A 57,671-nucleotide genomic window follows, 5' to 3' on the forward strand; every position below is an offset into this window, starting at 1 on the left:
GCGAACTTCCTGCGGGTGGCTGCACATCCTTGGATTGCGGCCAGGCTGGCCGCATTGCAGGGGGAGAAGTGGTTTTTCGACGCCCTGTACCCGCGGTCGGCCGAAGGCCGTGCGAGCCGGATCCGGCAGGTAGGCATCCGGATCACCGATCTCTGCAACCTGCGGTGCCGCACCTGCGGCCAGTGGGGGGAAGGCGGATTCCTGCTCCAGCATGATCCCAAGGCTCTGAAACAGGACGAGGTGACTCCCGCGCGTTACCAGCAGGTGTTTGCCGATCTGGTTGCCCACGGGCATCGGCCGATCCTGTATTTCTGGGGTGGAGAGCCCATGCTGTATCCAGGCATTCTGGAGCTTGTGGCGACGGGCGCGCGCCTGCAGCTGCCCGTGGCCATCGCCACCAACGGCACACGCGTCGCCGCGGCGGCTGAACAGCTGGTCCGTGCTCCGCTGTTCCTTCTGCAAATCTCCATCGATGGCCATACTGCGGATCTGCACAACCGTCTTCGTCCCGCCACCGGCAGAGGAGACAACTTCCAGGCGATCGAATCGGGTCTTGAGGCGGTCCACAAGGCGCGAACGCGGCGGACGGGGCTGCCGATGATCGCTTCGCTGACGACGATCTCGAGAGAGAATGGCGCCCATCTGATCGACATCTATGACACGTTCCGGGAGCGGGTGGACATGTTCGTTTTCTACCTTTCCTGGTGGATCGACGAGGCGGATGCCGCGGCCCACGAACAGGATTTCTCGCGGCGGTTCGGGTCGAAGCCGACGCTTCACCGCGGATGGATCGGACAATGGAAGGCCGACGATCACACCGGCCTCGCCGGACAGATCGAGGCCCTGCTGTCACGATCGCGCGAGCCGGGCGCAGTACCCGTTACCTTCATTCCATTCTTGCGCGGGGAAGAGGCGCTGGCGGCGTACTACACCAACCACCGGGAACGGTTCGGCTACGACCAGTGTATTTCCATCTTTCAGGTGATAGAGGTGAACAGCAACGGTGATGTGTCCCCCTGCCGCGATTACCACGATTATGTCGTGGGCAACGTCAAGACCACCACGTTGTCAGAATTGTGGAACTCTGAACGCTACCTTGCGTTCCGGCGCAGTCTCGCAACCGAAGGGCTGATGCCGGTCTGTTCGCGTTGTTGCGGCCTGATGGGATATTGATCTGAGGGATCATGATCGAGTGGATGCTGTGGGGATTGATAGCAGCGTTGGCCGGATCGCTTGCGGGGCTGGTATGGGCCGCTCGACGTGCTATCCTGGCCATTCCCGCACCGGTCACCTCTGCCCCCAGTCGCCGCGTGGCGGTGATCGTGCCGGTTGCCGGGCTGGGCGAACCGATTGAAGCATCGATTCACTCGCTGCTGAACCAGACCCATTCGTCCTTTGAGGTGGTGGTGGTCTTGCGGGATGCAGAAGACCCGGCGGCCGCGGCGGTCCAGGCGGCCATCCGGGGAAAAGCGGCCGCGACCTGTGTTTTTGCCGGTCCGGCGACTGCGTGCGGCCAGAAGAATCACAACCTGTTGGCCGGGGTGGCTGAGGTCGGAGATCGCGCCGAGGTGCTGGTGTTTGCGGACGCGGGCCACGTGTTCCCCGCCGGATGGCTGGATCGCCTGGTGGCGCCGATCGGCCGCGGCGAGGCGGAGGTGACAAGCGGTTATCATGCGGTCAGACCGGCGAATGGGAAATTCGTGCCGTGGATTTACGCCGCCTGTGTCGAGATGATGCATGTCACCCAGAATGCGCCCGGGTTACGGCAGCCGTGGGGCGGAGCCATGGCGATCTCGCGCCCGACATTTGAACGGCTGAAGGTTGCGGACACCTGGCGCACTTCGGTGGTGGATGACGTGTCGCTGGCACGCGTTCTCAGAGCCCACCGCGTCAAGGTTCTCCTCGTGCCTCTGTTGCGCCTGGAAACGTCGGTGGCCACATTGAATCTGCACGACTTGTTTGAATGGCTGGTGCGCCAGCTTCAGTATATACGCTTCATTTTTCCGGGCAGCTGGATCTTGATGGGCCTGTGGGGCCTCCTGCAAATCGCCGCCTTGGGTGCGGCGGCGGTACTGGTAGTGATGGGCACGGTGAGCCTGGCATCAGTCCTGCTGCTGGCCGCGCTCGATCTCGCGGTGCTGGCCGTACTCCTGCTCCAGATCCGGCTTCTGCACCCCGTGCCATGCCCGCCGGTCCGGTGGCTGGCCGCAAGCGCGGTGTCGCTGTTGATCCTCTGTGCGGCTCATGCGGCGGCCGGGCTGCGCCGCGAGATCAGGTGGCGGGGCATCTGCTACCAGGTGAAGAGCGGGGGCCGGGTGGTCGAGATCCGTCACCCTGGTTCCCTGATCAGGGCCGAGCGCGCAGGCGCCTAGTTCGATGGCATGAATCGGGAATCCCCAAGCTCAGGCCGCACTTCAGGTCTCCGGCATTTCACTTCACCGGGCTACTCGCGAACTTCCGCGTGGTGACGGACGTCGATGCCTTTTACATAAAAGAGCACGTCCTCTGCGATGTTGGTGGAGTGGTCGGCAATCCGTTCCAGATTGCGAACCACCGAGAGCAGGCTCAGCGCCTGAGGTATGTTTCTCGGTGCTTGCTCCATGAAGCTGATCAGCTCGTGGATGCTTGCGGTTCGCAGATCATCGACGGCATCATCGGAAGCCAGCACGCTGCGGGCGAGCTGTTCATCGCGGGTAACAAACGAATCCAGGGCCTTCCGCACCATGGACTGCACCAGCGCTCCTATGTGAGGTATATCAATCAGCGGTTTGATGACCGGTTCCTGAATCAGCTCGAGGGCCCGTTGGGCGATATTCACGGCGAGGTCGCCCATGCGCTCCAGGTCGTTGTTGATTTTGAGAGCCGCCGTAATCAGCCGCAGGTCCACGGCCATCGGCTGCTGCAGCGCCAGAAGCTTGATGGCAAGATCGTCGATTTCGATTTCCATCTGATTGATCCTTGCCTCGTTTTTCAAGACATCCTCGGCAAGCGACGGGTCTTTCTGGACCACCGCCGTGATGCTATGGTGGATCGCCGTCTCCACAAGCGAACTCATTTCAAGAAGTTTGCACTTGAGCTGCTCGAGCTCTCGGTCAAAGTGGCGCAAGGTGCCTCCCTGCTCCGGCCGGGGTTATCCGAACCTGCCGGTGATATAGTCTTCGGTGGCCTGGATCCTGGGCCGCTCGAAGATGATTTTGGTCGTGTCAAATTCAATCAATTTGCCGAGCAGGAAAAACCCGGTGTAATCGGCAACCCGCGCGGCCTGCTGCATGTTGTGAGTTACGATCACAATGCTGCAGCTGTCCTTGATCCGGAAAAGCAGCTCCTCGATCTTGGCGGCAGCAATGGGGTCAAGTGCCGAACAAGGCTCGTCGAGGAGAAGCACCTCCGGGTTCACGGCCAGCGCCCGGGCAATGCATAACCGTTGCTGCTGGCCGCCTGAAAGCTCATGCGCCGACTTGTGGAGCTTGTCCTTCACCTCGTCCCAGAGCGCCGCCCGCTGCAGACTGCGCACTACCGCTGCTTCGAGATCCGGTTTGCGCCTGGTCCCGTTCACTTTCAGACCGTAGGCGACATTGTCAAAAATCGACTTCGGGAACGGATTCGATTTCTGGAACACCATGCCTACACGCAACCGCAGTTGCGACACTTCGATGCCGAGGATGTTTTCGCCGTCGAGAAGCACATCACCCTCGACGCGCGTGTTGCGGACCGTCTCGTACATGCGGTTGAGAACGCGCAGGAACGTCGATTTTCCGCATCCGGAAGGACCAATGAATGCAGTGATCCTGTTGGCATGGATGTCCAGGCTGACGTCATGAATTGCCTGATAAGCACCATAATAGAAGTTCAAGTGCGACGACTTCAGCTTGGGAAGTCCCTGGATGTCGGCCTCGGGTTCATTGGCAGGATTCGTCGTCATGATGATCCGCGTATCATGGGAGTTCCTGGGAGTCTGCGTTGCGCCAAGTTGAGTCACGGCTTTATCTCGGTTTGTGGGAGAAGCCGGTCGAGAGGATCGACCGGGCGGTCACATTGACAAGGAGCACCAGCATCAACAGCAGGAAACCCGCGGCCCAGGCCTGTCGATGCCAGTCCGGATACGGCGCGATGGCATAGGTGAAAATCATGACAGGCAGAGTGGCGGTAGGCTGATTCCAGCCCGAACTCCAGAATTGGTTATTCAGGCTTGTGAACAGCAGCGGCGCAGTCTCACCTGCGACGCGCGCCAGATTCAACATCATTCCGGAGACGATTCCGCGAAACGCCGCGGGAATCACGACAGTTGCGATCGTCCTCCATTTCGGGGCGCCGAGAGCCATCGCGCCTTCGCGCAACGACGCCGGGACTGCGCGCAGAAACTCCTCCGTACTCCGCAGCGCAATGGGAATCATCATGATCCCGAGAGCAACCCCTCCGGCAAATGCAGAGAAGTGCTTCATCCTTAAGATGAGCAGAGTGTAGACAAAAATGCCCATGACGATGGAAGGCACTCCGTTCAACAGGTCCGTGACAAAGCGAACCACGGAAGAGAAAGCCGCCCCACCGTACTCCGAGAGGTAGACACCCGCCAGAAAACCGATGGGGACTCCAATCAGGGCGGCAAGCAGCAGTACCTTGGCGCTGCCGAGGATTGCGTTGGCCATCCCGCCGCCGGTTTCTCCCACCGGGACCGGCAGCCTGGTGAAGAAACTCCAGTTCAGGGCACCCCCGCCTTTAACCAGCAGGTAGCCGATGAGATAGAATAGGACACTTATGGCAAGAAGAGTGCACAACCCGGTTGCGGTCAGCATCACGGTGTTAACGGCTTTTCGGCGCAACGACAATCTCCTCATCATCGGGCCCCCTTTGCCGTGGTCGTGAGTATGAGCAGCCGCGCGGCTCCGTTGATAATGATGGTGAGCGCAAACAGCACCAATCCCAGCTCGATCAGCGAGCTCAAATACAGGTCGCCCGCGGCCTCGGCAAACTCATTGGCGATGACCGCGGCAATTGAGTAACCGGGAGCAAGCAGTGAGGCCGAAATTTTCGGGCTGTTTCCGATCACCATGGTCACGGCCATGGTTTCACCCAGCGTCCGCGCCAAAGCCAGGAAAATCGAGCCCACAATTCCACTGCGCGCGCATGGGATGACCACTTGCCAGGTCGACTCCCATCTCGTCGCCCCCAAAGCCAGCGCCGCCTCGCGTAGGTCTCTTGGCACAGCGAGCAGGACCTCGCGGGATATGGAGATGATAAAGGGTACGATCATTACCGACAGGAGCACGCCGGCGGTGAAGATGCTCACGCCATAAAAGGCGCCGGAGAAAATCGGAAGAAATCCGAGGACGGATTTCAAGACGGGAACCGCCTCTTGCAGGACGGGAACCAGCACAAAGATGCCGACGAGCCCAATGATGACGCTCGGAACCGCGGCCAGCAGTTCAATCAGGAACGTCAGGGCATCGGAAACCCTCGGCGGAGCGAGCTCGGCCAGGAAGATGGCGGCGCCCACGCCCAGCGGAATCGCAAACACAAGCGCCAGGGCGGACGTAACTACGGTTCCATATATGAAAGGCAGCGCGCCGAAATGGCCGGCGATGGGGTCCCAGGTTTGCGTGAAAAGAAAGCCCCAGCCGAACTTGTGGCGAGCAAGCGCCGAATGCAGCCACAACTCGTAAACAAGCAAGACCGTGAGCGCCACAATGGCCGAGGCGCTGGAAAAAACAATGCCGTAGGCGATGCGGTCTCCGCTCAGGGCGCGCCGCAGGAACCCCCGGGCCGGGACACCCGAAGCCCGCCCCGAGGGCCGCCTGTCCTGACTGATACTGGCCGATGTCGCCATCCTATTTCACTTTGGCAATCGCTTTCATTTCCTTTGCCACCACTTCCTTTGGAAGCATGGCATAGCTCAGGCTCTCGGTCATTGACTGCCCTGAGGTAAGCATCCAGTGCAGGAAATCGGTGATGACCTTGAGCTTTGTCTTGTCCTCGATCTTCTCCGGGACCAGGAGCCAGGTGAATGTCGAGATCGGGTAGGCATCTTTGCCGGGGGAATTCGTGATCGAGATCCGAAAATCATCCGGCATGCTCTTGGCGGCGCCGGCAGCAGCCGCGGTGACGCTGGCAAGGTCCGGCTTGATGAAGCGACCCTCGGCGTTCTTGATGCTGGCGTAAGGAAGCTGATTCTGAACCGCATAGATCAGTTCCACGTAGCCGATCGCTCCCGCCGTCTGCTTGACCTGCCCGGTGACTCCCTCATTGCCCTTGCCCCCCAGGCCAACAGGCCAATTCACTGCAGCGCCCTTGCCGACTCTGGAGTTCCACTCTGCGCTGACTTTGGATAGATAGTCTGTCCAGCAATAGGTCGTGCCACTGGCTTCGGCCCGATGGACCACGACGATATCAGCACCGGGCAGTTTCACCTTCGGATTGGCCGATGCGATGGCAGGGTCATTCCACCTGGTGATCTTGCCCAGGAATATGCCGGCAATCGTGTCGGGCGTCAGGTTCAACGACTCCGAGATTCCGGGCACGTGGTACGTGACGACCACGGCGCCGAGCACCGTGGGGAAGTGAAGGACGGCACAACCCCGCTTGTTCTGAAAATCCTGCAATTGTTCCGGGGTCATGATGGCGTCGGAGGCGCCGAAATCTACGGTACCCTCCGTGATCTGCCGTATGCCTGCGCCTGAGCCGAGCGATTGGTAGTTGATCTGAATCTCCGGGTGAAGCTTGTGATACTCGTTGAACCACTTCGAATAAATCGGATTGGGAAATGTGGCTCCCGCGCCGTTGATCAGCGTCTGGCTCAAACACAGCATCGCGCACACCCCGAGGGCAACTGCCATCAACGCCGGCACAACCAGAGTTCTCCAGTAGAATGTCTTCATTGCCGTTCTTTCATCTCCTTGGCGATAATTTCGAATATTGTTTTGCAGACTCCTTTGAAAGCCTGTCCGTTACCAAGCCGACAGCTACTTCAACGCCGGCGCCGATCCCGGCAGGGCGTAGCGAAGATTGATGAAAACGATGTTGGTCTTGGCATTCCTGGGGCTGCCCGGCGCTGTGACCCAGGGATTGCGGACCAGGTAAGAATACTGGCCCATCAGGGAAAGCGATCCGTACTTGGCATCCTTCCAGAAGGTCTGGGTGAAGCCCAAGGTTCCTTCCTGAATCGAGCGGTTCTGGCTGTTGGGTGATCCGGGATATCCATATCCGACAAATTTGCCGGTGGATGTGTCCAAGGTGGCGTTGCGCCCGATGTAAACACCGCCATAATATGCATAGAGAAGCGTGTTCTTGCTCGTGAACTCCAGGCCCGAAACCGTGGAACTCGAGTGCACGGGTGAAAGGCTGCCGTCGCTGCGCACGATGAGATCGGGGGCCTGGCCGAAGATCCAGCGGCCGCCGCCGTCGCTCCAGTAGTTGTTGGTCAGGAGGCGGAAACCTTTGAACACCTCGAGGTTCAGGTTCGCCTGCCCGCCCACGCCGGAATCGGTAAAGTGCTGGTTGTTCAAGGGATTGAACACGCGAAACGTCCGTGCCGTGCCGCCAATTTCGAAGTGCAGTGCGCGTCCGCCCTTGAGCTTGGGATCGAAGGCGATTTTTGCGACGATATCAGGGTGAACGCCGGGGACGCTGAGGGTCGTCCCGCCGTTGTTCAACTGCGACGCATAGGGCGCAACCAGAGCGCTCGGCAAGGTAATCTGGCCTCCGCCGGCGGATCCCCCAATGTACTGTTCCGAGCTTTCGAGCGAGATGCCCATCGCAACAGCCTCACTCGGGTGATACACGAGGCGGAACTGCGGATCGCGGCTGAAGGTCAGACCGAGCTGATAGTTCACATCGATGACTTGGGAGTAGAACACGTCGGCCGGCACCGGCGAGATCCCTTTCCGGCCCGGGGTGATCATGCTCCACGACTGGCCGCCCAACATCTCCCATCTTCCCTTTTTTACGTCAACCCAGTAGAGCCGCAGCCGGAAGGTATCGCTGTTGGTGCTGACGGCTGCATTCGTGGGAACAAAGCCGAGAAAGTCCGACTCCCAATAGGCCGTGACATTCGCGCCCTTTACCGTCGCATCCACACGGGCGCCTATGCGCGAGTTCTGCGCGCTCATTCGATTCTCCGTCAACTGTCCCGCGGTGTTATTCCCAAACGGTATACTGCCGAAATTTGTGCCGATGCCGCTTCCGGGCGCTGTGCTGCGAAAAACGTCGGTCATGTCGAGGAACCCGAGTGGCGTGATGTAGGCGGTGCCAATGCGAAATTGGAGGGGTGAGGATTCGGGTGCAGTCGACGCTTGAGGTTTCGGTGCTTCCGGCTGTGGCGCCGCGGCCGAAGCTGCAGAGGCCATGGGAGGCATGCCGGTTACCGCATCGGTTGCAGGTGGGCTGGATTTAGCGGAATCCACCGGATCCCTTTTGCCCGCCGACGTGGTCTTATCCTGCGCGTCCGACGCCGCCGCCGTCGAAACGACGAGCAGAAGAGAAACCGTGCAAAGAGTGTATTTCAAATTTGAAATGAACGAATCGCCCATCCATCGCTCCTGTCAGTGGCCGGCTTGTCGATGGAGCGCCAAAGCCACGACAAGCTGGGAAAATAAAGAAGTCGGGACATAGCCTTCACGAATGACCGCCTGTTCCAGGACCGCTCAATCATTCGATCGGAGCTCCGGCTGAACTGATGCGACCGGATTCATCCCTGAGCGCTCACCAGGACATTGAGCATAGGGTCTGATTGTTAGGTGGCGATGAACGGGAAGTTATGTTTTGATGAAATCTGTATTAGAGCGGAGGTGCGTGTCCTGCCGTTCCGCTCACGATGCTAATTGGTTTTGCCGGACATCCGCACTTCAGGCGCAGGCTCGCCGGAACATCCGGATTTGATACTATTGATGGGCCTGAGCCTTCTGCCGCCCGCCGCGCCGGCAGGGTGTGTGAGTCTTTTGGCTCACGTGCCGTGATGTGATGGTATCTGGAGTGGCCCCGGCGATCTCAGAGGCGGCCGGCGCTACATCTAAACCCTGGGCCAAGCCCGTGAAAAAGCGACTGTTTTGGAAATTCGGACTCGTTCACATTGTGCTGTTGCTGCTTGTCCTCCTGGCCGTGGATATGTATGTCGTCTACACGCTGCGGCAGGAGTATCTCAGCGCCGCTTTTTCTGAGCTGGCGGCACTGACCCGTCTCGCACATAACCATCCGCCACCGCTGGAGAGCGACCCCGCGCTCAGGGAATGGGCAGCCTGGATCGCTCAGAGCGGGACTCGCGTCACTCTGGTGGCCCAAAACGGGAAGGTGCTGGCGGACTCCGAGCAAGATCCGCTCACGATGGAAAATCACGCGGGGCGGCCGGAGGTAAGGGAAGCGCTGGATACCGGCACGGGCCGCGCCGTTCGCTTCAGTTCTACCCTCGGCCACGACTTGGTCTATCTCGCCTCACGCTGGCAGACCGCGGAGGGAACGCCGTTCGTAATCCGGTTGGCGGTGCCGCTCCACCGCCTGGACGAAGCTCTGGTCAGTTTTCGCCGCCGCCTCTGGGGCGCCTCTTTCGCAATCCTGATTCTGGCAGGCAGCGCTTCCCTCCTCTTTTTCCGAACCATTTCCACTCGCATCGAACGTCTGAAGGAGTTTTCTCACAGAGTGGCTGCAGGCGATTTCAATCCCCTGCCTGTGGATCTCAAGGGGGACGAACTGGCCGACCTCGCCGGTACCCTGAATCGGACTGCAGCGCGGCTGAACGATACGATTCAAACCTTGACCGAAGAGCGCAACCAGTCTGCCGCCATTCTTGCCAGCATGGTGGAGGGCGTCGCCGTGATCGGCCCCAACCAACGCGTGATCTATTGTAACGCGGCCTTCCGCCGCACGTTGGAGATCCAGAATCACCCGCACGCGGATCGCCCCGTGATCGAAATAACCAGGCATTCGGACCTGCTGGCTCTCATCCGGCAGGCGCTCGCCGGTAATGAAGCGGTACGAAGCGAATTGGTGTTAGGCTCGATTCGGACGCGGAACTTCGCGGTGACGGTCACGCCCGTGCACTCGGATGGGTCGACCGCAGGCGCCGTGGTGGTCCTGCATGACATCAGCGAAATTCGCAGGCTCGAGCGGGCGCGTCGCGACTTCGTGGCCAACGTCTCCCATGAGTTCAAGACGCCGCTCACCGCCATTCAAGGATTCGCCGAAACCTTGTTGGCTGGGGCGCTGGAAGACGGCCGAAGCAAGAGCCGGTTCCTGGAGATCATTCTCGAAAATGCCAGGCGCCTTGACCGCCTGACTGATGATCTGCTCAAGCTGGCCCGGATCGAGGCCGGAAGGCTCGATCTGGAATTCAGGCCCGTCGCCGTGCGTGAGGTCGTTCAGTCTTGTCTCGACACCACCCGCATCAAGGCGGACCCGAAGGATGTGGCTCTCGAAGCAGACTGCAGCCCCGACTTGCCGACGGTAATCGGGGATCTCCGATCTTTGCAGGAGGTACTCCAGAACTTACTCGATAATGCCGTGCAGTATTCAAAGCCCGGAGGAAAGGTCAAGGTGAAAGCCTGTGTCGAGGGTGAAGAAGTCGTCCTGTCGGTTGCGGACACGGGAATCGGCATCCCCAAGGCGGAGCAGGAGAGGATATTCGAAAGATTCTATCGAGTCGATGAGGCCCGGTCGCGTGAGCTAGGGGGAACCGGGCTCGGGCTTTCCATAGCCAAACACCTCGTGGAGGCCCATGGAGGCCGTATCGAGGTCGAGAGTGCGGTGGGCCATGGGTCTACCTTTTATGTGTTCCTCCCGCGCGCGTAATCCGATCATGACCTCGGCGGTATCACAGCGGTAATGGCGTGTCGGTGCGGAAGGTGCATGCCGAATGAAAACCTCGTCATTTTGCCCCTGTCATCCGGCATCGCTTCGAGCCCGGATTATTCATGAATATGCGAACAAAATGAAGTTTTGGACGCGGAAAAACGCTGACCGACGCCGACCGTTCCGTCTGGGTCGGTGTGCAGGAGCTTTTGCCTCATGAGTAATTCAGGCTAGATGGATTCTTCGTCCGGTCGAAATCTGTAACCGAACCCGCGGACCGTCTCGATCAGGTCGCCGAGATCCCCCATCTTCTTCCTCAATGCCATGACGTGAACATCGACGGTGCGATCGAGGACTTCAACATCCCGCCCCAGCACATTGTCGATCAGCTCGCCGCGCGAGAACACGCGCCCGGGGTGGGCGGCCAGAAAATGCAATAACCGGAACTCGGTGGCAGTCAGCACAAGTGCTTCATCCCCGCAGGTCACTTCACGCCGATCCAGGTCGATGAGAAGACCCTCGCGTCGAAGCTGCGCCGGAGGTTCGGTGCGGCCGGCCGCGCGACGCAGCAGCGCCCTGACCCGGGCGGTCAGCTCGCGGGGGCTGAAGGGCTTGGTCACATAATCATCCGCTCCCAGCTCCAGGCCTACGATGCGATCGGATTCGCCCGACTTCGCGGTCAGCATGATCAACGGGATGCCCGCCGTCCGGCTGTCGGACCTGAGCCGGCGGCACACTTCCAGGCCATCGATCCCGGGCAGCATCAGGTCCACGAGCACCACATCCGGCAACTCCTGCAGCGCCATGGCCAGGCCGGTCTCACCGTCAAGCGCTCCTTTAACCTGAAAACCTTCCTTTTCGAGGTTGTAGCGCACCAATTCGATAAGATCTTTCTCGTCATCTATAGCGAGGATTGTTCTCTTTGGCATGGTCGTCCTCGAATCCCGGGAAACATTCAGAAATTGTACTCTAACCTTCAATATAACGGATTTGTACTGTGAACCGGTCCCCGATTCTCAACCACATCCGGATGCAAAAGAGGGCAAAACCCAGCAGGAGAATCCGCTCACGCACACATTTTCCTCACCTTGCCTCCCGGGGCCAAGAGACATTCTTGCGGGGCTCTGTTAGACTCTGACGATTTTCCCGTTAAGATTTGATAAAGGTTTGGACCATGCACAGAGAGTTGCTGCTGAAAGAATTGGCTGCCCATCAGCCATTTGATGAGACCGAGCGCCGGATGCTGGCGCGGTTGCAGCGCTTCGTGGAGGAGAACCCGGAGTGCTTTTCTCCCGCGCTGCCGGAGGGACACATCACAGGCGCAGCGTGGATCCTGGATTTCGCGCGCGAGCATGTGTTGCTTACGCATCACCTCAAGCTCGACAAGTGGCTTCAACTCGGCGGCCACGCGGAGGGAGAGACGCATCCGCTGGCCGTCGCGCTGCGCGAGGCCCGCGAGGAATCCGGGCTGACCGGGATCCGCCCTCTGTCGGACAGGATCTTCGATGTGGACGTTCACCTGATCCCGGCCCGGGAATGCCGGCCGGAACATTTCCATTACGATATCCGCTACCTGATGGAAGCCGATCGCGACCTCCCGCTGCGAGTGAGCAGCGAGTCCAAGGCATTGTCCTGGGTGAAGCTCATCGAAATCCGCCATTGGTCCAGCGAAGAATCTATCACACGCATGGCGGCAAAATCGCTCCGGTTCTTTCCGGGTTGAGAGGAAACCACCGCCACTCTCAGGCTCCAAGGCTTATAGGGGATCGAGCCTTTAGGGCTTTGCGTTCTGAAGCCCCGCCGAATTTGAAGAGGAAATATGGTATGTTGTTTTCTTATTTATTTGAGGTGAATAACAAATGATGCCCGGCAAGGAATTGACCGAACTGCTGCAAAACCGGCTGCGCAACAACCTCGCTCCGGCAGAGATCGAGAAACTGGCCGCCGAGATCCTGGCTCTGGAAAAGGGCTGGGAGGAAGTCGGCATACCCCATTCGGACATGGGCTACAGCGTGTCGGTCGGCTGCGCCGACATCTGCTGGCTTGCCGACCAGGTGGATCACGGCGCCATTTTCAAAATCTATCGGAAAAAGACCCCGACCTCTCTCTGATCAGCAATGACACTTGTGTGACTATTCATCGAGGATTCAGTGACTGAATCTTCGTCCCCTGACTTCACGGGCAAAAACATCCGGTTCGCTAACTCAAGTGGATGGCGGGACATGTGCCCAGCTGACCGAGGGGTTACGCCCACAGGCTGTGGGATTTAACCCACCTGGGCAAACTGCTGATATCCTACCCTTGTCTGTTTAGATCCGCAACATATTCAACTGCTGAAATTTACATCAGTCATGTGAATTTGAGCACAAACGGAGTGAAAATTGCTTATCACTACCCGATACCTCTGCGCTTTTTCCGAGGTTGTGCTGTCAATGGTGATTTTTTGGAGGCATTATGAAAACCAGTAACAAGACCCCGAAGATAGTAATGATGTCGGTACTGTTCTTCCTGGTCGCTACTTACGCGATTGTTGCTCAGGTTCGAGCAAGGAATGACGGGACTGAGCCTGTCTTGCAGCGGGGTGCGCAGGCACGAACTGTTTTGCAGGATACGGATTCAGCCCTGTCTGTGGCGCGGAGCGGTGGCCTCGCCCACGCTGCGGTGCAGGCGTCCCACACGTCTTTGTCGAGTGGGGAACAGACCAATCCGGCCCTGCAGAACGATGCCCAGGCCTATTCTGCTTCAGAGAAGGCCTACTACCTTTCTGCGAATGAAGTTGCATACATCCGCCCCGGGCTCAACTTCACGATACTGGGCGTGACCATTCCTGCAGACCGCCGCCCGGTGGCTACGATCAAGATCACCGACAATGGCGGACAGCCGCTCGATCGTTCCGGGATATTGACACCAGGCAGCGTCAGCGCCAGTTTCATCCTGGCATATTTGCCTCCGAGCACAGCGAAGGTCACGGACTATGTCGACTACAGCACCCGGAACAGCACCGCGAACGGCATAACAATGGCCCAGGCGGGCACGGATTCGGGGGGAGCCTATACGCCCTCGGGCCTGAATGATGGTGTTTATACTTACAGGTTCGGCACCACGCTGCCCGCCAACTATAATACCGCGGCGACGCACACGCTCGGCATCTACGCCACGCGCGACCTTACGGAGTTCGGCCTCAGCCTGTATGTATCGAACGTGACCAAGGATTTCGTCCCAAACGGCTCGGCGGTCACCCAGATCCATCAGATTGTGCTGACAAAGAACTCCTGTAATGACACCTGCCACGATCCGCTGTCCGCCCACGGTTCGACGGGACGGCAGGCCGTGGAGATCTGTATTCTGTGCCACACTCAACAAACCACAAATGTCCAGACGGGCAATACTGCGGACATGAAGGTGATGATTCACAAGATCCACAGGGGCTCCAGCCTGCCCAGCGTTGTGGCGGGCGGTACCTATCAGTTCATCACCAGCCACGGCACCTCCGACTTCTCCGGGGTAGCCTTCCCGCAGGACATCCGCAACTGCGACACATGCCATACAGCCGGGGCGCAGGTTAACGCCTGGATGTTGCAGCCCAGCATCGAAGCGTGCGGATCATGCCATGATGACATCAACTTCGCCACCGGCTTGAACCACGTAGCCGGAGCCTACACCGACAATTCGCAGTGCGCTTCCTGCCATCAGCCGCAGGGGCAGTTCGAATTTGACGCATCGGTAGCGGGGGCTCATACGGTTCCCTACAAATCGACGCAGCTCCTGAACCCCACGGTCAAGGTACTCAGCATCACCAACACCGCTCCGGGCCAGAACCCGGTCATGCAGTTCACGATCACCGACAAGAATAAAAACTTGTTGGCACCGTCACTGTTTACCGGCTCCGGCAGGACCCTGAGGGTCAACATTGCCGGCCCGACCACCGATTATCTGAGCACGACGCGGGCATCCGAGACCATTACCAACTTCCCTGTCTATGTCAACGGTGTCGCAACCTACACATTCAAATATACGATTCCAGCCACCGCCACAGGCACTTGGGTGATGGAAACGGAAGCGCGCCTGGCTTCGCCCTTGGTAAAGAACGGCGATCCCAAGATCCTGACCGCCAATCAAACCGATGCCGCGCCGAATACGGTGACCTACGTCGCCGTCACGGATAAGACCCCGGTGGAGAGGCGCACGATCGTGTCGATTGACAAATGCAACCAATGTCATGAAGCGCTGGGGACGGGAAGCTTCGACAACTCCACATTCCATGGCGGCGGCCGCAACCAGATCGTGTGCGGCATCTGCCATAATCCGGGATTTCTGGCGGGATCGGGCGCGGCGGCCACGCCCATTTCCTTCCAGGTTATGGTCCACAGGATCCATACCGGAGAGAATCTGATCAATCCCTATGTCGTTGGCGGCACGAACTTCCAGGAAGTCCTCTATCCTGGGGATCGGCGCAACTGTGCTAAATGCCATGTGGGCACTTCTTATCAGGTGCCACTGCCGGCCACCAATATCGCCGTAGCTACGCCCAATTGGTATTGGACTCCGACACAGCCGATCGCGGCAGCCTGTCTGGCATGCCATGACTCCGTTTCGACGGCAGCCCATGCATTCCTCAACACCACCACCTTCGGTGGTAGCGCCGTAACAGCCGAGTCCTGCCCGGTATGTCATAAGGAAGGCGCAGACTTCGCAGTCACACAAGTCCACGCTCGCTAGAGGCTAATATGACACTTTCGCGCGGTTCGAAATTGCTGCTCCTGTTCGCAGCTTTCGTGATCGGGGCTCTGGCCGGCAATCCGGGTGGGTTGCTGGCCGGGGCCTCACCCCAGCAATCCGGAACCACCATGCAGGACTGCGCCGCTTGTCACGAGGACGTTGTCAACGCATTCGCCAAAAATACGCACGACGTCCTCGAGAAGAGCCCGCTCTATAAGGTCGCCAACCCCTGCGAATCCTGCCACGGCCCCGGCAAGGCTCACATTGATGGCGGCGGCGATAAATCCAAGACCATCGGTTTCAAAGGCAAGGCCTTCAAGTCGTACAACCAGCAGTGCCTGGCCTGCCATAAAAAGGATCACGAGGTCACCGGCTTCGGCGCCAGCACCCATGCCAAGCAGGGGCTGAACTGCGCCGACTGCCACAGCGCCCACAAGGCCGCTCCCCTGACTTCCATGTTGAAGGAGCGGACCAGCAATCTGTGCATGAGTTGCCACACCCAGCAGAAGACCGATTTTTCGAAGCCGTTCCATCACAGGGTGAAGGAAAACGCGATCGAGTGCACCGACTGCCATCAGCCCCACAGCGGCATCGACCGCCGGCAGCTTCGTTCCAGCTTCTCCGGCCAGGAGATCTGCTTCAAATGCCACAACGAAAAACAGGGGCCCTTTGTCTTTGAGCATCCTGGCATCAGGATGCGCGGCTGCCAGGGTTGCCACGAGCCTCACGGCTCCAACAATCCCAAAATGCTGGTGCGCTCCACCATGACCGCCCTGTGCCTGGAGTGCCACGCCACGAACCCGGTGAGCACCCGAGTCTTTACGTCGCAGCCGCCGTCGTTCCACAACCTGAACAGCCCAACGTTCCAGAATTGCACCACCTGTCACGTGATGATCCACGGCTCCAATTTTGATCGCTTGTTTTTCAAATAGAACCGGAGGCAGGAGCTAAAGCCATGAATATCATTGTCCGTCTTCGCAAGCCCATCTGCTGCAGGTTTCCTCTCGTCGGGCTTCCAGTGCTTGCGCTGGCTCTGCTTGCCGGCACCGTCGGTCCTCTCCCCGCTCAGTCCCTCCCATCCACATCCGCGAGCGGGGCTGAAGCCGCCACGGCTCCCGATGCGGGCGCCAAAGAAGAAAAACAAGCCGCCCAGGCAGCCTCACCGGCCAAACCGGTCGCGGCCGAAACTCTCAAAATCGGCGCCTACGATGTCCACTCCGAAGTGGAGTTCGGCTACCGCTGGTCCTCCGGCATCGGCGGCAACGATCAGATGTTCCGCAGCCAGGTCAACCTCTTCGAGGGCGCTCGGCTGCTGGGTTCCTATGTGACACTCCGCTCGACCCCAGGCACCGGTCTCTTCGACCGCATGGACCTGTCACTCAATAACTGGGGAGATCCCTACAACACCGTGCGCTTCAACCTCGGCCGCATGGATCTATACGATTTCCGAGCCAGTTACCGCAACCTCAACTATTACAACTTCATCTCCAGCATCGACAATCCCTTGCTCGCCCAAGGCAATCCTTTCGCCCAGCACAACCTCAACGCCAACTACCGCATGTCGAACTTCGACCTCCGGCTCTTCCCCAACCACAAAATCGTCCCCTTCGTCGGCTATTCCCACAACAGCGCCGCCGGCCCCGGGTTCACAACCGTCGATTCGACAGGGAACGAATTCCTCCTCCAGACCCAATGGAAGTACGCAGCAGATGAAGTCCGCGGCGGCGTTCAGTTCAACCTCCCCCTGCTCAACCTCACCGTCGAGCAGGGTTTCCGCTATCTGAGAAACGACACAGGCATGACCGATGCCGGCCAACCCCAGGGCAACGAGGGCAGCCCCACCTTCCTCGGCAACGTCATCACCCTCAATTCCCTCGATCGCGGCTACCACGGCCGGACCAAGCTTCCCACCACCAAGGTCCTCGCCAAGTTCACCCCTTTCCAGAATCTGCGCATGATCGGCCGCTACATGTACACCATGGGCGATCTGGACTCCAGCCTGGGCGAAATCAGAACCGGCGGTTTCGTCGACCTCGGCAGTTTCCTGGCCTATAGCGCCGCGGCCGATGGTTTCAGCGGCCGTGCCAAGAGCCCCAATCACAACGGCTCTTTCCTGATCGAGTACTCACCCATCTCGCGCATCACGCTGACAGACAACGTCGATACTCTTGACTATCACATCTCCGGCGCGGCAGCTCTTTCCACCCTCTTCCTCAACGCCTCCTCGCTTTTCGGGCCCAGCCCGAAAACTAATGTCACGGTCAGCGACCTTCTCAACACCAACTTCGCCTACAACGAGGTGCGCAATCAAGCGGAGGCGGAAATCGATCTCGGATACGGCTTCGCCGCCCGCGTTGGCCATCGCTACACCTTCGTAGATGTAACCAACAATGATTCCGAGGATACCGCGACCTCCAGCTCTTCGCGCAATACTGGGATCCTGGGGCTGGTTTATCGACCCGGCGGATGGTTGCGTTTCGGGGCCGATTATGAAAACACCCAGACCAATCGCGCCCTGACCCGCACGGACCTGTTCAACTACGATCAGATCAATCTCGACTGGCGCGTAGGCACCTGGAAAGGCTTCAGCTTCAACGGCAGGATCGGCCTCCGGCACAACAAAAATAATGCACCCGACATCGGACTCAAGTCACACGACCAGAACTACATCGTGGGCCTGAACTATGAGCCCAATGAGCGGTACAGCATCAATGTCGATTACTCACGCACCGATCTGTTCTCCGATCTCCTGATCGTGTTGCCGCAAAACCTGCAGACCACGAACTCGATTTTTGACGAGCGCGTTTCCGGAATTGGCGGCCGAATGGGAATCAGCATCTACAAGGGTTCAAAGGTGGAGTTGGGTTATCGCGGCGTCATCAACCGGGGCAGCTTTCCGCTCGACTTCCATCAGCCATTTGTTTCCCTCTGGGTGCCACTGGGTCACAACCTGGCGTTCAAGCCCAGCTGGCAGTATTTCGGATACAACCAGCAACTGTTCGGTTTGGAGAACTACCAGACCCACCTGGTCACATTCTCTCTGGTTTACTCCCGCTAGGCCTGGCTGCCGCTTGCAGTAGATCGGCTCAGCCGGCGCAACGAAACTCCTCCCCTTCTCCTTGCGGAGAAGGGGAGTTCTACACCTGCCACATAGTCAACCCAATTAATCGTTAACCTGTTCAACAACACATCGACGGATTTTACGAAAGCCGCGGAGGAATAACATTCGGTAAGACCCGTGAAATTCTTGCCGATTGTTTTTTTGTGAGGACGGGGGTTGATCTGTTCTCAAGCGGAGTATAATTTATGAGTTTTCTATGCCCCAAAAATATCAGCGCCCTTTCCCCGGGAAGAGAAAGGGCGCCGCTCGGGTGTAGGTGGGTATTAAGGGTGGAAAGGAGGTTTGTATGTCGGAACGATTCTCCTTCTTAGGGTTGTAATTTGCTCTATCCAAAGGTATTAATACGCAACCAGTGTGCCAGCGCCCAGAGCTCGCTGTTGGCAACATTTATCCCACTTGTTTACAATGGCTTAATATGAAACGATTACAGTTATGGTATTGAATATTTCATCACTTCCATGGGTGACAAAACCCATCTAAAATGGGATTTCACCCATTTTCCATAGGCCCACTGTCTGGGAGTGAAAGGATCGAAGCTAAATCCATGAAAAAGGTTGCTGCTGGCAAGCCCGGGTGGTGTCTGTGGTCGATCAGCGGGAGGGAATGCGAACTCGAACAGGCTTCCCTTGACGCCATTTTCACCACGGACCCGAAAGGGCAGGTTATGTCATGCAGTGCGGCAGCGAGCGATTTGCTGGGCCTGCTTCCGGGCGAAGCGGTCGGCCGGCACGTCAGCTCAATTTACGCGGACGGAATTGCGGAGGCACGCCGCGTAATGCAGCGGCTCAGGAAGGAAGGACGCTTCCGCGGCTACCTGACCAGCCTGCTGTCGTCGGCGGGGCGCAGAATTCCGATCGTGCTGTCGGCCTCCGCCATCACAAACCACGCCGGCGAGATCGTCGGCACACTGGGCGTGGCCCACAACCTGAGTGAACTCCGGCGGCTCGAGGACGAGCTCACCACCAAGAACCGTTTCATGGCCAACATCCTCCAGGACTCGGCGGATGCCATTATGACGATGGACCCGGAAGACAACATCACTTCCTGGAACCGGGGTGCGGAGGCGATCTTCGGTTACAGCGCCGCCGAGATGGTGGGCAGATCCGTGAGCATCATCGTTCCTCCCGACCTGCGCGAAGCGCGGGAATTGGATCACCTCAGGGAAAAGTTCCGGGCGCTGGGCGTGGTCCGCAATCATCAGACAGAGCGCATCACCAAAGACGGACGGCGCATCCAGGTAATCTTCACGCGCACCGCAATCCGTGATGAAATTGGGAACATTGTGGGCAGCTCTTCCGTGCTCAAGGATGTCACCACGGACCGTAACATGGAGCGCCAGCTCGCTGATGCCGAACACCTGGCGACGCTCGGCGAGCTGTCCGCCGGGCTCGCTCATGAGATCAAGAATCCCCTCGCAGGGATCAAGGGAGCCATAGAGGTCATCCGGGAATCAATCCCGACAAGCGACGTTCACCGGGAAATTCTCGGCGACGTGCTGCATGAGGTTAATCGCATCGACAAGATCGTGCGCGATCTGTTGAACTATGCCAAGCCGAAACCCCCGGCGCACTCCGACATTGATCTCGCCGAAATGGCGCAGCGCATCGTGGCGATGGTTGAGAAATCCTCCAAAAACGACGCGCTCTTCATTCGGCTGCACAAGCTGACCCGCATTCCCGGGTTCACCGGCGACGAGACCCAGCTCGAACAGGTGTTGCTGAACCTGTTGCTGAACGCGCAGAAAGCGATGCCTGGTGGAGGGCCCATCGATGTCAGGCTCTCGCACGATCCAGTCGAGGGGGTGGTGTGCTTCGAGGTTGAAGACCACGGGTCGGGAATTTCGGAAGAGGTGCGCAAGAAGTTGTTCCAGCCCTTTTTCACGACTCGAACCGACGGGACCGGATTGGGGCTGGCAACCTGCATGAAAAACGTGCAATATCATGGTGGTTCCATCGAGGTACATAGTGAAGCAGGGCGCGGAGCGAGATTCGTGGTGACGCTGCCTCTGGTTTCTCACCTCTAGCAAATATGCCCAAGGAAACCATTCTTGTCGTTGATGATGAGCGCCTGGTACGCTGGTCGCTCCAGCAGAAGCTGGAACAGTGGGGCTATCATGTAAGCCTGGCCGAGGACGGCGCCACAGCGCTCGGGCGCGTGCAACTGGACAACCCGGACCTGATCACGCTCGACGTGAAGCTTCCGGATATGACCGGCATCGAAGTCCTTTCGGAGCTGAGGAAACGCAATGTCCAGGTCCCGGTCATCCTGATCACTGCATTCGGCGTGGTCGACGATGCCGTTCGCAGCCTCAAGCTCGGCGCCTACGACTTTATCGAAAAACCCATCAACTTCGAGAAACTCGAGAACTCGCTCCGCAACGCGTTCGAGACGCGCCGGCTGCGCACCGAGGTCGCGCACACCCATGAAATTCAGCGCAGCGAGTTCAGTGTAGAGCACATCATCGGCGCGTCCCCTCACATGCGGGAAGTTGTGGAACTGATCAAGAAGCTCGCCGCCAGCGAAGCCTCCACGATCCTCATCCAGGGGGAGAGCGGCACAGGCAAGGACCTCGTGGCCCACGCCATCCATTATGAATCCGCGCGCCGGGACCGACCGTTCTACGCCATCAATTGCGCTGCCATTCCCGAGAACCTGATGGAGTCCGAGCTGTTCGGCCATGAGAAGGGAGCCTTTACCGACGCCCGCACACAGAAGAGGGGCATGTTTGAGATGGCCGACGGCGGCTCCCTCTTCCTGGACGAAATCAGTGAAATGACCCTTGGCATGCAGGCCAAACTGCTGCGCGTTCTGGAAGGCCAGTCATTCCGAAGGGTTGGAGGAGTAAAGAACATCACCGTCGATGTCCGGGTGGTCGTCGCTTCAAACCGGAACCTGGAGGAAGGCGTGCGCAATTCCCGGTTCCGCCAGGACCTTTACTTCCGCCTGGCGATCATCCCCGTTACCCTGCTGCCGCTGAGAGTTCACAAAGAGGACATCCCGCCCCTTCTGGACCACTTCATCCGCGAATACAACCAGAAATTCCACAAAAACATCCAGGGCCTCACGAAAGAGGCCGAGGATCTGCTGATGAATTACGACTGGCCGGGAAATGTCCGGGAACTCCGCAACGCCATCGAGAGGGTGATGATTCTGGCCGAGGGCAACCGCGTAGCGGCCAAATATCTCCCCATCCGCATCTCCGAAGGCGGCATCCTCCCCGTGCCCATGAGCGAGGGATCGGAGGACGGAAGCATCCGCCTGCCCCCCGGGGGAACCTCGCTGTATGATGTGGAACGAGAGTTGATACGGCAGGCCCTGGAGCAGTCTCGCGGCAACAAGACGACGGCGGCAAAGCTGCTGCGCATCACCCGCGACACCCTGCGCTACAAGGTCAAGAAGTACCGCCTCGAATAGATCGCGGCAGAGCCGCAAAAGACACGGCTTGACATAGCCGAGCCCGAAAAAAATCACAACACAGTCTCTCAGGCGCCGGGGCGCATCCTATGACGCATGAAAAGCTCATGTTGTCCGGTTGGTGAACGTCGGGATCGCAATCGCTATCGCGGTCGCTATCGGCTTTTGCCAGCTAAGAGTTGCGATGGCGACAGCGGTTACGATACCGATTCCGATTTGTCTATTTTCGGAACAGAGACTGCCGAGAGCGCAGAGAGAGATGGGAGACTCCCGTCGTTTTGAAGGAACGCGCGTACATCTATGGCGACTTCATTTCTGCGGTCGAGGAGTTCTGGTGAAGTTCGTGGTGCTACTTTTGCAGCGGCGGGGCGTGCTTCCTCATGCGGCGCAGGAAGTAGGGGCGCATCACCTGTTTCATCGTGAAAATCCAGCGCTGGTAGGCCCTGCCATCGAGCGAATCGGATGCGAGGTAGAGCGTATCCTCGGGATGAGGCAGAACACTGAGATTGACGTTGGGAGCCAGGCCGATCGGCAGGTTGGTTGAGCGACAGGCTTCGTAAACATGGCGGAAAACACCGATCATTTCTGCTGGATTGGGTGGCGCCTCACTTTCCATCTCAGTTCCCTGCAGAGGCCTGAAAATGGAAACCAGGGGCAGAGCGCCCACGCCCGTCAGATAGTCGATGGCACGCAGAGTATCCTCGATAGGCTCAATGCCGGCGATGATTTCCCCCGACACTCTTCCCTTCCCCATAATGCGCACGCTGTATTCGATCGCCTGAAGGAAGTGCTCGCGGCCAAGCGCCGCGGATTTGCCGGGTGCCAGGCGCTCGAGGTAGTCCTTGTTAAAAAACTCCATGCAAAAGCTGAAGTGATCGACACCGAGGGACCGGGCCTGATCGTAGAGCCTCAGGTCCGCTTCGGGGGGAAACTGCACCACTACCAGGATTCCAGCTTCCTGTTTCAGAGCCTTCAAGTAGGGAAAGATCCTGGCCAGACCGCCGGCGCCCTGGTATCCCCCGCGCAGAAGTGCAAAGGTGATGCCGGACCTCTGGTGCGCCATGGCGGCAGTTTCGACGACGTCCTCAACCGTCTTGTCTTCGATACCCCCAGAATCCTGCTCCGCTATGCGACAGAACCTGCAGTTGAGCGCTTTCCCCCGGTCCCAGAAGCGGCATGATTCCCCAAGGTCGATCAACAAAAAAGTGCCCTGCAACATCCCGACTTGCGCCATGGGAATGCCGCGCGTGGTGCGGAGGTCGTACCAATCAGGCTTGGGAGCGAGTTTAACGCTGTAAGTCAGATCGTGCCTCTCATCACGCAGGTGATAACCGTCGCTTGCACGCAGAAGACGATAGGGGCTTTCCTTAACAAACTTCTCATTTATGGGAGCGTTGACCCACAACTCCCTCATTTCTCCGGGAAGAATCAGTTCCACCCCGCTCGCAAGATCTGCGGGCCGGCTGCAGACCGGCCGTCCTTCCTCAACTATGCGGCAAGTCGCGTCAATGTGGACGCCACGACAGAGCAGATCGATCTTAAGCTCAGCCGGATTGAGACGCTTGCCGTTCATCGGAAGAATGGCGGCGTTTTCCGTCACGGATAAGGACATGAAACACCTTCAATTAGACAACACCCTACAGTAACTCCCCTAGACGGCATGGTCAACATTCACTCCCGCATTGGGAGGTCAGTATACGATTTGCATCGCAGGCTGCCCGGTGGCAGGACTCAACCCCAGACTGCTTGTACTTCGCTTTTACGAATTGGTTCCACCATTTGTTTCTACTTTTAATAAAGATCTCTAATATAACCGCATCATTAAGGAGGAGTTGATATTCCTTCCTGAACGGCGAGGATGGGACGGTCAGCAGCGCGGCGGGATTTGTGACAATTTCTGATACGATTTTATTTTGCGGATCGCAGATATACGCCCGATTTAACGTTGCGCCGGACATGCCAGACTTCGCTCAGCACTTCAAGGTAGGAACCCAAGCGTACTTTGCTTCCCGGTGCGTTGACCCACACGATCGGGACCTCGCGTGTCCGGTAGCCGAGCTGCCGCGCAATCGCGAGGAGTTCGAAATCATACCCCCAACGGTCGATGGTCTGTCGGGAGAAGACCGCTTCGGCGGAGCGGCGCGTGAACATCTTGAATCCCGCCTGCGTGTCCTCGATCCCGGGAGCCACGAGCAGGCGAATGACCAGGTTGCCCAAACGGCCGGCGAGTTCTTTATACCGGGCCTGATGCACTTCGACGCGGGCGCCCCGTTTCTTGCGCGAACCGATGACCAGATCGTACCCCTGATCGAACCAGGGCCAGAGGCCGGCTATCTGGTCGATAGTCGTGGAGTTATCTGCATCCATGAAAATGCGGAATTTCCCGCGGGCTTCCAGCATGCCGCGCCGCACGGCCGCGCCTTTGCCGTGATTGGCGCCATCGGGGTGCCGGATCAGGCGCAGCGCCTTCACGGCAGTGCATGCGCACGCCGATTGTGCGGTCCCGTCCGTCGAGCCGTCATCGACCACGATGACTTCCGACTCATAGGGCTGCGCGGCGAGGAAAGCGCCCACGTCACGCAGCGTCCCGGGTAGCCGCAACTCTTCGTTGTAGGCTGGAATGATCACCGAAAGGCGGAAGCTCTCTGGCATGGAGATCAATCCCGGGACTCCAGGTACGGAATGGTCATGGGTCCCTCGGGAATCACGGCCACCGGCGCGCCTGTGCCGATGCGCCGCTGCTCCGCCTGCAGGTACGCCTCGATATCCGCTACCGGCTCCAGGTGGGCGCGCTGCACGTCGTCCGGCGCAATAGTGCTGTAGAGACCGACACGGGCTCTCATGAGGATCTGCGCCAGCATCTGGGCTTCCCACTGATCATAAAGCGAGAAACCCGGCGCCAGAATCGTGCGCAAAATCGCGGCCGGCGAATCGTGTTCGCACATCAGCTTGCGAAAATTGCCGTGCGCGGGAAACCCATCCCGGCATTCGGCTGCCGTCAGAATGAGGCCGCCCTGGCTCACAATCTGTGCCGCCGCCGACATCCCTTTCACCGATTGATAGAGATTCTGATCCAGCGGGTAGCCGCTGTTGCTGGTCACCACGATGGGGTAAGATCGCTCGCACGCCACCATGGCGGTCGCCCTGGCAAATTCGCACCCGCGGCGATGCGCGGCCGGCACGGCACCGCAGAAAAAGCCCGTGATGCAGCGATTGCGGTTTTGAGTCACATTGATGCAAAAATCCACCGGCAGAAGCGAGCCGTTGGCCCTGACCTGCTCCTGGGTAGGGTTCCCCTCGAGCTGCCCCCAGGTGCTGCACGGGTCGCCGATCACGGAAGCCCGGTGATAGTGCATGATGGAGTCGATGTCGGCCAGCGCCGGAAAGATCCCCTTGTAACCGCCGGAAAACCCGGCCATGAAATGAGGCTCGATGAATCCCAGCACGATCCGGCGGTCGGCCTCCACATACTCCCGGTTCAACAGGACGGTGCGCCCGTCGGGCGTCTTTCCGGCCGGCACCACCGTTGCCGGATCGTGCGCCGTGTGGTTGACGACGCGGACCCTTGCCAGGAGGCCGTTACCGACCATGGAGGCGAGCTCCGCGTTCGTGTTGGCGCGATGAGACCCGGTGCCGTTGATGATGGTAATTCTCCGGTCGGGGATGTGGGACAATTCCTTGAGAGTCCAGCGCAGCAACCGGTCGGTCGCGAGCGGCCGCGTGATGTCGGGGATGACCAGCGCCAACCGCTCTGCCGGGCTGACCAGATCCCGCATCGGGCGCGACTCAATCGGATCGCGGACTGCGGCGATGAAGCCCTGCTCCTCGTCCTGCAGCCCTTCCACAAACTTCGGTTCCAGCACCGTGACGTCCCCCGCGGGGACGTCCACCTCGATCCAGCCCGCACCATATTGGAGTTTCACTGTCATGTCACACTCAAAAAAGTGGTGAGTCAGGAGTGACGAGTGACCAGCGATGAGGGCCTCAACGGCAACTACGCGGTGTCCTCACCCCTCATCATTCGCGACTCATCACCAAGAAAGCGACCACGCCTGGAAGCCGTAGCTTTGGCTTGCCCCGCAAAGCGGGGCGGGCCACATATCAGAAGGCCCCGTTGGGGACGTTCAGATTGTAATTCATCGCATCCCCAGCCAATCGTCTTCTCACCAGTTGCACGTACCTTCACCCAGCCCCGCAGAGGCGACCGCAGCATCTTCACCCAGCCTCGCAGAGGCGACCCCAGCATCTTCACCCAGCCTCGCAGAGGCGACCCCAGCATCTTCACCCAGCCCCGCAGAGGCGACCGCAGCATCTTCACCCAGCCTCGCAGACGCGACCCCAGCATCTTCACCCAGCCCCGCAGAGGCGACCCCAGCACCTTCACCGAGCCTCGCAGAGGCGACCCCAGCATCTTCACCCAGCCTCGCAGAGGCGACCGCAGCATCTTCACCCAGCCCCGCAGAGGCGACCCCAGCATCTTCACCCAGCCTCGCAGAGGCGACCCCAGCACCTTCACCCAGCCCCGCAGAGGCGACCGCAGCATCTTCACCCAGCCTCGCAGAGGCGACCGCAGCCAACAGCCCAGGGCGCAAGCCCTGGGTCCAGGCGATCGCAAAAAGGAGCCCTGTAGGGGCGATGCAGCCCTGTAGGGGCGATGCAGCTCACCCGCTTATTCTATGTCGCCCTGTCAGGGCTCATCCTTTGGACTCTGGTCCAATCCCAGGCCTTGCGGCCTGGGCTGTAAACTGCAGCCGCCCCTGCGGGGCCAGCAGTAACCCACGGCTCGCCGGAACTGCTGAGCCTGCCAGCGTCGCACGGCCAGTGGCCGTGGGTTCAGCACGCACTAAGCGAGGGTTATTTCTTTGCAGAGATACACGTCCTGGATGGCGTTCAGAATCGCAACGCCGTCTTTCATGGGACGCTGGAAGGCCTTCCGACCGGAAATCAAGCCCATGCCGCCCGCGCGCTTGTTGGTAACTGCGGTCGTGACCGCCTCGGCAAGGTCGCTGGCACCCGAGCTGGCGCCGCCGGAATTGATCAGTCCTGCCCGGCCCATGTAGCAATTGATCACCTGGTAACGTGTCATGTCGATCGGGTGATCCGTGGCCAGCTCCGTGTAGACCTTTTTGCTCGTCTTGCCGAACTTCAGGGCTTCAAAGCCGCCGTTGTTCTCCGGCGATTTCTGCTTGATGATGTCCGCTTCGATGGTGACACCGAGGTGGTTGGCCTGGCCCGTCAGGTCCGCCGCCACATGGTAGTCCGGGCCGCCTTCCTTCTTTTTGTCGAACGCCGGGTTGCGCATGTAGCACCAAAGGACGGTCGCCATGCCCAACTGGTGCGCCTCATGGAACGCCTGGCTTACTTCCTGAATCTGGCGCTTCGACTCCGCGGAGCCGAAATAAATGGTGGCGCCCACCGCGACGGCGCCCATCCCGAAGGCCTGCCGCACACTCGCGAACATGATCTGGTCGTAGGAATTTGGATATGAGAGGAACTCGTTGTGGTTGATCTTGACGATGAAGGGAATCTTGTGCGCGTACTTGCGGCATATCGATCCGAGTACTCCCAGCGTGGAGGCCACGGCATTGCACCCCCCTTCGATCGCCAGCTTCACGATGTTCTCACCGTCAAAGTAGATCGGATTGGGAGCAAACGACGCGCCTCCGGAATGCTCAATGCCTTGATCCACAGGCAGAATGGAGAGATATCCCGTATCCCGAAGCCTGCCATGGTCCAGCATTGTCTGCAGACTGCGCAGCACGGGGGCAGGCCGGTCGCTGCAGAGCCAGATGCGGTCGATGAAATCCGGCCCGGGGAGATGCAGCTGCTCCTTCGGTACGGTCCTGCATTTGTGATCCAGGTAATAACGAGCCTTGTCACCGAGCAACTCTTCGATTTTGGAAATTGACGCACCTTCACTTGCCCGCATAGTCCCTCCTCAAATCAGTACTGAGTACTGAATGCCGAGTACCGAGTACCAAGTGAGGAGCGCCTGAACCCGCACGCTGGATATCTGCCGGTGCCGAGCACTCAGTACTCAGTAATATCTGAGTTACCGTAGCACTATTTCGGAACGGATTATAACTCGTTTTCCTCCCTGACCCGCTCGACTCGAAGGAAATCTCCGCATCGTTTTTGCGGGATGACTCTCAGGGCGATCGGCGATGACGCGCAGGTGATTGAATTTCGTTGAATTGAATTCAGGCCTCAGTTCCCGGGGGAATGTGACCGCATCCGCCTCACCGTCGCTTGTGAACCCTTCCGTCGGGTGTTTCTGGAAATAGGCGATCCAACGTTGAAGCTCTGTGCCCGTGACCTGGATGCGGGGCAGGCGGGTGAGATCGCGCTTGACACTGAATGGAGAAGGCGCCGGACCGCCCGAGACCAGAAGTACCGCGTCGAGGCGGTAGGAGGTGCCCCGGTAGGAGCCCGCGATCGCCAGATTGGGATCCCTGGGATAGTTACCGAGAGGGAGGGCCAGCGCGCGCATGTTGTAGCCGGGCACCATCTTTTGAATGGCTTGCGCGGCACGGGCGATCTGCTCCTGAACTACCGTGGCATCGTATTTGGCAAGGTCGGCGTGCCAGAGAGTGTGGTTGCCGATCTCGAATCCCAGCGCCGCCAGCTCCCTGAGTTTCTGGGCTTCAAATTCGGGCTGGCCAAAGAGCTTGTGCGGCTCCTGCGCACCCGGCAGGACAAAGAAGATCGCCTTCAGGGCAAAGTCGGGATGCAGCTTGCGGAAGTCCATCAGCATTCCGACCGCACAGTCCGGGTCAATCTCAGGCTTGCCGTTCCTGATCAGGTAGCGGAACTGCCCCTCCGACGAGTCATCGAAAGTCAGGATGACGGGCCTCCTTCCCCGTGCAGTGGCGATCTTACCATCGATATACTCCGCCATCCCGATCGGGCGATACCCGGACTCGTAAAGCCGTTCCAGATCCTGTTTGAAGTTGGAGATCGACCGTCCCCAGCGCGTCTCCTCGGGCTGAATCAGGTGATACTCCAGGATCATGATCTTCCCCAACTCGTTGGGCCCGACCGCCTGCAGATCGGGAGAAGCCGCGCGTTTGGCAGGATCCTGGGAATTCGAATGGCCGCAAAGCAAAGCGGCACAGCAAAGCAACATCATCGGGCGATATCGATTGAACATCTCCGCTCCTGAAATCTCCAGCTAAACATATCGCACTCTCTGCCTGCAAGCCATCGATTAGCGCCGGTGGCTCTTGGCAGCTCAGTGTCTTTGAGTCCGGGTGGCCGGCCGGCGACGGATGACCCAGACTCAAAAAATCTGTTGACATATCATTCGTTTGTATTAATCATACGTTTGTATGATTGATACCAAGACACGCATTCTCGATGCGGCCGAGCGCCTCCTGTCGGAGCGGGGCTTTGCGGCCACTTCGCTGCGGGGCATTACCGCTGCGGCGGGTGTCAACCTCGGGGCCGTCAATTATCATTTTCGCTCCAAGGAAGCCCTGATCCACTCCGTTTTTGCGCGCCGGCTGGAGCCGCTTAACCGGAAGCGTCTAGCCGCGCTGGATGCCTGCGAGGCCGAGGCCTCGGGCCAACCCGTGCCGCTCGAGAAGCTGCTGCGAGCTTTCCTGGACCCGATGCTGCGGCCGGATCGGGACGGGAAAATGTTCATGCAGCTTCTGGGCAGGATGTACTCCGAACCCGCGCTCGACATCCAGCGGATCTTCACCGCGGAGCTCCGCCCAGTGGTGCAGCGATTCACCCGTGCTTTTCGGCGCACGCTTCCGGAACTGGATGCGGAAGACCTCTTCTGGCGTTTGTTCTTCACGATCGGAGCGATGGCGCATACGCTCGCGGCCGGCTCGCTCCTGAAGTTTCTTTCGGGGGGAATCTGCGATCCCTCCGACATGGAGGATGCAGAGAGAAGACTGGTCCGTTTCACCGGCGCGGGCCTGGGCGTTCCGCCCGAGAGGCACGGGAAGGGGAGAACAAAGGGGATGCGCCTGAAAAAGGGGACGTGCCGCATTCCCCCGCCTCAGGCGGCCCAATGACAGCCGGATTTCACGCTGGGGGAAACAGCATGTCCCCCTTTTTACGCCTTTGACTGACGGTGCCGACTATGCCCGATCGAACTGTTTGGTACTTGTTTCTGGCCCTGCTGCTCCTGCCCGCCGGGGCACGCGCGCAGAACACCACAGCCGCCCCCCGCGCGGCGTTGCAGGCGGATGCAAGTGCGTCCGTCATGCGGCTGGCGCTCCGGGATGCGGTTGCCATCGCCCTGGCACCCGAGGGGAACGCGCGCGTCCAACTTGCGGAAGAGCTGTTCAGCCAGGCGCGCGCACACGCCAATGAATCGAGGGCGGCGCTGCTGCCCAACCTGTCGGCTGCGGTCGGGCAACAGAGCCTGACCCGCAATCTGGAGGCGTTGGGTATCCGATTCAACCTCCCCATCCCGGGATTCGCCTTTCCGACATTGGTCGGGCCGTTTGGCGTCTTCGATGCCCGAGCCACCGCCACCCTGTCGGTCCTGAACCTGGGTTTGATACGGCGCTATCAGGCGTCAAAGTCCGGGGTCCGCCAGGCAGAGGCCGAAACGGACAGCGCCCACGACGACGTGCGCGCGCGGGTCGCGCGCGCCTATCTGGCGGCCCTGCGCGCCCGGGCTGTGCTGGAAGCGACGCAGGCCGACGTCACCCTGGGCGAGGCCGTGCTCAAGCTCGCCAACGACCAGAAGGCGGCCGGCACAGGTACGGGGATCGAGATCACGCGGGCCGGGGTGCGGCTGGCCGACATAAAACAACGCCTGCTGGCGGCTAAGAACGAACTGGCCGCTTCGCACCTGCAGCTGCTTCGTGCGCTGAACCTCCACCTGGACGTCCAGCTCGAATTGACCGATACGCTCGCTTTCATCCCGCAACAGCCTCTCACGGTACCGCAGGCGGTGCACGTAGCGCTCGAATCACGGGCCGATTGGCAAGCGGAGCAGAGAAAGCTGGAGACCGCGCGGCTGCTGCAGAGTGCAGCCCGGGTCGATCGCCTGCCCTCCGTGAGCCTGTTCGCCGACTATGGCTCGATTGGATCCAGCATCCATAACGCCATTCCCACACGCACGTACGGATTCTCGGTCCAGGTGCCGGTTTTCGACGGGGGCCGTGTCGACGCCCGACGGGCCCAGAGCTCCTCCCAGTACCGCCAGGAGCTCATCCAAAGCCAGGATCTGCGCGCGCAGATCGAGCTCGAAGTCCGTCTCGCGCTCGACAGTCTGGAATCCTCTGCAGAACAGCTCAAAGTTGCGGAAGAGGGACTGGCACTGGCAGAAAATGAAGTCGCCCAGGCGGAGAGACGGTATCGCGCCGGTGCCAGCCCCGGCATCGAGGTTACCGATGCGCAGACCCGTCTGGAGCGCGCGCGTGAAAACAGGATCTCGGCGCTGTTCGGCTACAACATTGCCCGCATCAATCTGGCGGCCGCCATGGGCACCATCCGGCAGGTAATCCAATGAGGGACTCATTGCCTCAATCCCCGATTTAGCGTGGACGGGCTTGAGCCCGCCTGCTCCGGGCGGGCACCGGTCCGAGATCAGGGGGAAATATCAGGAGACCGACGAATATGAACTGGACGCGCACAGGAATTCTTTCCACGGCACTCCTCGTCGCCGCTGTCGTCCCCGCCTGCACCTGGTGGCAGCGCAGCGCTCCCGGGAGTCTTTTGCTCTACGGCAACGTCGAGCTGACACAGGTGGACATGGCCTTCAAGATCTCCGGCAAGCTCAGCAAGGTGGAGGTCGACGAGGGCGACACGGTACGCCAGGGGATGGTCCTGGCACGCCTCGACACCACCCAGTTGGAGAGCCAGAAGAAACGGGATCAGGCAGCCCTGGCGGCCGCGGAATCTCTGATCCCGCAGCTGCAGACAAGCATTGAGCGTCAGAGAGCCACTCTGGCGGCAGAGACTGATCTGCGCCGGGCCCAACTCGCCCAGGCTGAGGCGCGGCTCCGGGACCTTCAGGCGGGATCCCGCACACAGGAGATCCAGCAGGCGCGGGCGCTGGTAGAGGAGACGCAGGCGCAATACAAACAAGCCCGCCAGGATTGGGAGCGGGCTCAGGTCCTCTATAAGAATGACGACATCTCCACCGCACAATACGATCAGTACCGGTCGCGCCTCGACACCTCGGCCGCCGCCCTTAAGCAGGCGGAAGAACGACTGGCCCTGGTGGTCGAGGGGCCGCGCAAAGAAGAGGTCGAGGCGGCGCACACTCAGGTCGAGCAGGCACGCGCCAGCCTGCAGCTTGCCGAAGCTTCCCGCCTGGAAGTAAAGCGGTTGGAGCAGGAGCTGCAGACGCGGCTGTTTCAGGTGGAGCAGGCACGCGCGCAGGTCGCGGTAGTGGATGCTCAGCTCGCCGATGCCGTAGTGGCGGCTCCTGTCAGCGGCGTCGTCCTGGTGAAGTCGGCGGAAACAGGGGAGGTTCTGGCTGCAGGCACGACCTTTGTAACCATCGGAGAGATGGATCGGCCCTGGCTCCGCGCCTACATCGGCGAACAGGATCTCGGCCGCGTCAAGCTGGGGGCAAAGGTCAAAGTGACCACCGACTCGTTCCCAGGCAAGGCCTACTGGGGCCGGATCGCATTCATCTCTTCGGAAGCCGAGTTTACGCCCAAACAGATACAGACACCCGAGGAGCGGGTGAAGCTCGTCTACCGCATCAAGATCGAAGTCGCGAATCCTGATCACGAGCTGAAACTCAACATGCCCGCGGAAGCGGAGATCCTGCTGGCGGAGAGAGATTAGCAATTCAGGTCGGGACTGACTTCCACATCTCTGAGGCTCAAAGTGGCTACCAGTGAAGCTGCAATAGTGGAGACCACCAATTTGACACGGCGCTTCGGGGAGCTGACGGCGGTGGACGGACTCTCCATCAGGATCGAGCGCGGCGAGATCTTCGGCCTGGTGGGCCCTGACGGCGCGGGCAAGACCACAACCTTGCGCCTCCTGTGCGGGCTTCTCGATCCCACCGAGGGTACGGCACGAGTCGTGGGCCACGACGTGCAGCGCGAACTCGAGTCGGTCAAGGATCGCATCGGCTACATGGCACAGCGCTTCGGGCTCTATGTCGACTTGACCGTCGATGAAAACATGGGCTTTTACGCCGATCTGTTCGGCATTTCCGCGAGCGAACGCAGCGCGCTGACCGCCCAACTGCTCAAGATGACACGCATGGCCCCTTTCCGGGGAAGACCGGCGGGAAATCTCTCCGGCGGCATGAAACAGAAACTGGGCCTGATGTGCACGCTGCTTCACCGTCCCCAGGTCCTTTTTCTGGATGAGCCGACCAACGGCGTCGATCCTGTCTCGCGGCGCGACTTCTGGGCCATCCTGTATCAATTGGTAAAGGACGGCCTGACCGTCGTGATCACCACAGCGTATCTCGACGAAGCGGAACGCTGCAACCGCATCGGCCTGATGCACAAGGGAAAACTCATCCGGTGTGAGGCGCCTGATGCGCTCAAGCGTAATCTCGATGAGGTTTGCTACGAGGTGCGGACTCCCGATGCGCGCCGGACGCGGGAAATAATCGAGCGCCTTCCCGGCGTGGTGAGCGTTGAGCCCTTCGGCGCGGCGCTGCACCTGTTCCTCTCGCCTGGGCAGACCTCGGCGGACAGGCTGGAACGGGAAGTCGCTTCCCATGGCATCGAGCCGGTCGAACTCAGGAAGATCGTTCCTTCCCTGGAGGACGCTTTCATCGCGCTGATCCGCAAAGCGGGGCGCGCAAGTCCCGGAAACGGAGGAGCACAGCGCGGGACATAGCCGCGCGCAGAAATCTCAGCGCAGCGTTCGCTGAGATTTCAGAGGCCACAGAAGACTAAAGAAGAGAAAGAGCATGCAGGAAGGTTGGGCGGTTGAAGTGCGGGATCTGATCAAGTGCTTCGGAGATTTTTGCGCGGTAGACCACGTCTCATTTTCGGTGCGCCGCGGCGAAATCTTCGGTTTCCTCGGCCCGAACGGGGCGGGCAAATCGACGACCATCCGCATCCTGTGCGGCCTGCTCAAACCCTCCGGGGGTCGCGCACTGGTCGGAGGCCTGGATGTCGCCGCTGTGCCGGAGCTGGTGCGCAGAAACATCGGCTATATGTCCCAGAAGTTTTCGCTCTATGACGATCTGACCGTAGGCGAGAATATCGATTTCTTCAGCGGCATCTACCGCGTCCCGCGCGACCTGCGGCGCGAGCGCAAAGAACATGCGCTGCGCATGGCCGGGCTCGAAGAACACCACGACGTCCTGACGCGAACGCTGGCAGGCGGATGGAAACAGCGGCTGGCGCTCGGTTGCGCCATCCTGCACCGTCCTCCGATCCTGTTTCTGGATGAACCGACTTCCGGAGTCGATCCCATCGCGCGCCGCACGTTCTGGGCTCTCATCTATCAGCTCTCCGAGGCCGGCCACACTGTGTTCGTCAGCACGCACTACATGGACGAAGCGGAGTATTGCCACCGTCTCGCGCTCATGGACCGCGGCAAGATCATTGCACTCGGCGCTCCTGAGGAGTTGAAGGGAAGGTTGCGCGCGCTGAGTCTGATGAACCTGGAGTCATCCGATCCCCTGGAAAGCATGCGGGCGCTCGAAAAGGAACCCGGGATCATGGACGTCGCGGTCTTCGGCGGCGGGCTTCACGTGACGGTCGCGGATCCTGGGGAAGCCGCGCCGCGCATTCGGAACGCGCTGGCTGCGAGAGGCATCGCCATCAGGGGCCTCGAGGTCATTGCGCCATCGATGGAGGACGTCTTTGTCGCCTCCATCGCAGCAGAGGAGCGGAAAGCATCATGAAACTACGCCGCACCTGGGCCGTGACCCGCAAGGAATTCCTGCACATCGTGCGTGATCCCAGAAGCCTGATCATGGCGCTGGCGCTGCCGCTGCTCATGCTCTTGCTCTTCGGCTATGCGCTCACGCTGGATATCGACCGCATCCCGACGATCGTCTATGACGCGGACCGGACGCCCGAGAGTCGAGAACTGATTTCCCGCTTCCAGGGTTCGCGCTATTTCCAGATCCTCGGCGGGGCCGACGATTACCGGACCGTCGAGGCTGCGATCGACCGGAATGAATGCCTTCTGGGAGTCGTCATCTTCAGGGACTATGCGCGCCAGTTACTGTCCGGCGGCGAGGCCCGGGTTCAGCTGCTGCTGGACGGGAGCGATTCCAACACGGCATCGATCGGCCTCGGCTATGCCCGCGCGCTGCTTCAAACCTATGATCTCGAACTGCGCACCAGCACGCAGAACCGCCGGGGTGGAGGATCGACGGCCTCACCGATCCAGCCGCGCCTGCGCATCTGGTACAATCCCGACCTGAAATCCAGAAACTACATTGTCCCGGGGTTGATTGCCGTCATTCTCATGATCATCGCCGCGTTGCTCACCTCCCTGACGATCGCGCGCGAGTGGGAGATGGGCACCATGGAGCAGCTCATTTCCACTCCTTTACGCGCCACGGAGCTGGTGCTTGGGAAAATGGCTGCTTTCTTCGCCCTCGGCGTGATCGACATGCTGGTTGCGCTCGTCGTGGGGATCAGCATTTTCCGCGTGCCCCTGCGTGGCAGCGTCCTGTTCCTGGCCTGTACCAGCGGCATATTCCTCGTCGGCGCACTCTGCTGGGGGATCCTGATCTCGGCCCTGGTTCGGTCCCAGCTGCTGGCCTACCAACTGGGCGCGCTCACTTCATTTCTGCCGGCCTTCCTGCTCTCGGGGTTTATCTTCTCCATCGAGAATATGCCGGCGGCAATCCAGGCCGTTACCTACATATTCCCGGCGAGATACTTCGTTACGATCCTGAAGGGAATCTTCCTGCGCGGCGTGGGAGCGCGCGTCCTTTGGGGCGAAGCTGTGCTGCTTCTCGTGTATGCCGTGGCGGTCTTCCTCGCCGCCACCCGAAAGCTCAAGCAAAAAGTCGCCTGAAACCTATGTGGGATCGAATCAAAGAGATCATCCGAAAAGAGTTCTACCAGACGTTGCGGGATCCGCGCACCCGAGGGCTGCTCTTCGGACCGCCCCTGATCCAGCTCATTATTTTTGGATTTGCGGTCAACATGGATGTGCAGCTGACCAGGATCGCCTGGATGGACTCGGATCGAACATCGGAGAGCCGCGCGCTGCTGTCCGCCTTCCAGGGATCGAAGTACTTCCTGGTGCAGGAAGTGCTCGACCGGGACGATCAGATCGACGGGGTGCTTGATGGGGGGCGGACCCAGGCCGTGGTGCGCGTCCTCCCCGGCTTCACACGCAGCATTTATCGCGGCGATGCAGCCGAGGTTCAGATCCTCGTCGACGGAACGAACTCCAATACCGCCGGCATCATTTCGAACTACATTTCCCAGGCTGTGGCAGGATTTGCCGCGGCCGTATTTCAGGAGCGGCAAAGTTCCCGCATGATGGCGCGTACCGAGAACATAAGCGGCCCTGCCCCGGGCCCCGGCGGCGGGCTGGCCGTGGAATCTCGGGTGTGGTTCAATCCGGACTTGAGGAGCAGGAATTACTTCGTTCCCGGAGTCATCGTCAACATCATTGCCCTGGTGACGATCATGCTGACCGCGATGAGCATCGTGCGGGAGAAGGAGATCGGCACAATGGAGCAGCTGATGGTGACCCCGCTCCGCCCGATCGAGCTCATGCTGGGCAAACTTCTTCCGTTCGCCTTCGTCGGCATCCTCCAGGCTGTGGCCATCACGGCCGCGGCGCTGCTCATCTTCCGCATACCGCTCCGCGGCAGCGCCGTGCTGCTGTTCGTTAGCGCTCTTTTCTTCCTGCTGACGACCCTGGGCATAGGCCTTTTCATCTCGACCATTTCGCGCACCCAGCAGCAGGCCATGATGTCGTCGTTTTTCTTTTTCATGCCGGCGCTGCTGCTGAGCGGTTTCGCCTTTCCCATCCGCAATATGCCGCTCCCCGTCCAGTACCTGACCTATCTCATTCCGCTGCGTTACTTCATGGAGATCGTGCGCGGCCTCTTTCTCAAGGGAACCGGGATACAGTACCTTTGGCCGCAGGTCGCAGCGCTCTTCGTCTTCGGTGTCGCGATCCTCGGACTGAGCGCCCTGCGATTCCGCAAGCGCCTCGATTAGGGAGCCGCCAAAATCTCAACGCAGAGGATGTGGAGAAACTCAATCTGACCTTGGTTTTCCCTGCGTGCGCAGCATCCTCTGTTTTGAGACTTTATTTAGATGCGGTGACCATGATTTCGACGAGGGCATCAGGACTCACCAGGCCCGTTCCTGCAGTCACGCGGGCAGGCGGATCCGCCTTGAAAACCTCACGGTAAGCCTCGTTCATGGCGTTCATGTTCTTCATGTCGGTGAGGTAGACTGTCGCGTCCACCACGTCCGGCCAGTCAAAGCCGGCCGCCTTGAGCGTGCGCGCAATTCGGGCCAGGGTCGCACGTGTCTGCCCCGCTGCGTCCCCTTTGTTGCTCGCGTCGTTTCCGAGCATACCGGAAAGGAAAAGACGATTCCCGATCCGGATCGCCGAACTCAGGTTGGGATTGGGCTGCGCCGGGCTGCCATCGGCATTCGGCGGGTTGAGCGCGTCACGCACGCCTCCTGTGACGGCCACCAGACTGATTTCCACCATCGCCTCCGGGCTCATGAGGGTGGTCCTTACGGTCGCGCGTGCGGGCGGGTTCCTTGGGAAATAGGTGCGGTATGCCGCGTTCATGTCCTGGAACAGCGCCGTGTCGGTGATGTAGACACGCGTGCCGGCGACATCGGCGAGTGTCATGCCGCCCGCTTTCAATATCTCTCCGGCGTTGTCCATCACCGTCTGGGTCTGAATCTTGATGTCGCCCGCGACGAAGGCATTGTCTTTGCCCCTGCGCGCCAGCAGCCCCGCCAGATACATCGTGTCGCCCGAGCGGATGCCGTAGCTGTACGGATTGGGAGATTTAACCCATCCGGACGGATGCACCACCTGCCGTTCCGCCCCGTCAGGAACGGCGATCATCGACATTTCAATCAGCGCTTCCGGCATGGCGAGATTGGCCATCACCGTGGTCCGGGCAGGCGGATCTTTGGGCCAATAACCTTTGTAAACTTCGTTCATCGCCGGAAAATCGGCGGCGCTTCGAAGATAGACATTCACCGACGCCGCATTTTCCAACCTCGATCCGGCCGCTTTCAAGACGCGCGCCAGATTGTCCAGGACGCGCCGGGTCTGCGCTTGGATGTCGCCGCTGGCAAACCGGCCGGTTTCGTCGGTCGCGAGGGCTCCGGAGAGATAGATGAACTTCCCCGCCTTGACTGCCGGGCTGAAGGGGAGCTTGAGATCGGCACCGGCTCGGACGATTTGTCTGGTTGATTGAATGGCAGACGGGCTTGCCAGCAGAGACAGGAAAGCAAGGACGGAAAACAGCACGCGCATGATCCACCTCCTCGGTTCGATGACGACTGGTTCCTCAGCAATTTTGACTGTGTTGCTACGGCGTCTTGATCGGGTCCAGTCCTGCCGATGCAACCAGGGTGTTGAACGCCGGCACGTCCACCTTCAATATTGTCTCCAATTTCGCCAGTTGGGTATCAAGGCGGGCTGACAAGTCTTTGAAAACCTCGTACGACTGAGCGGTCGGCCGCGCATCGGCACTCTCGACGACACCCTCGAGCGCCGCGAGCTTGTTGTTCAGCTTGATCGGAAAGTTCAGGGGATCCTGGCTGCTCTGGTTGCGGTATTGGTAGATTTCGCCCTCAATGCCGGTCAGCTTTTGTGCGAGCGTTTCGCCGCTCGCGACGAGTTGCGCATCCTTTTTCTTGTCCAGCTTTCCCAGGCGATCGCCGATCTGATCCTTCAGGTTTCGGATGCGAACAACGGTGTTGTTGGCCTGGCTGAGTTGGTCGCGAATCTGCAGGGCGAGTTTGAACTGCTCCTGCAGGTCCGCATCCGTTACGGTCGTGAGCAAAGGGTTTTTCACGATTGTGAACGAATGCGTCAGCGTCTGGCTGGGCAAGCGCGTGATCTCAGGATTGCCACCGATTGGCATCGGCCGCGTCACCGTCATGCCGGTGATTGTCAGCTCCACCTGATATCTGCCAGGCGGCGCTACCGGCCCGCGCAGGTTCCCCGCCCACAGAATGATTTTTGGAAATCCAGTCGCGTCCGGGTACCGCATGTCCCATACAAAGCGATTCATGCCGGCCTGGTCGCCGACTCGTGGCGGCGACGAGGCCCGTCCCGATTCCTCTCCCTCGCCACCTGCCGGAGTCTCCGGTTTCTGCTTTTCCTCGGCCGGGGTCCCCATGAAGCTGCGTACCAGGTTGCGCTGCCCGTCGAGAATGCTGATGGTGACCTTTTCGGCCGGCTCCGCCAGGTAGTAGTCGATCGCTATCCCTCGGCTTACAGATCGCATGGCATCGGCAGGAGCGAACAGGTACACGGGAGGTTTCGCCGCCGCGAACCCGGGAGTGAGCTGGCGCAGTACGCCGATGTTTTCGAGGACGTAAAATGAGCGGCCATGCGTCGCGATGATCACGTCGTTGTCTTTCACGGTGATGTCCTGCACGGACGTCACGGGCAAGTCCAGGCGCAGCGATTGCCAGCTCCGCCCGTCATCGAACGATGCGTAAATGCCGTGTTCCGTGCCCGCAAAGAGCAGGCCCGGCCGTTTGGGGTCTTCGCGGATCGCGCGCGCGAAATCGCGCGGCCCGATACCGTCGATGATTTTCCTCCACGTCCGGCCGTAGTCGTCGGTGCCATAAAAGTACGGGGCCCAGTCGTCCTGCTGGTACCGATTCGCGGCTGCATACGCTGTGCCCGGCTTGGTCGGCGATGCTTCGATGAGGCTGATGCGTGCGAGATCCGGCAAATCAGGCGGCGTTACTCGTTGCCAGCTCTTTCCGCCATCCCGCGTGACCGACACGATGCCGTCATCCGATCCGGTCCAGATGGTGTTCGGGTCTTTCGGCGATGGGGCAATTGTGAAGATGGTCGCATAGGTCTCGACCCCCGTCTGATCGAGCGTGATCGGCCCGCCCGAAGGTCCCATGGTTTTCGGATCGGCGCGCGTCAGGTCACCGCTGATCCGCTCCCAGCTCTGGCCTTCGTTCGTCGTGCGCCAGAGATGCTGCGAGCCGACATAGAGCACGCGCGGATCTGCGGGCGAGAAGACAATCGGAAACGTCCACTGGAACCGCTCCTTGATGTCCTTGGACGAGTGGCCCATCGGATTCTCGGGCCACACGTTGATCTCACGCATCTGGCCGGTCGACCGGTCGTACCGCGTCAGCAGGCCGCCGTAACTGCCGGCGTAAAAAATGTTCGGGTTGCGCGGATCGGCCGCGATGTACCCGCTCTCCCCCCCACCCACCTGATAGAACTCGTCCCCATTGCCGTTGCTCGGAACGCATGCGGTGCTGTTGTCCTGCTGAGCCCCGCAGACATGGTACGGGATGTGGGCGGTGGTGACCACGTGGTAGAGCTGCGCCGTCGGATAGCGCTGGCCCGTCCACGTCTCGCCGCCGTTCGTCGACACGTTGGCGCCACCGTCGTTCCCGTTGATCATTCTCGCCGGATCATCGGGGGCGATCCACAGATCGTGATTGTCACCGTGCGGCGTGCGGACCGTCTTGTACGTCTTGCCGCCGTCGTCGGAGCGATAGAAACCGGTGTTCAGGACGTAGACTCGATCGCGGTTTTTCGCATCCGTGTAGATCCGGGTGTAATAAAAGGCGCGCTGGCGGAATCGGCGCTCGTCGTTTACTTTCATCCAGGTCATGCCGCCATCGTCCGATCGGAAGATGCCTCCATCCTCGGCTTCGATGATCGCCCACACGCGGTTTGAATCGGCGCCTGATACCGACACGCCGATTTTGCCGATAATCCCCTTGGGCAATCCCGGGTTGCGCGTGATCTCGGTCCAGTTGTCTCCGCCGTCGGTCGACTTGAACAGTCCGCTCCCCGGCCCTCCGCTCGAAAGCGAGTAAGGCGTCCGAAACACCTCCCAGATGGCCGCAAAGAGCATCTGCGGATTCTTCGGATCGATGCAGAGATCGACTGCGCCGGCATGGTCGCTCCGGTACAGGACCTTCTGCCAGGTTTTGCCTCCGTCTCGAGAGCGGAAGACTCCGCGATCCGGATTCGGCCCGAAGGGGTGGCCGAGCGCTGCGACGAAAATGACATCCGGGTTGGTCGGGTGGATGCGAATCCGTCCGATGGCCTGAGCATCCGTCAAGCCGCTTGGCGTCCAGGTCTTGCCTGCATCAGCCGATTTGTAGAGACCGTCGCCCTGGATGATGTCGCCGCGGAGTTCGGTCTCACCGGTGCCGATGAAGACGATGTCGGGATTTGATTCCGAAACGGCGACGGCGCCGACCGACGAAGTCCGGAGGACGGTATCCGTGACGGATTTCCATGTGGTTCCGCCGTCCGTGGTCTTCCACAACCCGCCGCCCGTCGCGCCGAAGTAATACTCGAGCGGGCGGCTCGGACTGCCGGCAACCCCGATCGACCGGCCGCCTCGATTCGGCCCGATGTTACGCCATTTCAGGCCGGTGAAAAACTGCGGATCATAGCTGATGGTGACTTGAGCCGCGTTCTGCGTTGTGCCTGTGATTGTGACGGCGTCGGCGATCGCAACGACAAGTAACAAAGTTCCAGCGGAAAGGGAGGCTAAGCTTCGCATGGTTGCGTCTCCATTAGGGCGATCAGGTGTTCAACTCCCGTGGCTTGACTTCAGCCGGCCGGCGGATCCTCAGCCTCTGAAGTGGTTCAGCGCCTGAATCGCATATCCCATACAGATGAAACGGGGCCGTTTCTCCCGCCCGAGAGTATTACTTAATCTTTTGCATTTCACTAGTATTCTCGGAGCAGGTCGAATGATCGCCGGAGGGGGCGGCACCGTGATTGGACGGCGGTTCCAGTATGTCGTAGTATTTCTCGATTGGTGGAAGGCGCGCCCTCCCGGTGAGGGCGCAACCCTGCCCTCTGCTGGCAGAATTTTCTGACGGGTGACCCTGATGACAGATACCATTCAACCCACACCCCACGGCGACATGCCCGGTGAAGAGATTTTCTCCGATACCCCTTTCGAGGAATTCTCCAATGCGAATTACGTAAACCGTAGCGATAACTACGGATACCTGGGAGATCGCGAACAGGAAGTGCTGGAGCGCCTGATCGACTTCATCCGTGTGACCGAGATGCGAAACCTCGGCTATCCCATTGGGACCAATCACACCGCTTTGGGTGGCAAGAACTTCGGCCACTGCCTGTTGATCAAGTACCTCGTCTTCGGCGGTCCCGATCGGTTGGAGAACGTCCAGGTTCTGCTTCCCAATACCAAGATGTTGGGATCTGTCTTTTACTTCACTTTCCTCCACCACAACAAGGAGCTCCAGCACCTCCTCCGCGCCAAGTACGAAACGAAGGGTTATTCAAAGGCGGATTACATTGACATCAAGGAAGCCTTTCGGAAGGCCGAAGTGCCCAGGGTTATTAAGGAAGAGCTGCTCGTCTTGCTGCAGAAGACGCAGCACGATTTTTACATCCTCCGCTCCAGCGCCTCCTGCGAGGATGGGAAGCTGCCTTCGGCCGGCCTATTCGACAGCCTGGTCTACTATGACGATCGGCACGGCAAGACCATCCACCAGAGGCTCGAATACCTGGAGGACGTGATGAAGCAGGTGTTCGCGAGCTTGTTTAATCCTCCTGCCGTCAGCATGATGCTCCGATGCGGACTCAACCCATTGAGCGAGTCCATGTCCATCGTTTTTCAGCCCGTGATCGGAGACTGGTACGGGCCATACTTCTTCCCCTTGATATCCGGGGTGGTGAAGAGCACCAACACCTGGCCCTGGGGCCCGGATATCAAACGGGACGATCCTGTTGGGCGCGTGGGCATGGGGATGGGCACGTTCATGGTGGGCGAGACGGGTGGTTACTCCGAGGGCGGGCCGCGGGTGATGTCCTTCCTGGAAAACGGAGACTTCCGCCAGCTGCTGGGGGAGTACATCGACCCGGAAACCACTTATGCGACGGGCGGCAAGCCCATCGCGAGGAACGACGCCCCCGACAACGGCCAGACGTGCATGGATGTGCTCGTGGTGGAAGGGGACGGCAGGGCCAGCATCCGCACCGTGGATCTCTTTTTCGATCCCAGGAGGAAAGATAACCAGGAGGGCGCGGGCGCTCACATCCCGGCCGAACTGAGACGCATCATGGCCTCCCGGAGGCGGGTCACGAACTGGGCCACAGGCCGGCCGGAAGTGATCGAGATTTTCGACGCTCTGGACCTTCCCATGCTCATCAAGCGAAAAGAGTTTTTCAATCTCGGTTCCCTCGTGCGCAGGATCATGGACGACCTGGGCAATGAGACCCGCCAGGCAGTGAGCATGGAATTCGCGGTGCGCCCGGTTTTCACGGAAGGGGTTGATGGACAGGGGCACAAAACCAGGAAATTCACCTGCGAGTTCCATCTCCTCCAGGTGCGTCCCCAGACCACCAGCGCCATGGACCGGGAAATCTCCATGACTGATCTGACATCGGGTCAGTATTCCATGCTCGCGCGCAGCGACAGCTCCTTCGGGCACGTGGAGAGCAGCTTGAGTCATACATTCGTGCTTACCAACGAGATTGTGGCGCACCTGGGGAAGGAAAAGATTCAATGCCTGCTTCGGGACATGGACCGCGCACATCGTAACGCCTACCTGCTGGTGGGTCCTGACGCCGAGGAATTCGTCATAGGTTCCAGCGGATTCGAGAGTCTCTACAGTGGCCTCTCGCCGCAGGCGGTTATTTCCATCAAGACCCAGGCAGGGATCCACACCCTCGCAGGCTACTCCGGAAGCCATGCCGCGGACAATATCGAGCGGGCACCCGTGATCATTCAGGAAGCGGATCGCCTGGAGGTAGGCCTGCAATCGCTCGCAGAATCCATGCTCCAACGAGTCATCACCAAGGGGCTCGCGGTCACCTATCACGACCTGATGTTAGAGAAGGAAGTGCGCGTGGAACTCGACGGCACTTCGGGAAAGGGACAGGTGTTCTGTCGAGGATAGGCGCAGGTAATCCCACTCGTCGTTCGTCACTGTTCACTCATTCTTAAGAGGATTACTTGGGGTGCCTCGTGGAGAGCCGGCTGGTCATCCACTTCAGGGCGTCTTGGGCGTCGCGGTACAATGCCTGACAGCCGTTGCGGAAGCCGTGGTTCGCGGCCTCCACGGCGCGTAGCCGCCGCAGCGCAGTGTCCGGCCCGAACAACCGGCGTGCCGCCTCGGCCGGCAGGTAGCCATCGTTCGTCGATTGGAGCACCATGACCGGAAACGAGACCAGCCGGTTCAGGTAGCGGTAGGTCTCGATCTGCACTCCCTCCAGCCGTGGCGGATCGTTGGCAGACTTCGGCGCTCTCCTCCGGTAGCGGATGACATGCTCCTCTTCCTTCGTCAGCGCGATCGCCAGCAGGCCCGCCAGGTTTTGATCGAGCATTCCCTCACCCGCGGCGACCACGGAAAGCCCGGCGCCCCGTGACAACCCGACGAGAATCAGCGAGGTCGTCGAGGGCAGCCCGAGACGGCTCTCTGCGAAACCAATGATATTCTCGTAGTCCCGCGCCAGGCGTCTCGGAGTGGTAGTGTCGGTATCGGAGACCGCTCCGAGGTTTTTCAGATAGGCTCTCGAGCTGAATCCGACGACCGGGTAGTTCCACTGAGTCAGCCAGTCGAATATGTCGTGCCCCAGTCCGAGCCAGCCTCCATCCCCGGTCGCATAAATGATCAACACATTTTCAGCGGCAGGTTGGAGCGGTTTGAAGAGGCGCAGCTCGAGCGAGCGGTTGTAAAGGGTCAGCGGCTCCCGTGTCTGCATCTGGCCTTTGGCAGCAGGCACATCCAGATGGCACGAGCAACCGCTCAAGAACAACGCCGCCAACAGTATCCCTGAAGAGAATCGAGATGCACGAAACACGCGAGCGGAACCTTTTTCGCTCGCTTCGTGTGTCTCGCGGCCGGGGGCACCGTGAGGCTTGCGCTGTCCAAGGACGTAGTCAGCCGCCGGAAGAGAGACTTGGTTTCGCATCGTGTTGGTGATAAAAGATGATCCTCCCGGGGGCAGACAAAAACTCATACATGTATTATGCCACGGCTCCCGGTTTGTTTCGTTCGGGGGAGAGAGCTTCATGGCCATGAATGCCGAAACCTTTGACATCGCGATCATCGGAGGCGGAATCGTCGGGCTGGGCACCGCGCTGGCCCTGACGGAGCGCTTCCCCGGATACACCCTCGCCCTGCTCGAAAAAGAAGCCGGGCTGGCGAGCCACCAGACGGGCCACAACAGCGGCGTAATTCATGCCGGCATCTATTACAGGCCGGGATCGGCCAAGGCCAGACTGTGCGTTGAAGGGGTGCGTCTGCTGATGGAGTTCTGCCGGGCGCAGGGAGTTGCCTATGATCGCTGCGGCAAGGTCATTGTCGCGGTCACCGCGCAGGAGCTGCCACGGCTCCAGGAATTGTACGAGCGCGGCACAGCAAATGGCGTGCCCGGCCTTGAGATCATCGGCCCCGAACGCGTTCGGGAATTGGAACCGCACGCGTTGGCGGTGCGCGCTCTGTACTCGCCCAGCACAGCAATCATCGATTTCAGCGCAGTCGCCTCTGCCATGGCCGCCCAGCTCACGGCACGGGGCGCACAAATCTTCAAACAGGCGCGTGTCCGGGCGATTCGACGGCAGGCCGGCCTTCTCTATCTCGACACAGACGCCTCATCGTTTGCCGCCCGGAACCTGATTAATTGCGGCGGCCTGCATGCGGACCGCATCGCGCGCCTGATGGGCATCGACCCGAAGGTGCTCGTGGTCCCTTTTCGCGGCGAGTACTACACGCTGCGGCCCGGCTGCAATATGGTGCGCGGGCTCATCTACCCGGTGCCCAACCCACAGTTCCCCTTCCTTGGCGTGCACTTCACCAAACGAATTCGCGGCGGCTACGAGGCCGGCCCTAACGCCGTCCTGGCCTTCGCACGCGAAGGCTATCGCATGCGCGACATCCGTCTGGGGGATCTTGCCGAAATGTCCGCGTACCTGGGATTCTGGCGCATGGGATGGAAATACTGGCGCACGGAAGTCTATGAGCTGTACCGCTCGCTGAACCGGCGCGCGTTCCTGCGGGCGCTGCAAAGGCTGGTGCCCGATCTCAGGAACGAAGATCTCGAACCGGGAGGGTCCGGAGTGCGCGCTCAGACAATTACTCCCGAGGGCGCGCTCGTCGATGACTTCCAGATCATTGAAGCCCCTAACGCGATCCACGTGCTGAACGCGCCTTCGCCCGCCGCCACGGCCTCCATCGCCATCGGCAGGCACATCGCAGCCCGAGCCGCGAATTCCTTCGGCTTAAAATAGGAGGGCAAAGCAACCCGCCGAGACGCAAAGACACACACAGCAAGAAACTCCGCGCCGTGGCAACCGCATGTTGCCGGCACGGGCGTCCATGCTGTTCTCGACGAGTTCAGCCACAGCCTTGAGCGGACTTTGTTGTGACAAGGCGATAATCGTGATCGCATTCCAGTCGTCGCCGATGCGCAGCTTCCCGCCCTGCCGTCCGTGTCCCGGCTTCGCTTCCATAGTTCGGGTTACCCAGGTCCGACCCCGAACCTCAGCAGGCTACTCTTTGGTTCCGGTGGCGGCTTTCTCGCCTCTCGGCGCGGCGATTTCACTGTAGTCGAGCGTTGCCAGCTGCTGATAGAACTGGAAGCGCTTCATCACGTCCTGCTGTGCCAATTGGAGGAGGCGCTTGGCTTCTTCCGGCTGGCTCAGGGCGAGCATTTTGTAGCGGGTCTCGTTATAGGCGTAATCCTTCAGCGGCAGCTTGGGGGCCTTGGAATCGAGAACCAGCGGATTTTTCCCCTGCGCGGCCAGGCGCGGATCATAACGATACAACGGCCAGTAGCCGGTGTCGACGGCGGCCTTTTGGTTCTTCATGCCGGTCGTCATGTTGATGCCATGGGCGATACAGTGGCTGTAGGCGATGATGATGGATGGCCCATTATAGGACTCCGCCTCGAGAAACGCCTTCACGGTCTGAGCGTCGTTCGCGCCGAGGGCAACCGTCGCGACGTAGACGCTGCCGTAGTTGATCGCGTGCAGGCCGAGATCCTTCTTGGCCACCTGTTTGCCGCCGGCGGCAAACTTGGCGACGGCGCCGCGGGGGGTGGATTTCGACATCTGCCCGCCGGTGTTCGAATAGACCTCCGTGTCGAGCACGAGCAGGTTGACGTTCTTCCCCGAGGCGAGGACATGATCGAGGCCGCCGTAGCCGATGTCGTAGGCCCAGCCGTCACCGCCGACGATCCAGACGCTCTTTTTGACCAGGTAATCCGACAGGCTGAGGAGGTTGCGCGCTTCCGGCGAGTTCACGCCGGCCAGCTTCTGCCTTAGAGCCACCACGCGCCCGCGCTGGTCGTGGATCCCGGCTTCATCGGACTGGTCGGCGTTGAGGATGCCGGAGGCAAGCTCGGCGCCGATCTTGGTCGACAGCTTCTGGACCAGCTCGCGCGCCATCTCCGAGTGCTTGTCGATGGTGAGCCTGTAGCCGAGCCCGAACTCGGCGTTGTCTTCGAACAGCGAGTTGCACCAGGCGGGTCCCCGCCCCTCCTTGTTGGTGGTGTAAGGCGTCGTCGGCAAGTTGCCGCCATAAATGGACGAACAGCCGGTTGCATTGGCAACGATCGCGCGATCCCCGAATAGCTGGGTCATCAGCTTGATATAGGGAGTCTCGCCGCAACCCGAACACGCACCCGAGTACTCGAACAGCGGCTGCAGCAACTGGTTTGCCTTGATGCTGCTCATGCGCACCAGGCGCCGGTCGTACTCGGGCAGATCCAGGAAGAACTTGTAGTTTTCGCGCTCGGTCTCGCGGATGGGAAGCTGCGACACCATGTTCAAGGCTTTCAGGCGCGTTTCCTTCTTGTTCTTGGCGGGGCACACGTCCGCACACATGCCGCATCCGGTACAATCCTCCGGGGCGATCTGGACGGTGTAAGCCATGCCTTCCACGAACTCGCTCCCTTTGGTCGTCATCCATTTGAAGGTCTTCGGTGCCTTCTCCGCAAACTTCATATCATAGGCTTTGATGCGGACCGACGCGTGCGGGCAGACGATCGCACACTTGCCGCACTGGATGCAGACTTCCGGATCCCAGGCCGGTATCTCGAGCGCGATATTGCGCTTCTCCCACTGGCAGGTTCCGGTCGGAAAGGTGCCGTCCACGGGGAAAGCGCTCACCGGCAGCGAATCGCCACGGCCGGCCAGGATCGGCGCGACCACGTTCTGGACGAACGGCGGAGCTTCCTTCGCCACCACGAGCGGCCGATCGAAAGCGCTGGTCGCCTTATCGGGCACCTTGACCTCGAAAAGATTGGCCAGCGTTTGCTCCACCGCCAGGAAGTTCTTGCGCACCACCTCATCACCCTTGGAGCCGTAGGTCTTCTTGATCGCGTACTTGATCGATTCGATCGCCTCGTCGCGGGGCAGGACCCCCGAGATGGCGAAAAAGCAGGTCTGCATGATGGTGTTGACGCGGGCGCCCATGCCGGTGTCTTTAGCCACCTTGTAGCCGTCGATCACGAAAAAACGGATCTTTTTGTCGATGATCTGCTTTTGGACGGTGCGCGGCAGCTTGTCCCAGACTTCATCGGAGCCGAACGGGCTGTTGAGCAGGAACGTGGCGCCCCTCATGGCGTCCTTCAGCATATCCTGGCGCTCCAGGAACACAAACTGGTGGCAGGCGACGAAGTTGGCCTTATCAATGAGATAGGTGGAATGGATCGGGCGCGGCCCAAAGCGCAGGTGAGATACCGTGACGGCACCTGCTTTTTTCGAGTCGTAAACGAAGTAGCCCTGGGCATAGTTCGGCGTGTCTTCGCCGATGATCTTGATCGAGTTCTTGTTGGCACCCACCGTACCGTCGGCTCCCAGCCCGTAGAAAAGGGCCCTGACGACGTCGTCGCCTTCGGTCGAGAAGGCGGGGTCATAATCGATGGACGAATGGGTGACATCGTCGACGATGCCCACAGTGAAGTGGTTCTTCGGCTCGGCCTTTTTCATCTCCTCGAACACACCACTCACCATCGCGGGGGTGAATTCCTTGGACGACAGGCCGTAACGGCCGCCCACAATCAGCGGGAAGGATCGGAACGGCGCCTTGCCGCGTGAAAAGGTTTCCCCGACCGCCGTCATGACATCCTGGTAAAGGGGTTCACCGGCGCTGCCCGGTTCCTTGGTGCGGTCCAGAGCCGCGATCACGCGCACCGTCGGCGGAAGCGCGGCTACAAAGTCAGCGACCGAGAAAGGCCGGTACAAGCGCACTTTCACCATGCCGACCTTCTCGCCGCGCGCCGCGAGGTACTCCACGGTCTCCTGTGCGGCTTCCGCGCCCGATCCCATCAGCACGACTACGCGCTCGGCATCCGGAGCGCCGACATAGTCGAACAGATGGTACCGGCGCCCGACGATGCCCGCAAATCTGTCCATGGCCTTCTGCACAATCGCCGGCGCTGCCAGATAATAGGGATTGCACGTTTCCCGGGCCTGGAAGAACACGTCAGGATTCTGTGCCGATCCGCGCAAAACCGGGCTCTCCGGCGTCAGCCGGCGGCGGCGGTGGGCAAAGACCAACTCGTCGTCGATCATCGCACGCATGTCGTCTTCGGTAAGCTGCTCGATCTTCATCACCTCGTGGGAACTGCGGAAGCCGTCGAAGAAGTGAATGAACGGAACGCGCGCTTCCAGAGTGGCCGCCTGCGCGATGAGAGCGAAATCCATGATCTCCTGAATCGAATTGGAGGCAATCAGACCGAAACCCGTGGAACGGGTTGCCAGGACGTCGCCGTGGTCCCCGAAAATCGAGAGCGCATGCGTCGCCACGGTCCGCGCGGAAACATGGAAGACAGTGGAGGTAAGTTCTCCGGCGATCTTGAACATGTTGGGGATCATCAGAAGGAGCCCCTGCGACGCGGTGAATGTGGTTGTCAATGCGCCGGTTTGAAGCGCTCCGTGCACCGCTCCGGCAGCCCCTCCTTCGCTCTGCATTTCGGTGACCGAAGGGATCGTGCCCCAGATGTTGCGCAAACCCTCGGCCGCCCAGGCATCCGACCATTCGCCCATCGGAGAGGAGGGAGTAATTGGATATATGGCAATGACCTCGTTGGTTCTGAAGGCAACGTATGCCGCTGCTTCGTTACCGTCGATCGTGACCATCTGTCTTTTCATGATTGGTTATCCTCAATTCTTCAGGAAATAATGGCTTCTATTTGTTGAGAGACGGGCTGTATGAGCCAAACTCAATAGCCTACCATTAAAATTTACTAATTTAAGCTCTTTTGCTGGACTGCTGTCCGTCTTGTGATGGTGAGATTCATGGCTCTCCCTTTGTCGCGGCCGCACCCGTTCGCAGATATCGATGGAAGGCCGGCGCCACAGCCCTTCCTTCCCCCATAAACCGTTTGCACGGAATTCTCCTTCACCAGGCTTAAGCTGTTGTCGGCATTCATGAGCGCGCTTCTTCAGTGGCGGGACGATACGCCGGGGCGGTGGTGATATATCCCGATCCCCGACTGCACACGAGCAGAGTAGTGGTGCATCCGAAATTCAAACCACAAAGATCTCGATGAATGACGAATGGCCGCGTCTGTCATTCGTCACCGGTTTGTCCTCTGTCAACGGATCAGCGCACGACCGGCCTGGAGCGCTTTCCGATTGAGCTCAACCAGATCGCCTCGCAAGCCGTGCTCTGCCAGTGCTGCCAGAACCGACTCATCCTCAACGGCCCGTGTCAACTGGAGGTAGGCTCCCAGCATGACCATGTTGGCGACCTTCGGATTTCCCATGTCCTTCGCCGTATCCGTTACCGGAACTTCGATAATCCGGATATCCGTCCGTGCGGGCTTTGTGGTTACCATGGACGAGTTCACCATCATCAATCCGCCCGGCAAAAGCTCATCCAGGAACTTATCCACGGATGGTTCGTTGAACGCGATCAGCGTCGAAGGCCGGTTGATCATGGGGGAGGCAATGCTATGGCGCGAGAGCCTTACGTGGCAATGGGCTGTGCCCCCGCGCATTTCGGGGCCATAGGAGGGAATCCAGGAAACCTGGAGACCCTCTCGCATTCCAGCTTCCGCCAAGGCGATTCCTGCAAAGAGGATTCCCTGGCCGCCGAACCCGCTGATCTTCATGGAAACATCCGCGAGCGCGCCGCTGGCGAGGGCGCCGCGCTTTGGGGTCACGATTCCGGCAGATCCGACCTCGTGCAGGACTTTTTTCTCGGCCTTGGCTTCAACCTTGGGGGTGTTCCCGACGCCGTCGCCGGTGCGTTCTTTGTACAGCTTCAGCGGGAACAGAGGCACCAGGTTTTTCTCCACCCAGTGCGTGGCTTCTTCGGGCGTTGCCTTCCAGCCGGTCGGGCACGCCGACAGCACCTCAACAAGCGAAAAACCGCGACCCTCGATCTGGCACTGGAGAGCACGCCTCACGGCCTTACGCACCTTCATGGTGTGCTTGGCATCGGTGAGGGCGACGCGCTCGATGTAGGCAGGAGCCTCCAGGGCCGAGAGCAACTCGCATATCTTCATCGGGTAGCCCTCATTCGCGAGAGAGCGGCCGTAAGGAGAAGTCGTTGTTCGCTGGCCCACAGGAGTGGTCGGGGCCATCTGACCTCCCGTCATGCCATAGATGCCGTTGTTGACGAAGAAAACGGTGATGTTCTCGCCCCGGTTGGCCGCATGCAGAATCTCGTTGCCCCCGATCGCAGCCAGATCACCATCCCCCTGATACGAGATGACGATGCTGTTCGGACGCACCCGCTTGATGCCGGTGGCTACCGCCGGCGCACGGCCGTGGGCCGCCTGCACATTGCCGACGTCGAGATAGTAGTAGGCGAAGACCGAGCATCCGACCGGACTCACCAGGATGGTTCGATCCTGAATCCCGAGGTCTTCAATTGCCTCGGCGATCAGCTTGTGCAATACACCATGACCGCAGCCCGGGCAGTAGTGCGTGACCTCCAGGTCGCCACCCTTGCGGTCGAAACGATCGTAGAATGTCTCAGGTTTGCTATGCTTGATTTCCCACACACTCGTTCTCCATCTTTTTAATGGCCGCCATGACTTCCTCTTCGGTCGGGATCATTCCCCCCGCCCGGCCCAACAGCCTCACGGGTATCCTCCCGTTGACGGCGAGTCGGACATCTTCCAGAAGCTGTCCATAACTCAGCTCGACAACCAAGGCCGCCTTGGCCTTTGCCGCCAGTTCGCTCAAGCGTCGCATCGGGAACGGGAACAAGGTGATCGGACGCAACAGGCCGATCTTCATACCCCGCCTCCGCGCTTCGTCGACTGTGGCACGCGCCACGCGGCTTGAAATCCCGTACCCGACAAGGAGGAACTCAGCGTCTTTGGTCATGTGCTCGTCCCATAAAACTTCCCGCTCCTCGAGTTGACGGTATTTCGCCTGCAGCTTCAGGTTGTGCTGCTCCAGCTCCTCATGGCGCAGATAGATCGAGGTGATCAGATTCTTACGGGTTGTCGCCTCACCCGAAACCGCCCAGTCCTTTGGAGGCTGCGGGCTGCAGGCAGCCGGAACCTCGACCGCCTCCATCATCTGGCCGAGGGCGCCGTCTGCAAGCACCACAGCGGGATTGCGATATCGATCCGCCAAATCAAAGGCGAGAATCGTCAGGTCACACATCTCCTGAACGCTGTTGGGGGCCAGAACGATGTTGCGGTAGTTGCCGTGTCCGCCTCCCTTCACCATCTGGAAGTAGTCGCCCTGCTCAGGGCCGATGTTGCCGAGCCCGGGCCCGCCACGCATGATATCGGCGATCACGCAGGGCAATTCCGACCCGGCCAGATAGGAGATCCCTTCCTGCATCAAACTTATCCCCGGCCCCGATGACCCGGTCATCGATCGGATGCCCGCCGAAGCTGCGCCGTACACCATCTGGATCGAAGCGATCTCGCTTTCGGCCTGCAGAAAGACTCCCCCAGCCCGCGGAAACAACAACGCTGCCGTTTCGGCAATCTCGCTCGCCGGCGTGATCGGGTAGCCGAAATAGGCCTTGCAGCCAGCCAGGATCGCTCCGTTCACAATCGCATCATTCCCCTTCATCAACTGCCTCATGAATGACCTCCTCCAGATGTCGCCAAACCGGCCGGCAGCGTTTCCTCCTTGGCCGCCTCTTCTTCGCCCTTGCGCACACGCACGGTTATCGCACCGGGCTCGGGGCAAGTATAAAAGCAGATGCCGCATCCGGTACATCCTGAACCCGAATAGGCAACCGCATAGTAACCCTGCCGATTCAAGAAACGACTCTGGGCCAGAACCCCAGTCGGGCACGCCACTACACAGAGACAGCAACCTTTACAGAGATGGGCAGCGATTTGGACGTCGCCCCGATCAGTATCGCCCATGACTTCCTCCAGCCTAGGACAGTAATTCGCCGGTTCGCACATCAAAGCGAAGCGGCGCATGATTGCATCGCAGGAAAGCAAGGCAATCCGCGTTCCGAAAGCCGCGAAGAGGAGAATCTCCACACTACACTGTTAATTATTTAATTTCAACAGGTTACTCAGGCATCTTCGGAGATTGGATTTACCTTAGATTCCGCTACAGTAAAAAATGTGCCATATCACCCATACATTGGGCACGATAACACTAAGATCATACAGGTACTGACCGGAATGTAGAAGTCAGAATTCAAGATCATCCACGTGCCATGGCATTGCTCGCACTTCGGCATATGCCGGAATAAGTCATCAAACCGGGATATCAAGACCTCCTTGTTTATAGCACATTACATATGTTTGAAATTGCCGGGCTTGCGTGATCGCGGCTGAGCCGCGGGATGGGCACCATCCCGGCAAGCTTCTGGGCGGTATAACCCGTTCCTTGCTGCGGGGGCGAGTTTTGACACAGGCAGCACTCGACGAGCCAAATCACTCCTATCGTTTATACTTTGTATTTACAATAATTTGCAGTTTGCTTTGAAACGGTCTTGGAATTCCAAGAACTTGGCAATGGAGTTGCATCCATAGACGTGATGATGACAAGCGCAGATAAGAGCATTCTAGTTGTGGAAGACGAGAAGCTTTTGAGCTGGTCGCTCGCGAAGTCGCTTGCCAAATGGGGCTTCGATGTCCATCCCGCATTTACGGGCGCCGAAGCCATGGCGCAGCTCGAGAAATCCGGATTTGACGTTATTCTGCTCGATTACCAGCTGCCCGATCTGGATGGCTTGCATGTGGCCCGTTGCATTCGGAAGGCGCAGCCCGCTGCCATCATTTTCCTTGTGACGGCCTTTCAGCTTAACGAGCTTGCTGTGGATGAAGGGCTGATTGACGCCTATTTTAACAAGCCGCTTGATTTTCAGCAGCTGCATCAGGCCTTGGTGAATATCCCGCAGTGGTCCGGGGATTCCAGGAAGGCGAGTGGGTCGCAGTCCCGGATCTAGCAGCTATACTTGGAATCCTTTGTGCACGACTACTTCTTCATGCGCTTGAAGAGGTCGTCCATGCTCGAGGAACCGGATTTGGTCTGTCCCGGGGCTGCGGGGGTCGCTTCCGGGGCTGTGGTGCCCAGAGAAGCCAGCATCTCCTGGATGCGGGAACGCCGAGGATCATTCGGGTTGGTCGTCAGAAGCTTTTCCCACGCCTTCCGCGCCTCCCCCACATCATTCTTTCCGTGCAGATAGACAACTCCCAGATTGAAAAGCGTCATTGAATGGGTCGGGTCCACCTGGAGGGACTTCTGAAACTCGGCGATCGCCGCATCGGCCTGCCCCAGGCTCCAGTAGCAGGATCCCCGATCGGTCCTCACGTTGACGTTGCTCGGATCTATTTCCAGTGCCTTGCCATAATATTCGATCGCCTGGCTGAATTTGTTATTGTCGTAGTAAAGGTTTCCCAACTGCACGAGGGCGTTCAGGTCCTTGGGATTGGTGCCGAGCATGGACTTGAGGCTCGCTTCATTCGCCAGGAAGGTGGCAGGATCCATCAGTTGAGTCTGTGGCGGGGCGGAGGTGGCAGAATTGGAAGCTGCAATCGGCGCTGCAGAGGATCCGACCTTGGTTCCGTAATAGTATCCGATTCCCAAACCCACGGCGAGGCAGATGATGCCCACGACGATCGTGGTGCCGGCGGCATCCTTTGCCTTCGACGGCGCTTCTATTCTGTTCGGCATCCCCATAACTTGTACATCCCCCAATCTGTTCCGGATCGGAAAAACGATGAAGCATATCGGGGCCCCTGTCAATACCGACCTCCACTCAAGGACAGAAGACCTTATCGATGTGAGGAACCTGACAAGTGTCGGCAGTCGGAGGCCGGAAGTCTAATCCAGATCGATGTCGCGGGTGGGCTTTTCCACTGGCTGGTCTTTGCTTTTCTTCAGCGCCTCTTCAAATTTCCTCTCCAGCAGTTGAGGCTTGGTCTTTTCGTCTTCGGCGCTTTGGCGAAAGATCGCTTCGCGGCGCGCCGCCTGCTCGCGCAGGAGCAAGTCGACGCGATCGAGGTCCGGAGCGGCCTGATGCCGGGGGGGCGGCGCCTCGTGCGCGATCACTTTCTGCAGGTTCGCGTCAATGGTCAGGTGCGCGCCGCAGCAGGGGCACGTCACGGAGACGCTGCTGCTTTTTGGCTTGGGCATGGGGCCTCCGCTCAATTCTCCCGAAAATGAAGATGTAACACATTCCGATGCTACGCGCCGGCCTGACTCTTGTCAATGCTGCAGCCGTGGAGGATATCCTGCAAACACAAATGCGGCCACGGCTTTCAAGGATTGCGCGGAGGTTTCCGGTAAGGCATGGTTCGCATTATTGACATGAAAGTCCTCTGCGGCCCGGAGGGGGTTGTTTCACTGTGACAGGCGCGGAACTGAAGTGCCCTGAATGTGGTGGCGGCGCCTGGCCTTGATGTCTATCTCTTCGGTTATGCGCGTGGCTCCAGGAAGCTCATGGTCGGGATCGGTTTCAGTACCGCCACAGGGGTTGCGGACACGACGACGCGATTGCGCCCCTGCACCTTGGCCTCATAAAGGGCGGCGTCTGCGGTCTGGATCAGCGAATCGAGATCCTCGATGCAAGCGTTGTACTTGACTACGACGCCGATGCTTATGGTAAAGGATATGGTCACCCGCGGCAGTTCGATAGGCTGGCTGGTAACGCAGGCCTGCAGCCTTTCGGCCTGGTTTTTGGCATTCTCGGTGTCACACCCCGGCAGGATGAACAAGAATTCCTCGCCGCCGTATCGGCCCACGCTGTCGTAGGTGCGGACAGAAGCTCTCATTCTGCGCGTCGCCTCGCACAGGACCGCATCGCCGATTGTGTGCCCGTGGGTATCGTTGATGTCCTTGAAGTGATCGAAGTCGGCCAGCATCAGGCACAGGGGTATACTCTGGCGGTTTGCCCTTTCCAACTCGTTGCGCAGGGCGTCGAGGGCCGCCGAGCGGTTCAGCAGGCCGGTCAGCCCGTCATGAGTCGCCTGGTAACGCAGGGTTTCACGGGCGGAGAGGAGTTCGGCCTGTAGATCCAATATGCGGCGGCCGGCGCGCACCCGCATTTTGAGTTCCTGGGGATCGAAGGGCTTGGGGATGTAATCGTCGGCACCGGCTTCCAGACCTGCGATCACATCCTCCTTTTTATGCTTGGAAGTGAGCAGGAGCAGGTAGATATAGGGTCGGTCTTCGCGCTTGCGGATCTCCCTGCATACTTCCACGCCGTCCATGCCGGGCATGATCCAATCGAGAATGGCGAGCTTCGGGGCGTCGTTACTCTGAAGCAGGCGCCAGGCCTCAAGTCCATTCCGTGCTACAACGACTTCATATCCCCACTTCACAAGAGTCGCCTCGAGAATGTGGCGCAAGACATCATCATCATCTGCGATCAGGACTCTCATCGTTTCCCTTTCCCCTGCAATTCACCGGCATTAGACGCATCGACAGCTGCGGCGGCTTCACCAGTCATTCGGCCCAGGCCGTGGCGGTGGTCTCATGCCGCCCGTCACTGCGCGCTAAACAAGTTGCGTAAGCGCGGGAATCAAGCGCTCGATTTCGCATTCCAGTGCTTCGCAGGCATCAACGGCCTGCCGCAGGTCTCGTGCACGCGCCATTTTCTCAAGCCGGAGGGCGGCTTCGACAGAGGCCGCGCCGCCGAAGTTGCTGACGCATCCCTTGATCGTGTGTGCTGCGCGTTCGAGTGCCTCGGCATCGCTACGGCGCACCGCATCGCGCAACTGCGCAAGCAGCTTCGGATAGCTCCGCCGGAAGAGCTCATAGGCCTGCTGCAACAGTTCCGTATCGCCATCGAAGCGCGCCATGAGATCCTGAGTGTCGAGCAATGGTGGAGGGGCTTCGGGGCTGGAGAGGTCCGGCGCAAGCCGGGCGCCGGCAGGCAGCAGCTGGGCGATGGCCGACATAAAGTCGTTCACACATATCGGTTTGGACACATAGCCATCCATCCCGGCGGCGAGGCACCGCGCCCGATCCCCTTCGATCGCGTGCGCGGTCAGCGCCAGAATCGGTACATGGGAACCGGTGCTCTTCTCGATCTCGCGGATCGCAGCCGTTGCCTCGAGACCATTCATCTCGGGCATCTGTACGTCCATCACGATCAGATCAAACTGCTGTGTCGCAAATGCGCTCACCGCTTCCTTGCCGCTT

44 protein-coding genes (2 of these 44 cut by a window edge) are annotated in these 57,671 nt (G+C 59.7%); 20 read left to right on the top strand and 24 right to left on the bottom strand.

The window, feature by feature from the left end; genetic code table 11:
• Positions 1–1,173: the 3' portion of a radical SAM protein gene (locus LAP85_11935; protein MBZ5497105.1), read on the top strand. Its footprint begins 3 nt before the window's first position; the window shows 1,173 of its 1,176 coding nt (coding positions 4–1,176); the start codon falls outside the window, past its left edge; the stop codon is at positions 1,171–1,173.
• Positions 1,174–1,184: 11 nt separating this feature from the next.
• Positions 1,185–2,372, top strand: coding sequence for a glycosyltransferase (locus LAP85_11940; protein ID MBZ5497106.1), 1,188 nt, complete (start codon positions 1,185–1,187; stop codon positions 2,370–2,372).
• A 71-nt stretch (positions 2,373–2,443) separates the two neighbouring features.
• Here the strand turns inward: LAP85_11940 and phoU are convergent, their stop codons facing one another.
• The 6 genes from phoU to LAP85_11970 form a co-directional block, all read right to left on the bottom strand.
• Positions 2,444–3,106, bottom strand: a complete 663-nt coding sequence (gene phoU, locus LAP85_11945; protein ID MBZ5497107.1) for a phosphate signaling complex protein PhoU — start codon at positions 3,104–3,106, stop codon at positions 2,444–2,446.
• 24 nt (positions 3,107–3,130) lie between these two features.
• A complete protein-coding gene (gene pstB / locus LAP85_11950) occupies positions 3,131–3,922 on the bottom strand; it encodes a phosphate ABC transporter ATP-binding protein PstB (GenBank protein ID MBZ5497108.1) in 792 nt (263 codons plus the stop codon).
• Between the two features lie 61 nt (positions 3,923–3,983).
• Positions 3,984–4,838 (bottom strand): phosphate ABC transporter permease PstA, encoded by an 855-nt coding sequence (pstA, locus tag LAP85_11955; protein ID MBZ5497109.1) that lies wholly within the window; start codon positions 4,836–4,838, stop codon positions 3,984–3,986.
• On the bottom strand, positions 4,835–5,824 hold the full coding sequence (gene pstC, locus LAP85_11960; GenBank protein ID MBZ5497110.1) for a phosphate ABC transporter permease subunit PstC: 990 nt from the start codon (positions 5,822–5,824) through the stop codon (positions 4,835–4,837). Before pstC ends, pstA begins: the two co-directional genes overlap by 4 nt.
• 1 nt (position 5,825) lies before the next feature.
• Entirely contained in the window at positions 5,826–6,830 is a 1,005-nt protein-coding gene (gene pstS, locus LAP85_11965; GenBank protein ID MBZ5497111.1) for a phosphate ABC transporter substrate-binding protein PstS, read from the bottom strand.
• Positions 6,831–6,956: 126 nt separating this feature from the next.
• Positions 6,957–8,522 carry a hypothetical protein gene (locus tag LAP85_11970; protein ID MBZ5497112.1) on the bottom strand — a complete coding sequence of 522 codons (1,566 nt, stop codon included), beginning with the start codon at positions 8,520–8,522 and terminating at the stop codon, positions 6,957–6,959.
• 499 nt (positions 8,523–9,021) lie between these two features.
• Here LAP85_11970 and LAP85_11975 point away from each other — a divergent pair, with 499 nt between their 5' ends.
• Positions 9,022–10,773: a PAS domain-containing protein gene (locus LAP85_11975; protein ID MBZ5497113.1), complete on the top strand. Its 1,752-nt coding sequence runs from the start codon at positions 9,022–9,024 to the stop codon at positions 10,771–10,773.
• Positions 10,774–11,003: 230 nt separating this feature from the next.
• Here LAP85_11975 and LAP85_11980 read toward each other — a convergent pair whose 3' ends face one another.
• On the bottom strand, positions 11,004–11,702 hold the full coding sequence (locus tag LAP85_11980; GenBank protein ID MBZ5497114.1) for a response regulator: 699 nt from the start codon (positions 11,700–11,702) through the stop codon (positions 11,004–11,006).
• A gap of 245 nt (positions 11,703–11,947) precedes the next feature.
• Between LAP85_11980 and LAP85_11985 the strand changes: the two genes are divergently transcribed.
• The 7 genes from LAP85_11985 to LAP85_12015 all read left to right on the top strand — a co-directional run bounded on the left by LAP85_11985 (position 11,948) and on the right by LAP85_12015 (position 22,027).
• Positions 11,948–12,496 carry an NUDIX hydrolase gene (locus LAP85_11985; protein MBZ5497115.1) on the top strand — a complete coding sequence of 183 codons (549 nt, stop codon included), beginning with the start codon at positions 11,948–11,950 and terminating at the stop codon, positions 12,494–12,496.
• A gap of 136 nt (positions 12,497–12,632) precedes the next feature.
• The gene (locus tag LAP85_11990) at positions 12,633–12,884 is read left to right on the top strand and encodes a hypothetical protein (protein ID MBZ5497116.1); all 252 of its coding nucleotides are present in this window, start codon (positions 12,633–12,635) and stop codon (positions 12,882–12,884) included.
• A 343-nt stretch (positions 12,885–13,227) separates the two neighbouring features.
• A complete protein-coding gene (locus LAP85_11995; protein ID MBZ5497117.1) occupies positions 13,228–15,492 on the top strand; it encodes an OmcA/MtrC family decaheme c-type cytochrome in 2,265 nt (754 codons plus the stop codon).
• Positions 15,493–15,500: 8 nt separating this feature from the next.
• Positions 15,501–16,424, top strand: a complete 924-nt coding sequence (locus tag LAP85_12000; GenBank protein MBZ5497118.1) for a DmsE family decaheme c-type cytochrome — start codon at positions 15,501–15,503, stop codon at positions 16,422–16,424.
• Positions 16,425–16,447: 23 nt separating this feature from the next.
• Positions 16,448–18,550: a hypothetical protein gene (locus tag LAP85_12005; GenBank protein MBZ5497119.1), complete on the top strand. Its 2,103-nt coding sequence runs from the start codon at positions 16,448–16,450 to the stop codon at positions 18,548–18,550.
• A gap of 607 nt (positions 18,551–19,157) precedes the next feature.
• Positions 19,158–20,636, top strand: coding sequence for a PAS domain S-box protein (locus tag LAP85_12010; protein ID MBZ5497120.1), 1,479 nt, complete (start codon positions 19,158–19,160; stop codon positions 20,634–20,636).
• A gap of 5 nt (positions 20,637–20,641) precedes the next feature.
• Positions 20,642–22,027 carry a sigma-54 dependent transcriptional regulator gene (locus LAP85_12015; protein ID MBZ5497121.1) on the top strand — a complete coding sequence of 462 codons (1,386 nt, stop codon included), beginning with the start codon at positions 20,642–20,644 and terminating at the stop codon, positions 22,025–22,027.
• 349 nt (positions 22,028–22,376) lie between these two features.
• On the opposite strand, the gene LAP85_12020 is transcribed toward LAP85_12015, so the two are convergent.
• The 6 genes from LAP85_12020 to LAP85_12045 form a co-directional block, all read right to left on the bottom strand.
• Positions 22,377–23,639, bottom strand: a complete 1,263-nt coding sequence (locus LAP85_12020; protein MBZ5497122.1) for a hypothetical protein — start codon at positions 23,637–23,639, stop codon at positions 22,377–22,379.
• A 296-nt stretch (positions 23,640–23,935) separates the two neighbouring features.
• A complete protein-coding gene (locus tag LAP85_12025) occupies positions 23,936–24,679 on the bottom strand; it encodes a glycosyltransferase family 2 protein (GenBank protein ID MBZ5497123.1) in 744 nt (247 codons plus the stop codon).
• Positions 24,680–24,684: 5 nt separating this feature from the next.
• Entirely contained in the window at positions 24,685–25,956 is a 1,272-nt protein-coding gene (larA, locus tag LAP85_12030; protein MBZ5497124.1) for a nickel-dependent lactate racemase, read from the bottom strand.
• A 65-nt stretch (positions 25,957–26,021) separates the two neighbouring features.
• Positions 26,022–26,576 carry a hypothetical protein gene (locus LAP85_12035; protein ID MBZ5497125.1) on the bottom strand — a complete coding sequence of 185 codons (555 nt, stop codon included), beginning with the start codon at positions 26,574–26,576 and terminating at the stop codon, positions 26,022–26,024.
• A gap of 294 nt (positions 26,577–26,870) precedes the next feature.
• Entirely contained in the window at positions 26,871–27,956 is a 1,086-nt protein-coding gene (locus LAP85_12040; GenBank protein MBZ5497126.1) for a class I fructose-bisphosphate aldolase, read from the bottom strand.
• Positions 27,957–28,079: 123 nt separating this feature from the next.
• Complete coding sequence (locus tag LAP85_12045) at positions 28,080–29,177, bottom strand: polysaccharide deacetylase family protein (protein ID MBZ5497127.1); 1,098 nt, start codon at positions 29,175–29,177, stop codon at positions 28,080–28,082.
• 178 nt (positions 29,178–29,355) lie between these two features.
• Between LAP85_12045 and LAP85_12050 the strand changes: the two genes are divergently transcribed.
• The 7 genes from LAP85_12050 to LAP85_12080 all read left to right on the top strand — a co-directional run bounded on the left by LAP85_12050 (position 29,356) and on the right by LAP85_12080 (position 37,119).
• On the top strand, positions 29,356–30,051 hold the full coding sequence (locus LAP85_12050) for a TetR family transcriptional regulator (GenBank protein MBZ5497128.1): 696 nt from the start codon (positions 29,356–29,358) through the stop codon (positions 30,049–30,051).
• A 68-nt stretch (positions 30,052–30,119) separates the two neighbouring features.
• Positions 30,120–31,502: a TolC family protein gene (locus tag LAP85_12055; protein ID MBZ5497129.1), complete on the top strand. Its 1,383-nt coding sequence runs from the start codon at positions 30,120–30,122 to the stop codon at positions 31,500–31,502.
• A gap of 107 nt (positions 31,503–31,609) precedes the next feature.
• A complete protein-coding gene (locus LAP85_12060; protein MBZ5497130.1) occupies positions 31,610–32,791 on the top strand; it encodes an efflux RND transporter periplasmic adaptor subunit in 1,182 nt (393 codons plus the stop codon).
• Between the two features lie 42 nt (positions 32,792–32,833).
• On the top strand, positions 32,834–33,808 hold the full coding sequence (locus LAP85_12065; protein MBZ5497131.1) for an ABC transporter ATP-binding protein: 975 nt from the start codon (positions 32,834–32,836) through the stop codon (positions 33,806–33,808).
• 73 nt (positions 33,809–33,881) lie between these two features.
• Positions 33,882–34,826, top strand: a complete 945-nt coding sequence (locus LAP85_12070; protein MBZ5497132.1) for an ABC transporter ATP-binding protein — start codon at positions 33,882–33,884, stop codon at positions 34,824–34,826.
• Positions 34,823–35,956 carry an ABC transporter permease gene (locus LAP85_12075; protein MBZ5497133.1) on the top strand — a complete coding sequence of 378 codons (1,134 nt, stop codon included), beginning with the start codon at positions 34,823–34,825 and terminating at the stop codon, positions 35,954–35,956. The genes LAP85_12070 and LAP85_12075 overlap by 4 nt, the downstream gene beginning before the upstream one ends.
• Positions 35,957–35,961: 5 nt before the next feature.
• Entirely contained in the window at positions 35,962–37,119 is a 1,158-nt protein-coding gene (locus LAP85_12080) for an ABC transporter permease (GenBank protein ID MBZ5497134.1), read from the top strand.
• A gap of 91 nt (positions 37,120–37,210) precedes the next feature.
• Here the strand turns inward: LAP85_12080 and LAP85_12085 are convergent, their stop codons facing one another.
• A complete protein-coding gene (locus tag LAP85_12085) occupies positions 37,211–38,410 on the bottom strand; it encodes a RidA family protein (protein MBZ5497135.1) in 1,200 nt (399 codons plus the stop codon).
• A 55-nt stretch (positions 38,411–38,465) separates the two neighbouring features.
• Positions 38,466–41,660, bottom strand: a complete 3,195-nt coding sequence (locus LAP85_12090) for a glycosyl hydrolase (protein MBZ5497136.1) — start codon at positions 41,658–41,660, stop codon at positions 38,466–38,468.
• A 334-nt stretch (positions 41,661–41,994) separates the two neighbouring features.
• On the opposite strand from LAP85_12090, the gene LAP85_12095 reads away from it, so the two are divergent.
• Complete coding sequence (locus tag LAP85_12095) at positions 41,995–44,034, top strand: PEP/pyruvate-binding domain-containing protein (protein ID MBZ5497137.1); 2,040 nt, start codon at positions 41,995–41,997, stop codon at positions 44,032–44,034.
• A gap of 52 nt (positions 44,035–44,086) precedes the next feature.
• On the opposite strand, the gene LAP85_12100 is transcribed toward LAP85_12095, so the two are convergent.
• Complete coding sequence (locus tag LAP85_12100; protein ID MBZ5497138.1) at positions 44,087–44,902, bottom strand: hypothetical protein; 816 nt, start codon at positions 44,900–44,902, stop codon at positions 44,087–44,089.
• A gap of 253 nt (positions 44,903–45,155) precedes the next feature.
• On the opposite strand from LAP85_12100, the gene lhgO reads away from it, so the two are divergent.
• Positions 45,156–46,367, top strand: a complete 1,212-nt coding sequence (gene lhgO / locus LAP85_12105; protein ID MBZ5497139.1) for an L-2-hydroxyglutarate oxidase — start codon at positions 45,156–45,158, stop codon at positions 46,365–46,367.
• Positions 46,368–46,628: 261 nt separating this feature from the next.
• On the opposite strand, the gene nifJ is transcribed toward lhgO, so the two are convergent.
• From nifJ to LAP85_12125, 4 genes are all read right to left on the bottom strand, one after another.
• Entirely contained in the window at positions 46,629–50,234 is a 3,606-nt protein-coding gene (gene nifJ, locus LAP85_12110) for a pyruvate:ferredoxin (flavodoxin) oxidoreductase (GenBank protein ID MBZ5497140.1), read from the bottom strand.
• Positions 50,235–50,680: 446 nt separating this feature from the next.
• Positions 50,681–52,096, bottom strand: a complete 1,416-nt coding sequence (locus LAP85_12115; GenBank protein ID MBZ5497141.1) for a 2-oxoacid:acceptor oxidoreductase family protein — start codon at positions 52,094–52,096, stop codon at positions 50,681–50,683.
• Complete coding sequence (locus LAP85_12120) at positions 52,077–53,141, bottom strand: 3-methyl-2-oxobutanoate dehydrogenase subunit VorB (protein MBZ5497142.1); 1,065 nt, start codon at positions 53,139–53,141, stop codon at positions 52,077–52,079. The genes LAP85_12115 and LAP85_12120 overlap by 20 nt, the downstream gene beginning before the upstream one ends.
• Entirely contained in the window at positions 53,138–53,431 is a 294-nt protein-coding gene (locus LAP85_12125) for a ferredoxin family protein (GenBank protein MBZ5497143.1), read from the bottom strand. The genes LAP85_12120 and LAP85_12125 overlap by 4 nt, the downstream gene beginning before the upstream one ends.
• Positions 53,432–54,057: 626 nt before the next feature.
• Here LAP85_12125 and LAP85_12130 point away from each other — a divergent pair.
• Positions 54,058–54,471 (top strand): response regulator, encoded by a 414-nt coding sequence (locus LAP85_12130; protein MBZ5497144.1) that lies wholly within the window; start codon positions 54,058–54,060, stop codon positions 54,469–54,471.
• A gap of 29 nt (positions 54,472–54,500) precedes the next feature.
• Here the strand turns inward: LAP85_12130 and LAP85_12135 are convergent, their stop codons facing one another.
• From LAP85_12135 to LAP85_12150, 4 genes are all read right to left on the bottom strand, one after another.
• Positions 54,501–55,199: a tetratricopeptide repeat protein gene (locus tag LAP85_12135; protein MBZ5497145.1), complete on the bottom strand. Its 699-nt coding sequence runs from the start codon at positions 55,197–55,199 to the stop codon at positions 54,501–54,503.
• A 150-nt stretch (positions 55,200–55,349) separates the two neighbouring features.
• Positions 55,350–55,661 (bottom strand): hypothetical protein, encoded by a 312-nt coding sequence (locus LAP85_12140; protein ID MBZ5497146.1) that lies wholly within the window; start codon positions 55,659–55,661, stop codon positions 55,350–55,352.
• A 281-nt stretch (positions 55,662–55,942) separates the two neighbouring features.
• Positions 55,943–56,908 (bottom strand): diguanylate cyclase, encoded by a 966-nt coding sequence (locus tag LAP85_12145; GenBank protein ID MBZ5497147.1) that lies wholly within the window; start codon positions 56,906–56,908, stop codon positions 55,943–55,945.
• A 114-nt stretch (positions 56,909–57,022) separates the two neighbouring features.
• Positions 57,023–57,671: the 3' portion of a response regulator gene (locus LAP85_12150; GenBank protein ID MBZ5497148.1), read on the bottom strand. Its footprint extends 2,135 nt past the window's final position; only the last 649 of its 2,784 coding nucleotides appear in the window; its start codon lies off the right edge, out of view; it ends in the stop codon at positions 57,023–57,025.

This window comes from Terriglobia bacterium (genome assembly GCA_020072565.1).
GTDB lineage: Bacteria > Acidobacteriota > UBA6911 > UBA6911 > UBA6911 > JAFNAG01.

Excerpts from the sequence above, each read along its gene's own strand:
- nifJ (MBZ5497140.1), bottom strand. The coding sequence starts at position 50,234 with ATGAAAAGACAGATGGTCACGATCGACGGTAACGAAGCAGCGGCATAC.
- LAP85_12070 (MBZ5497132.1), top strand. The coding sequence starts at position 33,882 with ATGCAGGAAGGTTGGGCGGTTGAAGTGCGGGATCTGATCAAGTGCTTC.
- LAP85_12145 (MBZ5497147.1), bottom strand. The coding sequence starts at position 56,908 with ATGAGAGTCCTGATCGCAGATGATGATGATGTCTTGCGCCACATTCTC.
- LAP85_12025 (MBZ5497123.1), bottom strand. The coding sequence starts at position 24,679 with ATGCCAGAGAGCTTCCGCCTTTCGGTGATCATTCCAGCCTACAACGAA.
- LAP85_12080 (MBZ5497134.1), top strand. The coding sequence starts at position 35,962 with ATGTGGGATCGAATCAAAGAGATCATCCGAAAAGAGTTCTACCAGACG.
- LAP85_11980 (MBZ5497114.1), bottom strand. The coding sequence starts at position 11,702 with ATGCCAAAGAGAACAATCCTCGCTATAGATGACGAGAAAGATCTTATC.
- larA (MBZ5497124.1), bottom strand. The coding sequence starts at position 25,956 with ATGACAGTGAAACTCCAATATGGTGCGGGCTGGATCGAGGTGGACGTC.
- LAP85_12125 (MBZ5497143.1), bottom strand. The coding sequence starts at position 53,431 with ATGGGCGATACTGATCGGGGCGACGTCCAAATCGCTGCCCATCTCTGT.
- LAP85_12045 (MBZ5497127.1), bottom strand. The coding sequence starts at position 29,177 with ATGTTCAATCGATATCGCCCGATGATGTTGCTTTGCTGTGCCGCTTTG.
- LAP85_12075 (MBZ5497133.1), top strand. The coding sequence starts at position 34,823 with ATGAAACTACGCCGCACCTGGGCCGTGACCCGCAAGGAATTCCTGCAC.
- LAP85_12085 (MBZ5497135.1), bottom strand. The coding sequence starts at position 38,410 with ATGCGCGTGCTGTTTTCCGTCCTTGCTTTCCTGTCTCTGCTGGCAAGC.
- pstS (MBZ5497111.1), bottom strand. The coding sequence starts at position 6,830 with ATGGCAGTTGCCCTCGGGGTGTGCGCGATGCTGTGTTTGAGCCAGACG.
- LAP85_12095 (MBZ5497137.1), top strand. The coding sequence starts at position 41,995 with ATGACAGATACCATTCAACCCACACCCCACGGCGACATGCCCGGTGAA.
- LAP85_12055 (MBZ5497129.1), top strand. The coding sequence starts at position 30,120 with ATGCCCGATCGAACTGTTTGGTACTTGTTTCTGGCCCTGCTGCTCCTG.
- pstA (MBZ5497109.1), bottom strand. The coding sequence starts at position 4,838 with ATGATGAGGAGATTGTCGTTGCGCCGAAAAGCCGTTAACACCGTGATG.
- LAP85_12020 (MBZ5497122.1), bottom strand. The coding sequence starts at position 23,639 with ATGTCCTTATCCGTGACGGAAAACGCCGCCATTCTTCCGATGAACGGC.
- LAP85_12000 (MBZ5497118.1), top strand. The coding sequence starts at position 15,501 with ATGACACTTTCGCGCGGTTCGAAATTGCTGCTCCTGTTCGCAGCTTTC.
- LAP85_11990 (MBZ5497116.1), top strand. The coding sequence starts at position 12,633 with ATGATGCCCGGCAAGGAATTGACCGAACTGCTGCAAAACCGGCTGCGC.
- LAP85_11985 (MBZ5497115.1), top strand. The coding sequence starts at position 11,948 with ATGCACAGAGAGTTGCTGCTGAAAGAATTGGCTGCCCATCAGCCATTT.
- pstC (MBZ5497110.1), bottom strand. The coding sequence starts at position 5,824 with ATGGCGACATCGGCCAGTATCAGTCAGGACAGGCGGCCCTCGGGGCGG.
- LAP85_12015 (MBZ5497121.1), top strand. The coding sequence starts at position 20,642 with ATGCCCAAGGAAACCATTCTTGTCGTTGATGATGAGCGCCTGGTACGC.
- LAP85_12005 (MBZ5497119.1), top strand. The coding sequence starts at position 16,448 with ATGAATATCATTGTCCGTCTTCGCAAGCCCATCTGCTGCAGGTTTCCT.
- LAP85_12140 (MBZ5497146.1), bottom strand. The coding sequence starts at position 55,661 with ATGCCCAAGCCAAAAAGCAGCAGCGTCTCCGTGACGTGCCCCTGCTGC.
- LAP85_12010 (MBZ5497120.1), top strand. The coding sequence starts at position 19,158 with ATGAAAAAGGTTGCTGCTGGCAAGCCCGGGTGGTGTCTGTGGTCGATC.
- LAP85_12050 (MBZ5497128.1), top strand. The coding sequence starts at position 29,356 with ATGATTGATACCAAGACACGCATTCTCGATGCGGCCGAGCGCCTCCTG.
- LAP85_12090 (MBZ5497136.1), bottom strand. The coding sequence starts at position 41,660 with ATGCGAAGCTTAGCCTCCCTTTCCGCTGGAACTTTGTTACTTGTCGTT.
- LAP85_11940 (MBZ5497106.1), top strand. The coding sequence starts at position 1,185 with ATGATCGAGTGGATGCTGTGGGGATTGATAGCAGCGTTGGCCGGATCG.
- LAP85_12060 (MBZ5497130.1), top strand. The coding sequence starts at position 31,610 with ATGAACTGGACGCGCACAGGAATTCTTTCCACGGCACTCCTCGTCGCC.
- LAP85_12120 (MBZ5497142.1), bottom strand. The coding sequence starts at position 53,141 with ATGAGGCAGTTGATGAAGGGGAATGATGCGATTGTGAACGGAGCGATC.
- pstB (MBZ5497108.1), bottom strand. The coding sequence starts at position 3,922 with ATGACGACGAATCCTGCCAATGAACCCGAGGCCGACATCCAGGGACTT.
- LAP85_12135 (MBZ5497145.1), bottom strand. The coding sequence starts at position 55,199 with ATGCCGAACAGAATAGAAGCGCCGTCGAAGGCAAAGGATGCCGCCGGC.
- LAP85_11995 (MBZ5497117.1), top strand. The coding sequence starts at position 13,228 with ATGAAAACCAGTAACAAGACCCCGAAGATAGTAATGATGTCGGTACTG.
- LAP85_11970 (MBZ5497112.1), bottom strand. The coding sequence starts at position 8,522 with ATGGGCGATTCGTTCATTTCAAATTTGAAATACACTCTTTGCACGGTT.
- lhgO (MBZ5497139.1), top strand. The coding sequence starts at position 45,156 with ATGAATGCCGAAACCTTTGACATCGCGATCATCGGAGGCGGAATCGTC.
- LAP85_12040 (MBZ5497126.1), bottom strand. The coding sequence starts at position 27,956 with ATGCGGGCAAGTGAAGGTGCGTCAATTTCCAAAATCGAAGAGTTGCTC.